Source organism: Pseudomonas sp. KCJK9058 (assembly GCF_046230975.1).
In the GTDB taxonomy this organism is placed as follows: Bacteria; Pseudomonadota; Gammaproteobacteria; order Pseudomonadales; family Pseudomonadaceae; genus Aquipseudomonas; species Aquipseudomonas alloputida.
This window is the reverse complement of sequence record NZ_JBJJLR010000017.1, coordinates 1-55,481: the sequence shown is the minus strand read 5'-3', so window position 1 is coordinate 55,481 and position 55,481 is coordinate 1. Positions and strand designations below refer to the sequence as shown.

General features: G+C 62.6%; 51 protein-coding genes. 25 read left to right on the top strand and 26 right to left on the bottom strand.

Annotation, left to right across the window (positions count from 1 at the left end; genetic code table 11):
- Window positions 1–61 precede the first annotated feature (61 nt).
- Together dcd and ACK59Z_RS11975 are read left to right on the top strand one after the other, a co-directional pair.
- On the top strand, window positions 62–628 hold the full coding sequence (gene dcd, locus ACK59Z_RS11980; RefSeq protein ID WP_003254920.1) for a dCTP deaminase: 567 nt from the start codon (window positions 62–64) through the stop codon (window positions 626–628).
- A 94-nt stretch (window positions 629–722) separates the two neighbouring features.
- On the top strand, window positions 723–950 hold the full coding sequence (locus ACK59Z_RS11975; RefSeq protein WP_003254918.1) for a hypothetical protein: 228 nt from the start codon (window positions 723–725) through the stop codon (window positions 948–950).
- A gap of 6 nt (window positions 951–956) precedes the next feature.
- Here ACK59Z_RS11975 and pdeM read toward each other — a convergent pair whose 3' ends face one another.
- The 7 genes from pdeM to ACK59Z_RS11940 form a co-directional block, all read right to left on the bottom strand.
- A complete protein-coding gene (pdeM, locus tag ACK59Z_RS11970) occupies window positions 957–1,607 on the bottom strand; it encodes a ligase-associated DNA damage response endonuclease PdeM (RefSeq protein ID WP_108191758.1) in 651 nt (216 codons plus the stop codon).
- Window positions 1,604–4,054: a ligase-associated DNA damage response DEXH box helicase gene (locus ACK59Z_RS11965; protein WP_108191757.1), complete on the bottom strand. Its 2,451-nt coding sequence runs from the start codon at window positions 4,052–4,054 to the stop codon at window positions 1,604–1,606. The genes pdeM and ACK59Z_RS11965 overlap by 4 nt, the downstream gene beginning before the upstream one ends.
- 67 nt (window positions 4,055–4,121) lie before the next feature.
- On the bottom strand, window positions 4,122–5,237 hold the full coding sequence (locus tag ACK59Z_RS11960) for a succinylglutamate desuccinylase/aspartoacylase family protein (RefSeq protein WP_409293070.1): 1,116 nt from the start codon (window positions 5,235–5,237) through the stop codon (window positions 4,122–4,124).
- A gap of 113 nt (window positions 5,238–5,350) precedes the next feature.
- Window positions 5,351–7,009: an ATP-dependent DNA ligase gene (locus tag ACK59Z_RS11955; protein ID WP_108191755.1), complete on the bottom strand. Its 1,659-nt coding sequence runs from the start codon at window positions 7,007–7,009 to the stop codon at window positions 5,351–5,353.
- Window positions 7,006–8,022: a ligase-associated DNA damage response exonuclease gene (locus ACK59Z_RS11950; protein WP_108191754.1), complete on the bottom strand. Its 1,017-nt coding sequence runs from the start codon at window positions 8,020–8,022 to the stop codon at window positions 7,006–7,008. Before ACK59Z_RS11950 ends, ACK59Z_RS11955 begins: the two co-directional genes overlap by 4 nt.
- Before the next feature lie 126 nt (window positions 8,023–8,148).
- Window positions 8,149–10,590: a penicillin acylase family protein gene (locus tag ACK59Z_RS11945; protein WP_108191753.1), complete on the bottom strand. Its 2,442-nt coding sequence runs from the start codon at window positions 10,588–10,590 to the stop codon at window positions 8,149–8,151.
- 103 nt (window positions 10,591–10,693) lie between these two features.
- Window positions 10,694–12,034, bottom strand: a complete 1,341-nt coding sequence (locus tag ACK59Z_RS11940; protein ID WP_012051411.1) for a PLP-dependent aminotransferase family protein — start codon at window positions 12,032–12,034, stop codon at window positions 10,694–10,696.
- Window positions 12,035–12,206: 172 nt separating this feature from the next.
- On the opposite strand from ACK59Z_RS11940, the gene ACK59Z_RS11935 reads away from it, so the two are divergent.
- From ACK59Z_RS11935 to ACK59Z_RS11920, 4 genes are read left to right on the top strand one after another with little or no spacing between them, the layout of a single operon-like run.
- The gene (locus ACK59Z_RS11935) at window positions 12,207–12,920 is read left to right on the top strand and encodes a serine O-acetyltransferase (protein ID WP_003254905.1); all 714 of its coding nucleotides are present in this window, start codon (window positions 12,207–12,209) and stop codon (window positions 12,918–12,920) included.
- Complete coding sequence (locus tag ACK59Z_RS11930) at window positions 12,917–13,705, top strand: alanyl-tRNA editing protein (RefSeq protein WP_004576216.1); 789 nt, start codon at window positions 12,917–12,919, stop codon at window positions 13,703–13,705. Before ACK59Z_RS11935 ends, ACK59Z_RS11930 begins: the two co-directional genes overlap by 4 nt.
- A complete protein-coding gene (locus ACK59Z_RS11925) occupies window positions 13,702–14,913 on the top strand; it encodes an MFS transporter (RefSeq protein WP_100774495.1) in 1,212 nt (403 codons plus the stop codon). Before ACK59Z_RS11930 ends, ACK59Z_RS11925 begins: the two co-directional genes overlap by 4 nt.
- Window positions 14,910–15,812, top strand: a complete 903-nt coding sequence (locus ACK59Z_RS11920) for a pyridoxal-phosphate dependent enzyme (RefSeq protein WP_003254902.1) — start codon at window positions 14,910–14,912, stop codon at window positions 15,810–15,812. The genes ACK59Z_RS11925 and ACK59Z_RS11920 overlap by 4 nt, the downstream gene beginning before the upstream one ends.
- Window positions 15,813–15,979: 167 nt before the next feature.
- Here the strand turns inward: ACK59Z_RS11920 and ACK59Z_RS11915 are convergent, their stop codons facing one another.
- The 4 genes from ACK59Z_RS11915 to ACK59Z_RS11900 are packed head-to-tail and all read right to left on the bottom strand — an operon-like array spanning window position 15,980 to window position 17,634.
- Window positions 15,980–16,177, bottom strand: a complete 198-nt coding sequence (locus ACK59Z_RS11915; RefSeq protein WP_003254900.1) for an SEC-C metal-binding domain-containing protein — start codon at window positions 16,175–16,177, stop codon at window positions 15,980–15,982.
- Between the two features lie 7 nt (window positions 16,178–16,184).
- Complete coding sequence (locus ACK59Z_RS11910) at window positions 16,185–16,658, bottom strand: LEA type 2 family protein (protein WP_003254899.1); 474 nt, start codon at window positions 16,656–16,658, stop codon at window positions 16,185–16,187.
- A gap of 2 nt (window positions 16,659–16,660) precedes the next feature.
- Window positions 16,661–17,137 (bottom strand): YchJ family protein, encoded by a 477-nt coding sequence (locus tag ACK59Z_RS11905; protein WP_003254897.1) that lies wholly within the window; start codon window positions 17,135–17,137, stop codon window positions 16,661–16,663.
- Window positions 17,138–17,139: 2 nt separating this feature from the next.
- Entirely contained in the window at window positions 17,140–17,634 is a 495-nt protein-coding gene (locus tag ACK59Z_RS11900; RefSeq protein ID WP_108191751.1) for a DUF6231 family protein, read from the bottom strand.
- A 159-nt stretch (window positions 17,635–17,793) separates the two neighbouring features.
- Here ACK59Z_RS11900 and ACK59Z_RS11895 point away from each other — a divergent pair, with 159 nt between their 5' ends.
- From ACK59Z_RS11895 to ACK59Z_RS11885, 3 genes are all read left to right on the top strand, one after another.
- Window positions 17,794–18,486: an OmpA family protein gene (locus tag ACK59Z_RS11895; RefSeq protein ID WP_003254894.1), complete on the top strand. Its 693-nt coding sequence runs from the start codon at window positions 17,794–17,796 to the stop codon at window positions 18,484–18,486.
- 89 nt (window positions 18,487–18,575) lie between these two features.
- Window positions 18,576–19,295, top strand: a complete 720-nt coding sequence (locus tag ACK59Z_RS11890) for an OmpA family protein (protein WP_003254893.1) — start codon at window positions 18,576–18,578, stop codon at window positions 19,293–19,295.
- A gap of 98 nt (window positions 19,296–19,393) precedes the next feature.
- On the top strand, window positions 19,394–19,669 hold the full coding sequence (locus ACK59Z_RS11885) for a DUF1145 domain-containing protein (protein ID WP_003254892.1): 276 nt from the start codon (window positions 19,394–19,396) through the stop codon (window positions 19,667–19,669).
- Between the two features lie 122 nt (window positions 19,670–19,791).
- Here the strand turns inward: ACK59Z_RS11885 and ACK59Z_RS11880 are convergent, their stop codons facing one another.
- Window positions 19,792–20,256: a CopD family protein gene (locus ACK59Z_RS11880; RefSeq protein WP_003254890.1), complete on the bottom strand. Its 465-nt coding sequence runs from the start codon at window positions 20,254–20,256 to the stop codon at window positions 19,792–19,794.
- A gap of 98 nt (window positions 20,257–20,354) precedes the next feature.
- Here ACK59Z_RS11880 and dinG point away from each other — a divergent pair, with 98 nt between their 5' ends.
- The 5 genes from dinG (at window position 20,355) to pdxH (ending at window position 27,837) form a co-directional block, all read left to right on the top strand.
- A complete protein-coding gene (gene dinG / locus ACK59Z_RS11875; RefSeq protein ID WP_003254889.1) occupies window positions 20,355–22,499 on the top strand; it encodes an ATP-dependent DNA helicase DinG in 2,145 nt (714 codons plus the stop codon).
- Between the two features lie 79 nt (window positions 22,500–22,578).
- The gene (locus tag ACK59Z_RS11870) at window positions 22,579–24,813 is read left to right on the top strand and encodes a beta-galactosidase (RefSeq protein WP_108191750.1); all 2,235 of its coding nucleotides are present in this window, start codon (window positions 22,579–22,581) and stop codon (window positions 24,811–24,813) included.
- A 134-nt stretch (window positions 24,814–24,947) separates the two neighbouring features.
- On the top strand, window positions 24,948–26,093 hold the full coding sequence (locus ACK59Z_RS11865; protein WP_108191749.1) for a serine hydrolase domain-containing protein: 1,146 nt from the start codon (window positions 24,948–24,950) through the stop codon (window positions 26,091–26,093).
- A gap of 99 nt (window positions 26,094–26,192) precedes the next feature.
- Window positions 26,193–27,170 carry an OmpA family protein gene (locus tag ACK59Z_RS11860; RefSeq protein ID WP_003254886.1) on the top strand — a complete coding sequence of 326 codons (978 nt, stop codon included), beginning with the start codon at window positions 26,193–26,195 and terminating at the stop codon, window positions 27,168–27,170.
- 19 nt (window positions 27,171–27,189) lie between these two features.
- On the top strand, window positions 27,190–27,837 hold the full coding sequence (pdxH, locus tag ACK59Z_RS11855; RefSeq protein WP_003254885.1) for a pyridoxamine 5'-phosphate oxidase: 648 nt from the start codon (window positions 27,190–27,192) through the stop codon (window positions 27,835–27,837).
- Window positions 27,838–27,876: 39 nt separating this feature from the next.
- Here the strand turns inward: pdxH and ACK59Z_RS11850 are convergent, their stop codons facing one another.
- Window positions 27,877–28,110: a hypothetical protein gene (locus ACK59Z_RS11850; protein ID WP_003254884.1), complete on the bottom strand. Its 234-nt coding sequence runs from the start codon at window positions 28,108–28,110 to the stop codon at window positions 27,877–27,879.
- Window positions 28,111–28,257: 147 nt separating this feature from the next.
- Here ACK59Z_RS11850 and ACK59Z_RS11845 point away from each other — a divergent pair, with 147 nt between their 5' ends.
- Complete coding sequence (locus ACK59Z_RS11845) at window positions 28,258–28,722, top strand: glycine zipper 2TM domain-containing protein (RefSeq protein ID WP_003254883.1); 465 nt, start codon at window positions 28,258–28,260, stop codon at window positions 28,720–28,722.
- A 69-nt stretch (window positions 28,723–28,791) separates the two neighbouring features.
- Here ACK59Z_RS11845 and nhaA read toward each other — a convergent pair whose 3' ends face one another.
- The 8 genes from nhaA to ACK59Z_RS11805 form a co-directional block, all read right to left on the bottom strand.
- A complete protein-coding gene (nhaA, locus tag ACK59Z_RS11840) occupies window positions 28,792–29,985 on the bottom strand; it encodes a Na+/H+ antiporter NhaA (protein WP_029380530.1) in 1,194 nt (397 codons plus the stop codon).
- Between the two features lie 293 nt (window positions 29,986–30,278).
- Window positions 30,279–31,886, bottom strand: a complete 1,608-nt coding sequence (locus tag ACK59Z_RS11835; RefSeq protein ID WP_019750617.1) for an NAD(P)/FAD-dependent oxidoreductase — start codon at window positions 31,884–31,886, stop codon at window positions 30,279–30,281.
- A 103-nt stretch (window positions 31,887–31,989) separates the two neighbouring features.
- Window positions 31,990–32,664 carry a COG3650 family protein gene (locus ACK59Z_RS11830; protein ID WP_108191748.1) on the bottom strand — a complete coding sequence of 225 codons (675 nt, stop codon included), beginning with the start codon at window positions 32,662–32,664 and terminating at the stop codon, window positions 31,990–31,992.
- A gap of 88 nt (window positions 32,665–32,752) precedes the next feature.
- The gene (locus ACK59Z_RS11825) at window positions 32,753–33,454 is read right to left on the bottom strand and encodes an ABC transporter ATP-binding protein (protein ID WP_003254879.1); all 702 of its coding nucleotides are present in this window, start codon (window positions 33,452–33,454) and stop codon (window positions 32,753–32,755) included.
- Window positions 33,455–34,222 carry a high-affinity branched-chain amino acid ABC transporter ATP-binding protein LivG gene (livG, locus tag ACK59Z_RS11820; RefSeq protein WP_003254878.1) on the bottom strand — a complete coding sequence of 256 codons (768 nt, stop codon included), beginning with the start codon at window positions 34,220–34,222 and terminating at the stop codon, window positions 33,455–33,457.
- Window positions 34,219–35,475, bottom strand: a complete 1,257-nt coding sequence (locus ACK59Z_RS11815; RefSeq protein ID WP_003254877.1) for a high-affinity branched-chain amino acid ABC transporter permease LivM — start codon at window positions 35,473–35,475, stop codon at window positions 34,219–34,221. The genes livG and ACK59Z_RS11815 overlap by 4 nt, the downstream gene beginning before the upstream one ends.
- Complete coding sequence (gene livH / locus ACK59Z_RS11810) at window positions 35,472–36,395, bottom strand: high-affinity branched-chain amino acid ABC transporter permease LivH (RefSeq protein WP_008097482.1); 924 nt, start codon at window positions 36,393–36,395, stop codon at window positions 35,472–35,474. The genes ACK59Z_RS11815 and livH overlap by 4 nt, the downstream gene beginning before the upstream one ends.
- A gap of 187 nt (window positions 36,396–36,582) precedes the next feature.
- Window positions 36,583–37,698 (bottom strand): branched-chain amino acid ABC transporter substrate-binding protein, encoded by a 1,116-nt coding sequence (locus ACK59Z_RS11805; protein ID WP_019750618.1) that lies wholly within the window; start codon window positions 37,696–37,698, stop codon window positions 36,583–36,585.
- 360 nt (window positions 37,699–38,058) lie between these two features.
- Here ACK59Z_RS11805 and ACK59Z_RS11800 point away from each other — a divergent pair, with 360 nt between their 5' ends.
- Both ACK59Z_RS11800 and ACK59Z_RS11795 read left to right on the top strand, forming a co-directional pair.
- Entirely contained in the window at window positions 38,059–38,370 is a 312-nt protein-coding gene (locus tag ACK59Z_RS11800; RefSeq protein ID WP_004576203.1) for a DUF2288 domain-containing protein, read from the top strand.
- Window positions 38,371–38,562: 192 nt separating this feature from the next.
- Window positions 38,563–39,450 carry an NAD(P)-dependent oxidoreductase gene (locus tag ACK59Z_RS11795; RefSeq protein ID WP_108191747.1) on the top strand — a complete coding sequence of 296 codons (888 nt, stop codon included), beginning with the start codon at window positions 38,563–38,565 and terminating at the stop codon, window positions 39,448–39,450.
- Here the strand turns inward: ACK59Z_RS11795 and ACK59Z_RS11790 are convergent.
- Together ACK59Z_RS11790 and rapA are read right to left on the bottom strand one after the other, a co-directional pair.
- Complete coding sequence (locus ACK59Z_RS11790) at window positions 39,350–41,614, bottom strand: bifunctional diguanylate cyclase/phosphodiesterase (RefSeq protein WP_108191746.1); 2,265 nt, start codon at window positions 41,612–41,614, stop codon at window positions 39,350–39,352. The genes ACK59Z_RS11795 and ACK59Z_RS11790 overlap by 101 nt on opposite strands.
- A gap of 276 nt (window positions 41,615–41,890) precedes the next feature.
- Complete coding sequence (rapA, locus tag ACK59Z_RS11785; RefSeq protein ID WP_003254868.1) at window positions 41,891–44,737, bottom strand: RNA polymerase-associated protein RapA; 2,847 nt, start codon at window positions 44,735–44,737, stop codon at window positions 41,891–41,893.
- Window positions 44,738–44,887: 150 nt separating this feature from the next.
- Here rapA and ACK59Z_RS11780 point away from each other — a divergent pair, with 150 nt between their 5' ends.
- The 8 genes from ACK59Z_RS11780 to ACK59Z_RS11745 all read left to right on the top strand — a co-directional run bounded on the left by ACK59Z_RS11780 (window position 44,888) and on the right by ACK59Z_RS11745 (window position 50,287).
- The gene (locus ACK59Z_RS11780) at window positions 44,888–45,583 is read left to right on the top strand and encodes a M949_RS01915 family surface polysaccharide biosynthesis protein (RefSeq protein ID WP_003254866.1); all 696 of its coding nucleotides are present in this window, start codon (window positions 44,888–44,890) and stop codon (window positions 45,581–45,583) included.
- A 63-nt stretch (window positions 45,584–45,646) separates the two neighbouring features.
- Window positions 45,647–45,976: a hypothetical protein gene (locus ACK59Z_RS11775; protein WP_003254865.1), complete on the top strand. Its 330-nt coding sequence runs from the start codon at window positions 45,647–45,649 to the stop codon at window positions 45,974–45,976.
- 67 nt (window positions 45,977–46,043) lie between these two features.
- Window positions 46,044–46,205 (top strand): hypothetical protein, encoded by a 162-nt coding sequence (locus ACK59Z_RS11770; protein ID WP_181318790.1) that lies wholly within the window; start codon window positions 46,044–46,046, stop codon window positions 46,203–46,205.
- 135 nt (window positions 46,206–46,340) lie between these two features.
- Window positions 46,341–46,457, top strand: coding sequence for a cytochrome c oxidase subunit CcoM (ccoM, locus tag ACK59Z_RS11765; RefSeq protein ID WP_003254862.1), 117 nt, complete (start codon window positions 46,341–46,343; stop codon window positions 46,455–46,457).
- 204 nt (window positions 46,458–46,661) lie between these two features.
- Window positions 46,662–48,650, top strand: a complete 1,989-nt coding sequence (locus tag ACK59Z_RS11760) for an FUSC family protein (RefSeq protein WP_108191745.1) — start codon at window positions 46,662–46,664, stop codon at window positions 48,648–48,650.
- Window positions 48,637–48,843 (top strand): DUF1656 domain-containing protein, encoded by a 207-nt coding sequence (locus tag ACK59Z_RS11755; RefSeq protein WP_012051433.1) that lies wholly within the window; start codon window positions 48,637–48,639, stop codon window positions 48,841–48,843. Before ACK59Z_RS11760 ends, ACK59Z_RS11755 begins: the two co-directional genes overlap by 14 nt.
- 12 nt (window positions 48,844–48,855) lie before the next feature.
- Window positions 48,856–49,725 (top strand): HlyD family secretion protein, encoded by an 870-nt coding sequence (locus ACK59Z_RS11750; RefSeq protein ID WP_003254857.1) that lies wholly within the window; start codon window positions 48,856–48,858, stop codon window positions 49,723–49,725.
- A 223-nt stretch (window positions 49,726–49,948) separates the two neighbouring features.
- Window positions 49,949–50,287 (top strand): DUF2025 family protein, encoded by a 339-nt coding sequence (locus ACK59Z_RS11745; RefSeq protein WP_003254855.1) that lies wholly within the window; start codon window positions 49,949–49,951, stop codon window positions 50,285–50,287.
- Window positions 50,288–50,301: 14 nt separating this feature from the next.
- Here ACK59Z_RS11745 and ACK59Z_RS11740 read toward each other — a convergent pair whose 3' ends face one another.
- The 3 genes from ACK59Z_RS11740 to ACK59Z_RS11730 form a co-directional block, all read right to left on the bottom strand.
- Window positions 50,302–52,887: an EAL domain-containing protein gene (locus ACK59Z_RS11740; protein WP_108191744.1), complete on the bottom strand. Its 2,586-nt coding sequence runs from the start codon at window positions 52,885–52,887 to the stop codon at window positions 50,302–50,304.
- Between the two features lie 51 nt (window positions 52,888–52,938).
- The gene (locus ACK59Z_RS11735; protein WP_108191743.1) at window positions 52,939–54,012 is read right to left on the bottom strand and encodes a diguanylate cyclase; all 1,074 of its coding nucleotides are present in this window, start codon (window positions 54,010–54,012) and stop codon (window positions 52,939–52,941) included.
- 280 nt (window positions 54,013–54,292) lie between these two features.
- Window positions 54,293–55,189 (bottom strand): formate/nitrite transporter family protein, encoded by an 897-nt coding sequence (locus ACK59Z_RS11730; protein ID WP_014860086.1) that lies wholly within the window; start codon window positions 55,187–55,189, stop codon window positions 54,293–54,295.
- Window positions 55,190–55,481 lie beyond the last annotated feature (292 nt).

The window sequence follows — 55,481 nt, the reverse complement described above, 5'->3', positions numbered from 1 at the left end:
GCCGGGACCGGTAATATGCGCGTCACGATTTTCACCTCGCAACTCTTCAGGACACCCCGCCATGAGCATCAAATCGGACAAGTGGATTCGCCGCATGGCGCAGGAACACGGCATGATCGAGCCGTTCGTCGAGCGCCAGGTGCGCGGCGAGCAGGACAACCGCGTGATCTCCTTCGGCGTCTCCAGCTATGGATACGACGTACGCTGCGCCGACGAATTCAAGGTGTTCACCAACATCAACTCGGCCACCGTCGACCCGAAAAATTTCGATGCTGGCAGCTTCGTCGATATCAAGAGCGACGTGTGCATCATCCCGCCAAACTCTTTCGCCCTGGCGCGTACTGTCGAATATTTCCGCATTCCCCGTGACGTGCTGACCATTTGCCTGGGCAAGAGCACCTACGCCCGGTGCGGCATCATCGTCAACGTCACGCCGCTCGAGCCCGAGTGGGAAGGCCACGTGACGTTGGAGTTCTCCAACACCACCACGCTGCCGGCGAAGATCTACGCCAACGAAGGCGTGGCGCAGATGCTGTTCTTGCAGTCCGACGAAGAGTGCGAAGTGTCGTACAAGGACCGTGGCGGCAAATACCAGGGCCAGCGCGGGGTCACGCTGCCGCGTACCTGAGCCGACAAGCGCGGGGAATTACCCGCGCCTTTGGCACTCCAACGAAGTAACGCCGGTGTGCATGATGTACATCGGCTTTCGTCAGGAGCAGCCAATGAAACTCCATCCCGCAATCAGTGCCAAGCTGGCAGGCCTGCAGCCCAATCACGTAGGGTTGTTGCCCTGGTCACTGCTGGCGCACCCGCTGCCCATGCAAGCGGGGGGCGTGCCCCATCAACCTGACCCCGATACCCCGCAACCGCCGGAACCCGGTGAGACGCCTCCCATGGAGCCGGGTGAACCGACCTTGCCGGACGAGCCGCCTCCCGCCCCTGTCGCCTGAGCGTCGCTAAAGCGGCCAGACGCGGTCAGCGCCAACCAGGTACAGCCGGCTGGCGCTGGCGGGGGGGATTTCCCACCCTCCGGTGAACTCACCGAATGCAGGTAGCAGGCTGACTTGCTCATCGATCACGAAGCAAGGCAGGCGCAAGCGCTGACGGGCCTTGCCGCGCAGGACGAAGACGGGGTGTACGTGGCCCGCCAGTACCGGGTGTGTGTGGTGGGGCTGCGGCTCGTGCTGCAGGGCAAAGGGCTCCAGAACCCAAGGCTCGTCCACGACCTGAATATCGAGTGAGGCGGGTGGATCGCCGGCGTTGCGGTCATGATTGCCGCGTATCAGCACTATTTTCAGTTCTTTGTGCCGCTTGCGCCAATCATCCACTTTGGCCAGCGTTGCCGGTGCACGGGCCGTGCGGGCATGCAGAAAGTCGCCCAGGATGATCAGTTGCTCACAGTCATGTGCGGCCAGCAGGCGATCGAGCCTGGCGAGTGTCGCCTCAGTCGTTCCACGTGGCACCGGTTGATGCAGGGCGCGGTAGCTGGCGGCCTTTCCGATGTGCACGTCGGCCACCAGCAAGGCGCGGCGGGCGGGCCAGTAGATGGCTTTGTCGGCAAGCAGCCAGAGCGCCTGCCCCCGGTGTTCGATGGGTTGGTAATTCATCCCGCGTTCGCCGCTTGTTCCAGTTCCGCCACCATCCGCGCAATGCGGTCTGTCAGTTTCTCGGTGCTCAATGTCTCGCGCATGCCTTCCACCAACAAGGCAAACGCCAGTGGCCCTGGCCGCTTCAACGCCCGCAGGTCCAGTTGCAACTCACCCATTTTTAGCAGTTGCCGATGCAGCCGTTCGATTTCCAGCTCTTCGCTCAATACTTCATCCCGCGCCTGGCCAAGCAGCAAATTCCCCGCGTCGTGCTTGCGAAACACCTCATAGAACAGCCCGCTGGAGGCCTGGATTTGCCGCGTGCTCTTCTGCGCGGCGGGATAGCCACCAAACACCAGCCCGGCAATCTGGGCAATTTCGCGAAAGCGCCGCAGTGCCATTTCCCCGGCATTCAGGCTGGCCAGCACATCTTCCAGCAGGTCCCCGGTGCCGAGCGCTTGTGGCAAGTGCCTGGCCCAGTCCACCTGGGCAGGGCTGAGGAGTTCGAATCCGTAATCGTTGACGGCAATCGACACCGACAGCGGTTGTGCGCGGCTAACCCGCCAGGCAATCAGATTGGCCAAGCCCAGGTTGGCCATGCGCCCGGCAAAGGGATACAGGAACAGGTGCCAGCCCTGGCGTGACTTGAAGGTTTCGGCCAGCAGCGTGCCCGTGGTGGGTAAGGCTGACCACTGCGCCTGGAGCGCAAGCAGCGGGCGTACTGCGCGCATTTCCGGCCCGTCAAAGCGTTCATGGGCTGCAGCGTCGAGCTGCTCGACCAGCGCCTCGGCCAGTTCGCTCGAGAGCGGCATACGCCCGCCGTTCCAGCGCGCTACCGCAGCCTTTCGCGCCGTGCTGCGACGCACATAGGCCGTCATGTTTTCCACGCGTACCAGCTCCAGTACCCGCCCGGCAAATACCAGCGTATCGCCGGGGCGCAGGCGGGCGATGAACGCTTCTTCAACACTGCCCAGCGTTTTCCCGCCGCCGCCCTTGCTCCAGTATTTCAGTTGCAGGTTGGCATCGCTGACGATGGTCCCGATGCCCATGCGGTGGCGCCGCGCCAGGCGTTCGCTGGTAACCCGGTAAACACCGTCGGCCTGGCGCTCGACGCGCTGGTAGTCCGGGTAGGCGGTCAGTGAGCTGCCGCCGTGGCAGACGAAGTCCAGCGCCCATTGCCATTGGCTGTCGCGCAACTGGCGAAAGGCCCAGGTGCTGCGCACTTCGGCGAGCAGTTGCTCCGGGCGAAAACCGCTGCCCAAGGCCATGCTGACCAGATGCTGTACCAGCACGTCCATGCACAGGCGCGGTGAAAAGCGGGCTTCGATGTGGCCGGCTATCAGCGCCTGCCGGGCCGCCGCCGCTTCCACCAGTTCCAGGCTATGGGTGGGCACCAGGGTGACCCTGGAGCGCCGCCCAGGCGCGTGTCCTGAGCGACCCGCCCGCTGCATCAGGCGGGCGATGCCCTTGGCCGAGCCGATTTGCAGCACCCGTTCCACGGGCAGAAAGTCCACGCCCAGGTCCAGGCTGGACGTGCAGATCACGGCCTTCAGGCTGCCTTGCTTGAGGCTGCGCTCGACCCAGTCGCGGGTATCGCGGGCCAGCGAGGCGTGGTGCAGGGCGATCAGCCCGGCCCAGTCCGGGCGGGCCTCAAGCAGGGCCTGATACCAGATTTCTGCCTGGGCGCGGGTGTTGGTGAACACCAGGCTACTGGCACTGGCATCGATCTCGTGACAGACCTGGTCGAGCATCTTCAGGCCCATGTGTCCAGCCCAAGGGAAGCGCTCGATCGCTGTTGGCAGCAGGGTGTCGACTTGCAGTGCCTTGTCTTGCCGGCCTTGCACCAGCAGGCCGCCCTGGGGCAGCAAGACATCCCGTGCGTGTTGCAGATTGCCGAGCGTTGCCGACAAGCCCCAGGTCGGTAGGCCTGGGTGCCAATGCCGCAGGCGCGCCAAGGCCAGCTGCAGTTGTACCCCGCGCTTGTTGCCAAGCAGCTCGTGCCATTCATCCACTACCACCAGTTGCAGCGTGGCGAAATCCTCATGTGCCTGTGCCCGGGTGAGCAGCAGGGTCAGGCTTTCGGGGGTGGTGATCAGCACACTGGGTAGCCGCCGGGCCTGTCGGGCGCGCTCGGCACTGTTGGTGTCGCCGCTGCGCACCCCTACGCTCCAAGGCAGCTGGAGCTCATCAAGCGGCGCTTGCAACGCACGTGCGGTGTCGGCGGCCAGGGCACGCATGGGCGTCACCCACACCACCTGTATGGGGGCCAACTGGCGGCCCTGGGGCCTGGGCTTGAACGCACGTAGTGCAGCGAGCCAGACCGCATAGGTCTTGCCGGCACCGGTACTGGCATGCAGCAAACCAGACTCGCCCCGTTCGACGGCAGCCCATACGCGCCGTTGGAAAGCGAAGGCCTTCCAGCCGCGCTTGGCAAACCAGGCATCGGCGAGGTCGGTAGCAGCAGGCATGAGGCAGGTGGCCCTCCGAAGGCTGTGCTTCTACAGACCACTTGCCGGCTGCAATGGTTTTACCGGATCAATTGGCCAACAGGTAGCCGCTGCGGCATACCTGTTCGCCGGCCACATGGGCGATGACCATGCCAGCCGTGGCCATGCGCCGTACGCTACGCGCATACAGCAGGCCTGGCTGGCTGTTGCGCAGGGCGGTGACTCGGTCACTGAGTGGGTCGATGACTTCGGCAATCAGTTGGCCGGCCTCAAGGTGCTGGCCCGGTTTGGCGTGGTAAACCAGCAACCCACCCATTGGCGTTGCCACGGGTTCCACCGCGGCCAACGGCGTGGCGTGGCGTAACAGCGCGGGCAGAGCGGCGCTGGTGCCTTCGATGACACCTGCATGGGTCAGGAAGTCGAGGATCGCCTGGCAGTCCTTGCTGGCCAGATCATGGCTGACATCCGCCTGGCCACGCAGCTCGACGGTGACCGAGCAGCAGCCCAGCGGAATCGGGAAGCGTTTGCCGAAACGTTGCTGCAATTGCCACCAGACCAGGCTGAAACATTCATCGAACGACTGCCCGCCCGAGTCGGTTGCCAGCAGGCTGGCCTGGGCGCCCAGGTAACGGGCCAAGGGTTCGATCTGGGGCCAGGCATCGGGGGTGGTGTACAGGTGCTCGACTGCTTCGAAGTCGCAGTGCAGGTCCAGCACCATATCGGCATCGCAGGCCAGGCGCTGCAGTATCAGGCGCTGGGCCTGCAGGGGTGTGCGGGCCGGGTGTGCGTCCAGGCCGCGGCGCAGGTATTCGCGGATCAGTGCAAGGTTGTGCGTCGGGTCCTGGGTGAGGTGTTCTTCGATCAGGTCGCCGATGCTGTCCGACAGGTCGACGAAGTTGCGATTGAAGTTCTCGCCGCTTTGCAGTTCAAAACGCCCCAATGGCGCATCCAGCAGCACTTGCTCCAGGCCCACCGGGTTGGCCACCGGCACCAGAATGATCTCGCGCTGCAGTCGGCCTTGCTGTTCCAGCTCGACCAGACGGCGCTTGAGGTGCCAGGCTACCAGCATGCCCGGCAGTTCGTCGGCGTGCAGCGAGGCCTGGATATAGACTTTGCCACCACTGCGGGGGCCGAAGTGGAAGCTGTGCAGTTGGCGGGTGATGCCCGGTACGGGGGAGAGCAGGTCATGGGTTGAATGGTGCATGTTGGTCCTGGCTGCGTGGCGAAAACGGTCTGCGACACGGGTCGGCTCAAAAATAGAAGCATAGTTTCAGCGAATGCGCCTCATCCTGCAGCAGTCAGGCACCGCAAACTTTTTCAGGCCAGTAGCGCCTGCAGGGTGGCCAGGTCATCTGCCTCCTCCACCGGCTTGTCCAGCCGCCAGCGCAGCATGCGCGGAAAGCGCACGGCAATACCGCTTTTGTGGCGCCGGGACAGGGCGATGCCTTCGAAGCCCAGCTCAAACACCAACGTTGGGGTCACACTGCGCACCGGCCCGAACGTTTCCACCGTGGTCTTGCGGATGATGGCGTCGACCTTGCGCATTTCTTCGTCACTGAGCCCTGAATAGGCCTTGGCAAAGGGCACCAACGCCCGACCTGGGGTGCCTGCCGGTGCATCCCATACGGCAAAGGTGTAGTCGCTGTACAGACTGGCCCTGCGGCCGTGGCCCCGTTGGGCATAGATCAGCACCGCATCGACGCTGAACGGGTCGATCTTCCACTTCCACCAAATGCCCATGTCCTTGGTGCGCCCCACGCCGTACAGGGCCTCGCGCTGCTTCAGCATCAGCCCTTCCACGCCCAGGCTGCGTGACTGTTCGCGCTGGCGGGCAAGGTCGGCCCAGTCCGGGCCTTGCAGCAAAGGCGACAACAGCACGGGGGCAAGTGGGTGTTCATCCACCAGGCGTTCCAGCTGGCTTCGGCGTTCGTGCTGCGGTCGGCTGCGCCAGTCATCGCCCTGCCACTCCAACAGGTCGTAGGCCTGCAACACCACCGGCGCATCGTTCAGCAGCTTTTTGCCCAGCGTTTTGCGACCGATGCGCTGTTGCAGCAAGGCGAAAGGCTGCACGGCCAGTTCCGTCTCGGTTTCACCGGGTTTCCAGACCAGGATCTCGCCATCGAGCACCACGCCATCGGGCAACGTCTGTGCCAGGCCATGCAGTTCGGGGAAACGCTCGGTAACCAGTTCTTCGCCGCGTGACCACACCCACAGCTGGCCATCGCGCTTCACCACTTGCGCCCGAATGCCGTCCCACTTCCATTCGATTTGCCAATCGCTTGGTGGTCCGAGCAGGGTATCGAATTGATCGCTGGACACTTGCAGCGGATGGGCCAGGAAGAAAGGGTAGGGCTGGCCGCCACGCTGGTTGTGTTCATCGGCGGACTCCGGGGCGATCAGCCTCTGGTAACTGGCTGCAGTGGGGCGATGGCCTATATCGGTGTAGCCGACCAGGCGCTGGGCCACGCGTTTGGCGTCCAGCCCGGCCAGTTGCGCCAGGGCGCGGGTGACCAACAGCTTTGACACGCCCACGCGAAAGCTGCCAGTGATCAGCTTCAGGCATAGCATCAGGCTGGCGCGGTCCAACCGGGCCCAGAGCGGCGGCAGGCGCTGGTGGACTTGCTCAGGCGGCAGCCCGCGCAGGGGCAGCAAATGCTGTTCCACCCAGGTGGCCAGGCCTTCCTCGTTGCCATCGGGGTGCAGCGGCAGCAGCAGCGAAATGGTCTCGGCCAGGTCGCCCACGGCCTGATAGCTTTCTTCGAAAAGCCAGTCCGGCAGGCCAGCCAGCGTTGTTGCCAGTTCACGTAGAAGGCGGGTGGGCACCAGTTGGCGTGGGCGCCCGCCGGCCAGGAAATACACCGCCCAGGCAGCATCGTCGGCGGGTGCCATGTCAAAGTAGTCGCGCAGTGCCTCGAGCTTGGCATTGCTGGAGGTGGTCGCGTCCAGGCGCAGGAACAGCGTTGCGAAGGCTTTCATGGTGAGGGGGCGGTGTTGGGCACATCGTCTTCATCGCCATACTCGGTGACAAAGGCGCGGGCATCCAGGCCTTGTTCGGTGAGGTAGCGCACCAGTACCTCGACCGAGCCGTGAGTGACCATCACCCGTTGGGCACCGGTCTGGCCAATGGCCCAGAGCAGGCCGGGCCAGTCGGCGTGGTCGGACAGCACAAAGCCCCGGTCCACGCCGCGCCGTCGGCGGGCGCCGCGTAGCAGCATCCAGCCGCTGGCGAAGGCATCACTGTAATCGCCAAAACGGCGTATCCAGCTACTCCCGCCGGCTGATGGGGGCGCCAGGACCAGTGCCTGGCGCAGCAGAGGATCGTTGCGCGGTATATCGCCTGCGTAGCGGGTTTCCGGCAGGCGGATACCGGCATCCCGATACACCCGGTTGAGCGGCTCCATGGCGCCATGCACGAGGATCGGGCCGATGCTGGCATCCAGCCCATGCAGAATCCGCTGGGCCTTTCCGAAGGCATAGCAGAACAGCACGCTGGCCTTGCCCTGTTCACGGTTGGCCCGCCACCAGGCATTGATGCTGGCGAAGATCTCACTTTGGCTTGGCCAGCGGTAGATCGGCAGGCCGAAGGTCGACTCGGTGATGAAGGTGTGGCACGCCACCGGTTCGAAGGGCGTACAGGTGCCATCGGGTTCTACCTTGTAGTCACCGGATGCAACCCAGACTTCACCTCGATACTCCAGGCGCACCTGTGCCGAACCCAGCACGTGCCCGGCCGGGTGCAGGCTCAACGTCACGCCTTGGTGCAGCAGGCGCTCACCGTAGGGCAGGGTCTGCAAATGGATGTCCTGGCCCAGGCGGCTGCGCAGAATGCCGGCACCGGGGCTGGCGGTCAGATAATGGCCATTGCCGCTGCGTGCGTGGTCGCCGTGGCCGTGGGTAATGACAGCCCGGTCCACGGGCCGCCAGGGGTCGATGTAGAAATCACCGGGCGGGCAGTACAGGCCTTCGGGGCGGGCGATGACGAGGTCCATGGCACGGGCACTGGTTCTGGGGTTACCCGTTAAGAGGCATGGTGCTGGACGTTAGTTCGGATGGATTTGGGAGGGAGCTGCTGAAAAACTTCATCAAGCCCCCTCATGCACCCCTGAAGAATGCCGTTACCGCCCCGGTACCAATGTAAGCCGCTGGTTGCCATACGCCCTGCCGAAGTTCTGCTGTTGCAGTGGCAGGCTCATGAAGCGCCCTTTGAACCAGGCATCCAGCCCGTCGCGGTAATGCGCGCTGGCCGGGTTGCCGGACTGGCCGCTGCTGGTCAGTATCTGCAACGGTTCGGCCTGGCCGAAGTCGACGATCATCCGTGCCGAGGCTGGCAGATGCGTGTCGAAGTCGCTGCCCCAGGCGAATGGTGTGAGGGCCAGGGTAGTGAAGTCGCCGCCTGCGGCAAGCGGCGCACGGCTGATCGCATCCCCCAGGCCATGGTAGGCCGGTGCCGGCCAGCGGTACTGGTGCAGCTGGCCCCACTGCCAGGTGCGTCGGTCGGCACCCAGCTGCGCGATCCCGGCCTCCATTGCGCCCGCCAGGCTGCGGGCGAGGATGGCGGGCTTGTCTTCTTTTTGCGGCGTGTTGCGGTCATCCCAGAAGGGGCTGTCATCGCGGCCCAGCAGATGATCGGCCTGCGCCGAGAACGACAAACGTGCATTGCTGACGAATGCCTGCCACGCCGGGCCGGCCTCCGGGCCCAGGTCATCGAGGAAGGTCTGGCGAGCGACCTCCTGCAAGAACAACTCGTACAGCGCGGCATCGGCCGACACCGGGCTCAGGCGGCCATCGAAGGCCTTGAGCCGGGCCAGCGTGTCGCGGGCCTTGTCGCGCTGCCCGGCGGGGAGGGCGTCGATCGCCTGCTTCAGTGGCTGGGCCATGCCGGGTGCGTCGAACATCTGCTTGAGCTTGTTGGCCAGCAGGGTCACTTGGTCGTTCTGCAGGGCCATCAGGCTGCGACTGTCGTGGCGACCGTTGCCGGCCAGCTGTGCCAGACGTTCGGCACGTTCGGGGTAGTACCAGGTGCTGGACAGCTGCATGCCATAGCCGCGCGGCAGGCTGCGCTGGTTGGCGTGGCCGATCCAGCCTGCGGGCGGGTCCTGGTCGTACGGGTGCAGCATCGGGTCGGCATAGCCGTCCCAGTCGTAACGCCCGTCCCAGCCCGGCGAGGGCAGCAGGCCCTGGCCTTCGCGGCGATTGGGGTAGCGGCCACTGACTTGCCAGCCGATGTGCTCAGGCTCGGCGAAAACAAAGTTGACGGCAGCAGCCGTCACTTCACGTGTGCTGTCGAAGGCTCGCTCCACGTTCTTGGCCCGCGTCAGGTCGAACAGAGCATCCAGGCTGCGATCACCTTTGAACTGGGGCAGGTTCAGCGCCAGGCCCAGGCTGGCGTTTTCTGGCTGGGCCAGCAGGGTGCCGTGGCGGGTGTCGTACACCACTTCGCGCACGGGTCGCTGGCCACGTACGAAGTAGGTTTCGCTGCGGGCGCGGGCCGGCAGCCATTTGCCATCGGCCAGGTAGCTCAGCTGATTGCCTTGGCGGCGCAGCTGCTCGAGGAACAGGTCCTGATTGTCGGCCATGACCGCGCTGCTGCTCCAGGCCAGCTTGCCATTGTAGCCGGCCAGCACAATTGGCAGGCCCGGCAAGGACAGGCCGGCAACCTGGTACTTGCTGGTATTGATTTGTACCGGGCTCAAGGCCCAGGCGGCGCGGCTGTCGCTGGCCAGCAGGCTCTTGCCGCTGCGGCTGCGCTGCGGGCCCAGGGCCAGGTTGGCCGACCCCGGGCTACCGAGCAGGTCGAGGTCGGCGAGCTTCTGGCTGGCAGCTGCCAGGGCTGGCAGCCCCGGCAACTGGCTGGCCAGGTTCAGGCCCTTGAGCTTGTCCACTTCCATTTCGGCCAGCGGCTCGTCCGGGGCCCCGGGCAGCAACCAGGCCAGCTTGTCGCTACCGGCTTTCTGCGCCAGGGTCAGGGCGCTGAGTTCCTCTTGCAGGTTGACCGACTGGCTGAACGCGTACAGGCAGAAGATCAGCGCCGAGTCTTCAGGCTTCCAGTATTCGGGGCGATAGCCACTACTGGCCAGGCCTGCTGGCAGCTTGTCGCGGTAGCGGAACAGGTAGGCGTTGACCCCGCGCGCGTACACTTCGAAGAAGCGCTTGAGCCGTGGCGATGCGTCGGCGTATTGCTGGGCGGCACTTTGCTTGAGGTTGGCGGCGCGCATGAGGCGGTCGATATCCAGCGCCTCGCTGCCGGCCAGTTCGGCCAGACGGCCTTGGGCGAGCAGGCGCATGGCGACCATCTGTTCGATGCGGTCGCCGGCGTGCACATAGCCCAGGCTGAACAGCGCATCATGGAAGCTGCTGCTTTCGATCAGCGGCGCGCCCATGGCATTGCGCCGTACCGAAACATTCTGTGCCAGGCCTTTGAGCGGCTGCACGCCGCTGGTCGGTGGCACGCTATCCTGGTAGCCGCCCGTCTGGCAGCCGGCCAGCCCGAGCATGCCGAGCAGGGTGGCAGCGGTTGCGAACCGCAGGCGGAAGGGAGGAAAGGCGGGGGCGGCCATGGCAAGGGCTCCTGCAAGGCGAGGCTGGTTTGGAAAGGCGCTAAGGTAGTAAGCGCGCAGGCGCCATGCAAGGTCCCAGGTCGGTTTATTTGATCGCGCCGGGTCAAACCTCGAAGTGCTCGGCCAAGGCGTCGGAAAAATGCGTGCAATTAATGCGCGTGTAGCGTTGGTAGTCACGGCTCACCGCGAATGCAGAGCCCGGCATCAGCAGGATCTTGTGTTGCTCCAGTTTACGCATGAAAGGTTGCAGGTCGGGCAAGTCCGGGTGGTAGACCCAAAGGAACATCCCCCCTTGCGGTGCAATGTCGAACTGCCAGCCGCGCTCGAGCAGCAAGCGTTGGGTTTGCACTTGCTGGCGGATCAGGCGCTGCTGCACGTCTTTCATGTGCCGGGCATACGTGCCATCCGACAATATGGTGTTGACGAAGCGTTCGCAAAACGCGGGGACGGCGACGCAGGTCAGCAGTTTAAGGCGTGTGAGCGGTTCGATCAGGTCTTGCGAGCAGGCAATGAACCCCACGCGCAGCGATGCCGACAGGCATTTGGAGAAGCTGCCGATGTAGATAACCCGGTCAAGGTTGTCCAGCTCGGCAAAGGTCTGGCGCACAGCAGGGCTGAAGTCCCCATAGACATCGTCCTCGACCACGAAGAACTCGTGCTCCACCGCCAGGCGCAGGACGCTGAAGGCGTTGTGCGGGCTGATGTTGCTGCCGGTCGGGTTGTGGAAGGTGCTGTTGCAGAAAAACGCCTTGACCTTGTGCCTGGCCAGGTGGCTTCTCATTTCTTCCACATCTGGCCCGTCCTGGGTCCGCCGAATGCCGACGACGTGCCCGCCTGCCAGTTGGATCAGCTTGATCAGGTTGCCGTTGCCCGGCTCGTCGACGAAAACGTGGTCGCCCGGTTTGATCAGCAACCGTGCAACCAAGTCCAGGCCTTGCGTGGCACCCAGTGTGGTCAGCAACTGGTTGGGCCGGGCTTCGACACGGGTCAGCCGTTTCATGTGCACGCACAGCTGTTTGCGCATGGGCAGGTACCCCTGGATGTCGCCGTACTCTGCCAGCGAGCTTTGCTCCAGCCGCGCCGTGCGACGAATTGCCTTGGCCAGCAGTTCGGTGTCGCGCCACGCGGGGGGCAGCCAGCCGCTGCCCAGCTTGGTGAAGTGCTGGCCGCCCTGCAGCAGCCGGAACAGGGGGTCGCCGGCCATGCATTCGGGTTCGTGGATCACGCTGGTCTGCCTGGCGCGGTTTGCCACGAAGTAGCCTCGCCCAGGTGATGCCGTCAATACCCCTTCGCTGACCAGCTGGGCATAGGCCGACACGACGTCGTGGTAACTGAAGTCCACTGCAGCGGTCAGCTTGCGGATGGAGGGCATGCGTTGCCCGGGCAACCACTCGCCTGCATCCAGGCGTTGTTTCAAAAGGTGATGAAGGCTGCAGGGGATCATGGCAGGTCCGAAACCGTTAGAAAAAAAAGCCTAACAGTTAACGGAAATGCTTGTCGACTGTTCGTTTGCAAATGGCCAGCACATGCCAATATCCCCGTGTCGGAACTTTCGGCTGCCAACAAAGGCGGCACTTTTAGCGTCTGTGCAGACCAGACAACTGGATATCAAGCCCATGCACCCTATGGACATGCAATCAGCCGTCATTGCCAGGCTTCCTGTCCCTGACGAACTGGAGTCATTCAAAGTTGTAAAGAATCTTGTGACCTCGGCGTTATTGGAGTGTTGTTCAATCGTCGAGTTCGAAGCACTGAAAGAAACACCGGTCATTGAACGTGTGACTGAACAGGCACATGCCGATTTACAGGCATTTGCCATGAAAGATCCGGCTGCCGGCCGCGACCTGGTCTTCATTGCAAAAACCTACACCTCTTATTCTGCGGTTTTGCATTATCGGCTGGCCCATTGGATCTACAACAATAGCGCCGCGACCTACGGCGCCGGCGGTCAATGCCTGGCCGCCATGATCTCCAGGCGCGGAAAAATGCTTTCGGGGGCGGAGATCCATTTCCGCAGCCGCATTGGTGCGCGCTTCATCATCGATCACGGCATGGGCACCGTCATTGGTGAAACGTCGACCATTGGTGACGATTGCTACGTGCTTGGCGGCGTAACCCTGGGCGCCCGCGGTATCAGTGACAACCCCTCGAGCCCCAGGCACCCGACGTTGGGTAACCGGGTGCAGATCGGCGCTTTCGCCAGTGTGCTGGGCGCTATTCATGTCGGTGACGGTGCGTTTATCGGGCCGGGCTGCATTGTGACCAAAGACGTCCCGGCCGCTGCCCGGGTACAGGTTAAAACATCATTGCAGGTGGTATTGGAATCATGAACGCTCTGAACTATGAAGTTTTAAGAAATACCGAAAAACTGTATTACAAAGACCAGTACCTGGCGGGCGCGAATACGCAAGTAGCGCGGGTGCACAGTGACGGCATCGAGTTGCTGAGTACGGTGGCCTATCCAGAAGGGGGGGGCCAGGAAGCGGACTTCGGCACCATTGAATTACCGGTGGGTACCGTGCGATTCGTCTGGGTTAAAAAACTCTACGGTAGCCCTATTCGCCTGGACGGTTTCAAAGGCGGAAAACTGGGCGGCATTATTATTCACAGCCTGCACCCGGATGATTTACACCTGTTGGATGAAGTCACCGTAGGCATGCCGGCCCGCGTCACTATCGATATTGAACGGCGCGAACGGCTGACGTTGTCTCACAGTGCCAGCCACTTCCTATATGCCGCCGCCATCGGGCTGCGTGAAGAACTGAAGCAATGGACGATCGGCTGCCATATCAAGGAGGACACGGCCCGTTTCGACTTCCTGGTCGAGGACGCTTTCACGGCTGAAGACGTACTTGAAATAGAACGACGGGCGAATGAACTGATTGGCTGCGATGCGCCGATCGAGCACTACGCGGTTCAAGGCCTGGAAGACGCGCGTTTGTGGACCTACGACGGCATCGAAATCCCGTGCGGTGGTACGCACCTCGATTCGCCTCGGCGTATCGGGCGCCTTAGCGTCAAGCGCAAACGCCTGGGTAAAGGCAAGGAACGGCTGATCTGCGTGTTCCCCGAGGCCGAAATCGACTTGTCCACTTATCACGAGCACGCACTATGAACAGCACGTTACCGCGGCGCACGTACCTGTACTTCACCGCACAGTCGATCAACCTGACGACTGCCGTGATGTCGGTGACGATGGCCGCCATTGTCGGGGCTGCTCTGGCGCCTGATGCCGCATGGTCCACGGTGCCGTACGGGTTCCAGTTTCTGTGCCTGATGTTGGCAACTTATCCGGTCTCCAGGCTGATGAGCCGCATCGGCCGTAAAAAGGCGTTCATGCTGGGCGCGATTCCCCTGGCGCTGTCTGGCGTCAGCGGCTTTCTGGCGGTGGAGCACCAGCATTTTCCAACGCTGGTCCTCAGCCACTCTGCATTGGGTGTGTACATCGCGTTCGCCAACTTCAACCGGTTCGCGGCAACCGACAATCTTTCCCAGGCCTTGAAGCCCAAGGCACTTTCGCTGGTCGTGGCGGGCGGGGTCATCGCGGCTGTCGTCGGGCCGACGCTTACCGAGTGGCTGCGTGACGTGGGTGGTTACCCGCTGTTTTCGCTGTGTTATGCCGCATTTGTCGGCCTGGCGTTGCTTTCATTGTTGATTGCGCTGTGCCTGCCCAACGATGCCGGTATGACCAGCGCGGTCAACAGCGCAGCAAAGCCGGCCAGTGTCCGTGCCGAGCCGGCAGGCCCGAGCGTGGTTGTGGCAATGGCTGTCGCTGCGCTGGGCTACGGGATCATGAACCTGCTGATGATCCAGGCCTCAATGCACATGAAACACATGCACGAGGACTTCACTGACGTCCGCCTGGCGATCCAGTGGCATGTGATTGCCATGTTTGCCCCGTCGTTCTTCACCGGCGCCATCATCCAGCGGCTGGGTATCAAGACCACCATTTGTGCGGGCCTGGCCCTGTTGATCGGTTGCTCGGCGATGAATATCTGGTCGCACAGCTACGCCATGATGACCTTGGCACTGATTGCCCTCGGGCTGGGCTGGAACCTCACTTACGTAGGCGGAGGTGCCTTGCTGGCCCAGTCACTGCAGAACAGCCCGGCAGCGATGCAGATGCAGGGCAAGAACGACCTGGCGATTGCCATTTTTGCCACCCTCGGCGCATTCAGCCCCTCGTTGTTGCTGAGCTCGGTTGGCTGGGACGGTACCAACGCCATCTGCATGGTCCTCTGCCTGGGGCTGCTGGTTGCCACCGCCAGCCTGCTGCAGAACAAGGCCTGCCTGCAAACGTCAATGGAAGGTAGCCGCAAATGAGCGAGCTCATCAGTGTCAGCGATCGTATCTACACCAAGCTGGAAATGAACAACCCGGGCGGTAGCCACAAATACCGGGCGGCGCGGCGGATCATCGAACATGCCGTGCGCAAGGGTGACATCATTCCCGGGGTGACGACCGTCATCGAAAAAACCGGTGGCAGCTTCGGCTTTGGCTTGCTGGCGGCCTGCCACAAGTACCAGGTCGCCGTAGAGCTGGCGGTCGGGCTGAGCTTCAGCCAGACCAAGCGGGATCTGCTGGAGTGTTTCGGTGCCCGACTGATCGGCAAGGAAATGCTGATGGCCGGTGCCACACCCAAGGACGTGGTGATGCATCACCTGGATAACCAGGCCGCGTTGGGCAAGTCATACTTCTACACCGACCAGTTCAACAACCCGGTGGGCATCGAGGCCCATCGTTATCAGACCGCCAGTGAACTGGCCGTGCAACTGACCAACGCCGGGGCAGGGCGGCAGATCCTGTTCGTGGGCTGTGCGGGTACTGGCGCCAGTTTCACGGGTATCACCCTGGGGCTGAAAGACCATGGCTTCGACGTGTCGACGGTGCTGGTCGACCCCAATGGCTGTGATTCGAGGGCTGGCGTGTTCGCCGATCATCGTTTTGAAGGCATGGCCGTGGGCGTTTGCCCGCCGTTCATGGACTGGTCGCTGGTGGACGAGCGAGCTCAGGTGCAACATGCAGAAATGCTCGCAGCACAGCGCTGGTTCTACATGCAGAGTGGCATTTTCGTCGGTAATACAGCCGCTGCCTGCCTGGCGGTTGCCCAGCGCATGGCCCAGCACCCGCGGTATGTCGAGACCACCCTGGTGACCATCGCCTATGATGCCGGCCTCTGGTACCAGGATCTGCTGGGGGCTAACCGGCGAAAGGCCGCGTAGCCTCCTGTGTCAGTCTCATGATCCAGAGGCTGGCACGCTACCTGGGGAGCGGGCAAGCACGCGAAGCATGCGACGCGGTGTATGGCACGGGCTTCGCCCGTGTTCGCGGGCGTGTCCGCTCCCACAGTGATCGCGCAATCGCTCAGATGTTGAATCGCGTCAGTCGATCAGGCGCCGTGGCACTTCTTGTACTTCTTTTCGCTACCGCACGGGCACGGGTCGTTACGGCCAACGTCCTTCAGGGCGTTGCGCACCGGCTCCTGGTGGCCGTGGTTGCAGTGCGGGCCGTGTACATGGCCGTGGTCGTGGTGGTGATCATGGTCATGGTTGCAGTCAGGGCCATGAACGTGGGGTTGTTGGGACATTGCAGGGTTACTCCGGTATGTGATCGCCGGGGATTATCTCACCACTGCGCGAGATGTGCAGGTCCTGATGGATGAGCAATCCGGTCGCCAGTTCGCCCTGCAGGGTGTAATGCAGCGGCTGCTTGCTTCTGAGCAGCTTGGCCAGTGGCTTCAGGTGCTGCCACAGGTTGGTTCGTGCGGTGATCTTGAAAGTGCGCCCTGCGTGCCCGCCCACGCTGCGCCATATGCTGGCTTCATCCTGCACCAGTAGCAGGTCATTGAGGCGTATTGCATACGACACGTTACGAATGAACAGGCGGCTGTCATTGGGGTTGTCGACCCGCAGATGCAACACGAACTCCTGTTCCAGCAACCTGGCCTTGACCGTTTCGACCTCGACCAGATGCACTTCGGGTTCGCGCCAGTCCTCACCCCAACTGGCACAGCCCGTCAGCCATGCCAGTAGCGCACCGAGCAGTAGCAGACGGGTGCGCTTGATCATGTTCAGTTCCCTACGTAGCTGGCGCAGCATTTCTTGAATTTGTGCCCGCTGGCGCAGGGGCAGGGGTCGTTGCGCCCGGCCTTCAACCCGACCGTTGGGTCGATGAAGTACCAGCGGCCGGCATGCTGGACGAACGCCGAGCGTTCGCGGTGCTGATGATCGCCGTCTTGGTCGTGCCAGCGTGCGGTGAAGGTGACGAAGCTGTGCTCGGGTTGGCCGCCCAGCACTTCTGCGCTTTCCACCTCCAGGCCCAGCCAGGTGCTCTGTGCACTCCAGTCGGCCATGGCAGCACGGTCCAGGCCGGCTTGCTGGGCCGGTAGGGTGGTGGCTACCAGGTAGTCGACCAGGCCCAGCACGTAGGCACTGTAGCGTGAGCGCATCAGGGCCTGGGCATCCGGTGCCGGGGTACCGGCATGGTAATGCCCGCAGCAGGCGTCAAGCAGGTTGCCACTGCCACAAGGGCAGACCGAGACACTCATCATCACCACCAGTACTTGCCGAAGTTTTCAGGGTTGGCCCAGAACCTGGCATTGAGCCAGTCCGGGACCTGCTTATAGTCATGTAGATCATAGGTGAACAGGCTCAAAACCTGTTGCTCACGGCAGAATTTCTCGCTGGCCGACATGGCCAGGGCGAAAAAGTCGGTGTCCTGCCAGCCGCAGGCAGCCAGGTCGGCCAGCACTGCAACCCGGCTGGCATTGAGGTTGCGAATGCCGCCGAGCAGCTCCAGGCCGGTGCGCTTGGGCAAGTGCTCCAGGCAGTCCACTAGTACCGCCAGGTCAAAGCGCTTGGCGGCCAGTTCAGCCGGCAGCGGGCCAGGGGCGGCGGTGTCGATGGTCACCTGGGGGTGCGCCTGGGCGAAGGCGTCCAGCGCTGGAAAGCGCGTACCCACCAGCAGCAGCCGTTGTGGAATGAAGCGCTCGAGCAGGGCTGCCAGGGCCTGTTGCGGGGTGCGTTTGGAGAAACCTTCGGTCATTGCCATTCCTCGTTCAAGTCATCCAAGACTAGCGGGCTGCGGCGTGCGGGCAAAGGGGCATGTGACCGTGTCGTAGCTTATTGCTGGCAGGGTTGGAATGCGCGGTCTTTACTCCCAGAGATCGGCCTTATGCCGATTCCCCCTAGGAGAAGCAATGAAATGAGCATAGTACGCACAGCGATACCCCTGGTACTGCTCACCAGTGTGTTGACTGGTTGTGCAGGTTTGCAAAAAACCGACTGGCCGAAATGTGCCGCCGTCGGGGGTGTAGGCGGCGCCGCCCTGGGCGCCATCGAAAGTTCCAGCTGGGCTGGCTGGGGTGCGTTGCTGGGCGGTGGCCTGGCGGCGGGCTATTGCTGGGCCCATGGCGATGGCGACGAGGATGGCGACGGCGTGCCCGACAGCCGTGACAAGTGCCCTGGCACCCCGCGTGGTGTGCAGGTCGATGCCAACGGATGCCCGCCTGAGCCGGTTGCGGTGGTCGAAGAAGTGGTGGTGCAGAAGGAAGAAGTCATTGTCATCCGCGATGTGCACTTCGAGTTCGATTCTGCGCGCCTGACGGCCAGTGACAAAGAGCGCCTCAATACCATTGCCACGCGCCTGAAACAGGAAGCGCCCTCTGCCCGCCTTAGCGTCAGCGGCCATACCGACAGCGTCGGTTCCGACAGCTACAACCAGAAACTGTCCGAGCGACGTGCCCATTCGGTGACCGACTACCTGGTCGAGAGCGGTGTACCGCGCAGCAGCTTCGTTTCGGTGGTCGGCGCGGGTGAAACCCAGCCGGTGGCAGACAACGCCACGGCCGAAGGGCGTGCCATGAACCGTCGTACCGAGATCAAGATCCAGCGGTAAGACGGCGGGCGCCCGTGCCTCGAGCAGTGGCACGGGCGCGTCTTCATGCCGGCCAGCCGTTTGTGGCCAATGACACAGGAGCATTCAGCATGAGTGTGACGTCGAAGGCGGCATTGCCGCTGTTGGTGGCTGCCAGCCTGCTCGCGGGCTGCGCTACGCACAGCGATGGCAGCGCGCCCCTCAATCAAAGGACCTGGCCCATCTGTAGCCTGCTGGGCGGCTTGGTCGGTGGTGGCCTTGGTGCCATCGAGAGTTCTTCCTGGGCTGCCGGTGGCGGCGCCTTGGGTGCCATCGCCGGCGGGCTGATTTGTTACGCCCAGGACGGTGACGAAGATGGTGACGGCATTTTCGACCGGCGCGATCACTGCCCCGAGACCCCTGCCAACACGGCGGTCGACCACATGGGTTGCCCACTGAAGCAGTACCCGGCCGCGCCACCTGCCAGTGCACCCGAACCCTCGCCAGAGGTGATCACCCTCGATGACAACGGCGCGGTGATGTTCGCCTTCGACTCCGCCGAACTGACGCCGGCGGCCCAGCAACGCCTGCAAGGCCTGGTGGCGAAACTCAATTCACCGACAGTGACCAAGGTCCGTGTGATCGGGCACACCGACGGTGTGGGCTCCGACAGCTACAACCAGGCACTTTCCGAACGCCGCGCCAGCAGCGTTGCCGAGTACCTGATCGGCCAGGGCCTGGAGATGGGCAAGGTCACCAGCCAGGGCCGTGGGGAAAGCGAGCCGGTTACCGACAACGAAACCGAGGAGGGCCGCGCGCGCAACCGACGGGTGGAGTTGCACCTCAACTGAGTGGTGCTGGCGCCTGTCTTGGCCTTGCCGTTAATGTTGTTCGCACGGTTTGCTCGATCAGGCCACCTCGACATGACAACTCTCTATAGGGGCGTGGTATGAAGTTCATCCTGGGCCTGGGCAAGGTCCTGACGGTCGCTTTCTGGGGAGTGGTGCTGTTCAATCAGCTGATGCCACAACCCTTGCCCTTCAATCTGCTGATCAATGCCGCAGGCATCGTCTTGTTTGGCCTGCACCTGCTTGAAGTGCTGTTTTTCAATCGCAGCCTGCGCGGGCGCAGTCACCGCTGGTTTGACCGTTTGCAAATCCTGCTGACGGGTATCTTCCATGTCATGTCCATTCCCCGTCCGCGGGAGGCGCCGCGGGTGAACTGATCTTGCAGCGCCTCTGATGCTCACTGCGATCCCTTGCCGAAGCGGGCTTGCCCACGAACACCGGCAACGCCGGCGCCATGCACCGTGGCACCGGCTTCGCTGCAGGTTGCACGCAGCGCCTGTCAGATGACCAGTCGCGAACTGGCCACCGCAACCACTGCCAGCCCCAGCAGCAGATTGATCCCCACCATCCGCCGAATGCGCCCCAGTACCGCCGCACCCGTCGGCCAGTCCTCGGCCTGCACCGCTGCCTTCAATTCCGGCAGCAGCAACGCCTGAATGCGCATGAACAAGGCAAACATGGCGATCCCGCCACCGATCATCACGTGCACGTACCGGGGCGCCGTCTCGAAACCGCTGAAGCGCATGTGCAACATGCCGATACCACTTATCGCCAAAATCGCCACCGCCAGCCAGACCCAGCCGAAGAAGCGTCGGAAAACTTCCACCCACAAGCGCAGGCGGGCAGGCCCTTCAAGGGCTGCAACCGTTGCCGGGCGCAGCACCAGCCAGGCGAAGAACATGCCGCCGACCCATACGAGTGCGGCCAGAACATGCAGGGTGTAGGGCAGGGCAAAGGCGAGCATTCGGATCTCCATGCGGCAGAAAGGGCAATAGCGGGGTATGATAGCCGCCCCATGCGAAACACTGAAAATATATCCAGCCCTCCGGGCGCCTGCAGACCATGATCAGCAACGAACTCAAAGCCACTATCCAGGGCGCCTATTCGCGTTTTCTCGAAGCCAAGAGCCTCAAGCCGCGCTATGGGCAGCGCCTGATGATCGCCGAAGTGGCCAAAGTGCTTGGCGACATTGCCTGCGACGATGAAGGCCGCCGCGCTGGCGAGCCTGCCGTGGTGGCCGTGGAAGCGGGCACCGGTACCGGCAAGACGGTAGCCTACAGCCTGGCGGCCATCCCGGCTGCCAAGGCCGCCGGCAAACGCCTGGTGATCGCCACGGCCACCGTGGCCCTGCAGGAACAGATCGTCTTCAAGGACCTGCCCGACCTGATGCGCAGCAGCGGCCTCAACTTCAGTTTCGCCCTGGCCAAGGGCCGTGGCCGCTATCTGTGCCTGTCCAAGCTCGATATCCTGTTGCAGGAAGGCCACGCCCAGTCAGCCACGGCTCAGTTGTTCGAGGAAGAAGGCTTCCGCATCGAAGTCGACGAGCGCAGCCAGAAGCTGTTCAATAGCATGATCGAGAAGCTTGCCGGCAACCGCTGGGACGGTGACCGTGACAGCTGGCCAGAGGCCCTGGAAGACCAGGACTGGGCACGGCTGACCACCGACCACAGCCAGTGCACCGGCCGCCACTGCCCCAACTTCCAGCAGTGCGTGTTCTACAAGGCCCGCGAAGGCATGGGCAAGGTCGATGTGATCGTCACCAACCACGACATGGTCCTGGCCGACCTGGCCCTGGGTGGCGGTGCAGTGTTGCCCGACCCACGCGATACCATGTACGTGTTCGACGAAGGCCATCATCTGCCAGACAAGGCCATCGGCCATTTCGCCCATTATTCGCGGCTGCGTTCCACCGCCGACTGGCTGGAACAGACCGCCAAGAACCTGACCAAATTGCTGGCCCAGCATCCGCTGCCCGGCGACCTGGGCAAGTACATCGAGCAGGTGCCGGAGCTGGCGCGAGAAGTACGCACCCAGCAGCAGTTCATGTTCACCCTTTGTGAACAGGTGGCTGACTTCCGTCCCAGCGAGGACACCGAAGGCCGTGAGCGCCCGCGTTACCGTTTCGAGGGTGGGGTGGTGCCGGAGCAGATTCGTGAAGTGGGCATCGAACTGAAAAAGGGCTTTGCCCGCCTCAACGATCTGTTCACCCGCCTGGCTGACCTGCTCAAGGAAGGCATGGACGGCGAGGTCAATATCGGCATCGCCAGCCACCAGGCCGAAGAGTGGTATCCGCTGTTCGGCAGCCTGGTCACCCGTGCCCAGGGTAACTGGGAGCTGTGGACGGCCTTCACCGCCGAAGACCCGGAAGACAGCCCGCCCATGGCGCGCTGGCTGACCTTGGCCGAAAGTGGCGCGCTGTTCGACATCGAAGTCAACGCCAGCCCCATCCTCGCCGCCGATATGCTGCGGCGTAGCCTGTGGAGCGTGGCCCACGGCGCGCTGGTGACCTCGGCGACATTGACCGCGCTGGGCAAGTTCGACCGTTTCCGCATGCGCTCGGGGTTGCCGCGCGACGCAGTCACCTGCGTGGTGCCCAGCCCGTTCGTGCATGGCGATGCCGGCCTGTTGCGGGTCCCCGACCTGCAGGCCGACCCACGCGATGCAGCAGCGCACACCGCGGCGATCATCCGCGAGCTGCCGAACATCGTCGAGGATGCCCGTGGCGCGCTGGTGTTGTTCTCGTCACGCAAGCAGATGCAGGATGTGTTTGACGGTCTGGACCGTGACTGGCGCAAGCTGGTGCTCATCCAGGGTAACCTTTCAAAGCAGGAAACCCTGAACAAGCACAAGGCGCGGGTCGACGATGGCCAGCACAGCGTGCTGTTTGGCCTGGCCAGCTTTGCCGAAGGTGTCGACCTGCCGGGTGCGTATTGCGAGCACGTGGTCATCGCCAAAATTCCCTTTGCTGTGCCCGACGACCCGGTCGAAGCTGCGCTGGCCGAGTGGATCGAGGCACGTGGCGGCAACCCGTTCATGGAAATTGCCGTGCCTGACGCCTCGTTGAAGCTGATCCAGGCCTGCGGCCGCCTTCTGCGTACCGAGCAGGATCGCGGCGTTATCACCTTGCTTGACCGGCGCTTGGTCACGCAGCGCTACGGCAAGGCTATTCTCAATGCGCTGCCGCCGTTCCGGCGGGAAATTTCCTGACCGCCGGAGCACTTGCGCCGGCGCATTGTCTATCACTCGTCTTGGGCCCGTCAGGGTCCTGAAGGAGAGCCCCAGCCTTATGATCCGCCGCACCCTGCCCGCCGTATTCGCCTTATTGTGCAGTTCGCCCTTGCTGGCCGGGCAGCAGACGCTGTTCAGCTTCGTGCGCCCGGCTTCGGTGGTCAATGTGGCGACGGTGGATGCCGGCATGCCGCAATACAACGCGGAACAAACGGCCGAGGGCGAGGTGTTGCGGCGTGTGGTGTTCAACCCGGCCCAGCAGCCGACCCTACGCCTGAGCCCGCAGAGTGGGGTGTGGGACTGGTCCGCTGGGCAGTTCCTGACCTTGCGCCTGCAAAGTGCCATGGATTGGGCATTGACCGTGGATGTCACCGTGCAAGGCAGCGATGGCCGCACCTTGACCAGCCGTATCGACCTGCCCGCGGGGCCCGCGCAAACCGTGCTGGTGCCCCTGACGGCCAGTTCGCCGTTGGACCAGGGCATGCGCGCCGGCCCGCCGATGCCCTGGAACCATGGTGGTCAGCGCCTCCTTTTGACCAGCAGTGCCGGTGCAATCGACCTCAAGCAGGTGACCTCGGTCAGCCTGACCATCCCCAGCCCCAAGGTGGCGCAGAGCCTGCTGATCGAGCGTGTCGGTATCCAGGATGACGACCAGGCGTACAGGGCGGCCTACCACGAACTGATTGATGCTTATGGCCAGTCGACTCGCGGTAACTGGCCCGAGAAGGTATCCAGTGACGAGCAGCTCAAGGCGGCCGATACCCGTGAACAGCAACAGCTCAAGGGCTGGTTGGCAGAGCGTGGCAAGCAGCAATTGGACGCTTACGGGGGCCTGGTGGGCGGGCCGGCCTTTGCAGCCAAGGGCTTCTTTCGTACCGAAAAGCGTGATGGCCGCTGGTACCTGGTAACGCCGGATGGGCACCCGTTCTATTCCCTGGGGGTGAACGCCGTGGCGGCAGACGGCGGGCGTACGTATGTCGCCGGGCGCGAAGGCATGTTCAAGGCCTTGCCCGCTGAGGGCGATGCATTGGCGGCGTTCTATGGCGAAAGCAACAACGACGATGGCAATGCCTCGTCGCAAGGGCGCAATTTCAAGCAGGGGCGCTGGTTCGACTTCTACGCCGCCAACCTGCAGCGTACCTATGGCAAACCCTGCCCGCCCGCAGTGGAGGGCCAGCCAGCCAGCTGCGCGCCGCCAGTACTGGATGCCGACCGCTGGCAGGCGCATGCGCTTGATCGCCTTCAGGCCTGGGGGTTCAACACCGTTGGCAACTGGAGCGAGCCGGCGCTTGGTCAAGCCAGACGCATGCCGTATACCTTGCCGCTGTCGATCGTAGGCGACTACGCCAGCATCAGCACTGGCATGGACTGGTGGGGCCGCATGCCCGACCCGTTCGACCCGCGCTTTGCCATGGCCACCGAACGTGCCGTGGCCATCGCCGCGCGTGATCACCGTGACGACCCTTGGCTCATCGGTTACTTCGCAGATAACGAACTGGCCTGGGCAGCCCCTGGAAGCGACCCCAAGAGCCGCTATGGCCTGGCCTACGGCACCTTGCGTCTGACCACCGACGTGCCAGCCAAACGCGCATTCCTCAAGCAGTTGCGCGACAAGTATCGCAACCAGGAAGGGTTGTCCAAGGCCTGGGGCATCGAACTGACCGCCTGGGAACTCATGGAAGATCCTGGCTTCGAGGCGCCGTTGCCTGACCCGGAGCATCCGGAAATCGAACGGGACTACCAGCACTTCCAGCGGGTATTTGCCGAGACCTACTTCAAGACCATTTCCGATTCGTTGAAGTGGCATGCGCCCAATCACATGCTCCTGGGTGGCCGCTATGCGGTCAGCACACCGGAGGCGGTCAAGGCCTGCGCCGAGTTCTGCGATGTTCTGAGCTTCAACTTCTATACCCTCAAGCCGCAGGACGGCTACGACTTTGCCCGCCTGGCGGAGCTGGACAAGCCGGTGCTGGTGTCCGAGTTCCAGTTCGGCTCGCGTGATCGCGGGCCGTTCTGGCCGGGGCCATTGGAGCTGGCGCGGGAAGAGGATCGCGGCCCGGCCTACGCAAACTTCCTCAAGGCGGCCCTGGCGCAGCCGATGATCGTTGGTGCGCACTGGTTCCAGTACCTCGACCAACCGGCCAGCGGTCGCCTGCTCGATGGTGAGAACGGCCACCTTGGGCTGGTGGCGATTACCGATATGCCCTATCCAGGGTTTGTCGATGCCGTGCGTAAAAGCAATCTGCAAACCATGAACCAACTGCGTGCCGAGCTGGAAAAACCGGCCCCTTGAGATCAGGCAGATGCAGTCAACCCAGGTGAGAGCGGCCTTGTGTCGCGACCACTTGGCCCAAGCCTGTTTGCAAAACACCCAACTACTGAAACAATGCACACCTTTTTGGATAATGGTCGTACGGAGAGCAGCGGGTGCAGATCCAGGGTCACTATGAGCTGAAGTTCGAAGCTGTGCGCGAAGCGTTTGCCGCGCTGTTCGATGATCCCCAGGAGCGTGGCGCCGCGCTGTGCATCCAGGTGGGTGGCGAAACCGTCGTTGACCTGTGGGCTGGCAGTGCCGACAAGGACGGCCAGCAGGCCTGGCACAGCGATACCATCGCCAACCTGTTCTCCTGCACCAAGACCTTCGCGGCTGTTACCGCCCTGCAGCTGGTCGGCGAGGGCAAGCTGGCCCTCGATTCCCCGGTTGCCAACTACTGGCCCGAGTTTGCCCAGGCAGGCAAGCAGTCGATCACCTTGCGTCAGCTACTCAGCCACCGTGCCGGCTTACCGGCCATACGCAAGCTGTTGCCGGCTGAAGCCTTGTATGACTGGCAGTTCATGGTCGATGCCCTGGCAGCCGAGACACCGTGGTGGACGCCAGGCACAGAACACGGCTATGCCGCCATCACCTATGGCTGGCTGATCGGCGAGCTGATTCGCCGTGCCGACGGCCCTGGCCCTGGCGACTCGATCGTGGCCCGCACCGCCCGCCCATTGGGGCTGGATTTCCATGTTGGCCTGGCCGACGAAGAGTTCCACCGCGTGGCGCATATCGCCCGTGGCAAGGGCAATGCTGGAGACAGTGCAGCGCAACGCTTGCTGCAGGTGACCATGCGCGAGCCTGAGGCACTGTCGACCCGTGCCTTTACCAATCCGCCCGCGATACTGACCAGCACCAACAAACCGGAATGGCGGCGCATGCAGCAGCCAGCGGCCAATGGCCATGGCAACGCACGCAGCCTGGCGGGGTTCTATGCCGGGCTGCTGGACGGCAGCCTGCTTGAGTCCGAACTGCTCGATGAGCTGACCCGCGAGCATAGCCTTGGCCAGGACCGTACCTTGCTCACCCAGACCCGTTTCGGCCTGGGCTGCATGCTCGACCAGCCCGATGTGGCCAATGCCACCTTTGGTCTCGGCGCCCGCGCCTTTGGCCACCCCGGTGCCGGTGGTTCGGTCGGTTTTGCCGACCCGGAGTACGATGTGGCCTTCGGTTTTGTGGTCAATACCCTCGGCCCTTACGTGCTGATGGACCCACGCGCCCAGAAACTGGTACGCGTCCTTGCCAGTTGCCTTTGATCGGGTAATGCGGGTATTGCCACACCCCTTTGACTATCCTCAATGCCAACGCCTGAAGTTCGTAGGCAAAATATCTTTCTATTTCATGGTGTATCGCTGATGTCTTCACATAAAACCTTAGCACTCGCCCTGTGCCTGACCGCCGTTACCGGCTGCGCCAGTCACTCCCCGGACGGCTCCAAGGAAGGTGGCTCCAGCTGGTGGCCTTTCGGTTCGGACAAGGTTGCCGAGCAGGAAGTGAAGTCAGCCGTCACTGAAAACGTGGCCAAAGCCGATGCCAAATCCGAAAGCTCCAGCCGCTGGTGGTGGCCGTTTGGCGGTGACGACAAGCAAGCCAAGGGGCCGGTGGTGCCAAAGATCGATCAGAAGGCCACTCAGGCCTGGCTGGACGAATACGAGCCCAAGCTGCGCGAAGCGATCAAGGACAGCAAGCTGGAGCTGGAGCGTCGTGACAATGTGCTGGCGGTAACCCTGCCGGTGGACAGCTCGTACAATCCCGATCGCCCGAACATGTTGCTGCCCATGTCCCTGGGCCCGATCACCCGCGTCGCCAAGACAGTCGAAGGCGACCCCAAGACTGCCGTACTGGTACTGGGCCATGCCGACAGCAGCGGTGCCGCCGTTGCCAACCAGAAGCTCAGCCTGGAGCGCGCCGCTTCGGTATCGGCCATCTTCCGCCTCAGCGGCCTGCAGCGTGACCGCCTGACCCTCAAGGGCATGGGTTCGGTGATGCCGCGCGCTGCCAACGACAGCGCCGAGGGGCGCGCCCTGAACCGCCGCGTGGAAATGTTGCTGACCCCGCAAAACACCATGGTCGCGCTGCTGGCCAAATACCAGCAGGCCGCCCCGGCACCCGTCCCGGCCTCGATGGTGGCGGTGCAGGATGCCAAGGCACCCGCCGCCAAGGCCGCTGGCAGCAAACCGGCCGTCAAGGCTGCGGCGAAGAAACCTGTAGCCAAGGCCAAAACGCCTGCGAAGACTGCAGCCAAGAAAAAAGCTGCGCCGGCCAAGCCTGCCGCCAAGAAAGCTGCCGTTGACAAGAAAGTAGCTGCCAACAGCCCTGCGAAGACCAACTGATCGTCAAGGAACCGCAGTAATGACCCAATCCCTGGCCGATATGCGCCGCGACTACACCCGTGATGGCCTGGCCGAAGCCCAGGCACCAGGGGAGCCGTTCGCCCTGTTCCACCAGTGGTTCGCCGATGCGGTGAAAACCGAGCAGGTACCGGTAGAAGCCAACGCCATGACCTTGGCCACGGTGGACGGCGAAGGTCGCCCGCATTGCCGTGTTTTGCTGTTGAAGGGGCTCGACGAGCAGGGTTTCACCTTCTTCACCAACTATGACAGCGCCAAGGGCCAGCAACTGCAAGCCAACCCCTTTGCGGCAATGACCTTCTTCTGGCCGGCCCTGGAGCGTCAGGTGCGCATTGAGGGCCGGGTGCAGAAGGTCACGGCGCAGGAGTCGGATGCCTACTACCAGGTACGCCCGCTGGGCAGTCGCCTAGGGGCTTGGGCTTCGCCACAGAGCCGCGTGATTGCCGGGCGTGAAGAGCTGGAGGGCCTGGTTAAGGCCACCGAAGCGCGTTTCTCCGACACCCAGCCGCACTGCCCTGAGCATTGGGGGGGATACCGTTTGTTGCCCGAGCGCATCGAGTTCTGGCAGGGGCGGGCAAGCCGCCTGCATGATCGTTTGAACTATCGGCTGGTGGATGGGCAGTGGCTGCGAGAGCGGCTGGCGCCCTGAGCAACTGGGGCCGCCAAGCGGCCCCAGCCATTGATCAAGCTACCCCGGATAACCTGCCGCCTCGCGCTCCAACCACCCCGCCAGTTGCTTACGCCCCACCTTCTCCTGGCGCGCCTGCGCCAACCTTTCCAGCATGAACGCGCGTTTTTCAGGATCGGCCCCTGCCAGCGACAACGCCAGGTCGCGGTCCATCCAGCGGCGCATGCGCACATACAACCACCAGTGGAAATACAGTCCCGTAACGGTGGTGACCACGACGATGAAGTAATCCATGGCTATTCTTGGTCTCACTTGAAAGGCCTTCGACACAGCCCGGCAGGCTGTACCCCGGCTGAATGAAAACAATTTTATTACGTTTGTACCGTGACAGCCGTCAATGTGCAGCGTCTAATGAGCACCTGACTTATGGAGACTTTACCCATGCGTAAATCCGCTTTGCTGGTGGCGACCTTTACCACCATGTCGCTGCTGCTGGGGGGCTGTGCCTCGAGCTTGACCGGTGACAGCTACTCTCGTGACGAAGCCCGCCGCGTGCAAACCGTGCGTATGGGTACCATCGAATCCCTGCGCCCGGTCAAGATCGAGGGCACCAAGACCCCGATTGGCGGCGGTGCCGGTGCCATTGTGGGTGGCGTAGCCGGCAGCGCCGTGGGCGGTGGCCGTGGCAGCATCGTGGCTGCCGTGATCGGTGCCGTGGCCGGTGGCTTGGCGGGTTCCGCAGCAGAAGAAGGCCTGACCCGTACCCAAGGTGTCGAAATCACCGTTCGTGAAGATGATGGCAGCATGCGCGCCTATGTGCAGGCCGTGCAGGAGAACGAAGTCTTCCGCGTTGGCGAGCGCGTGCGCATCATGACAGTTGACGGTACCAGCCGCGTTTCGCACTGACCGTAGCGCAGTAAAACAAAACCCCGACATGGCTGCTGCCAGTCGGGGTTTTTTCATGCTTCAGCCAAGTCAGGCAACGCTGGTTTTGCGGCTGGCCATTGCGGTGACGGCGTAGCCGATCACCGCGGCAAAGAACGAACCAGTAAGAATACCCATGCGGTCCATGCCGGCATACTCACTGCTACCCGGGGCGAAGGCGAGCGAGCCTACGAACAGGCTCATGGTGAAGCCAATGCCGCAGAGTATCGCCACCCCCAGAATTTGCCCCCAACCCGCACCCGCAGGCAGCGCGGCCAGGCGCAGCTTGACCGCCACCCAGGTCAGGCCGAAAACCCCCACGGTCTTGCCCAGCAACAGGCCGACCGTGATGCCCATCGGCACGGGGTGGATGAAGCTGTCTACGGTCATGCCTGCCAGCGAAACGCCGGCATTGGCGAAGGCGAAAATGGGCAGGATGGCATAGGCCACCCAAGGGTGCAGGGCGTGTTCCAGCGCCAAAAGAGGTGACGATTCAGCATTGCGTGTACGCAGCGGGATGCACAGGGCCAGGGCGACACCGGCCAGAGTGGCGTGCACGCCACTTTTGAGCACGCAGACCCACAGGATCAGGCCAACGATCATGTAGGGCCCGAGCTTGACGACGCCAAGCCGGTTCATCGCCACCAGTACCACCAGACAGGCCGCAGCCAGCAGCAGTGACACACTCGACAGGGTGCCGGAGTAGAACAGGGCGATGACAATGATCGCACCCAGGTCGTCGATGATCGCCAGAGTCATCAGGAACAACTTCAGTGACACCGGTACGCGCTTGCCGAGCAGGGCCAGGACGCCGAGGGCGAAGGCGATGTCGGTGGCGGTAGGGATCGCCCAGCCTGCCACGGCTGCAGGGTTGTCACGGTTGATGAACCAGTAGATCAGCGCTGGCACCACCATGCCGCCCACGGCTGCGGTGGCAGGCAGAATCACTTGTGAGGGCTTGGACAGGTGACCGTCGACCACCTCGCGTTTGACCTCCAGGCCGATGAGCAGGAAGAACAGGGCCATCAGGCCGTCGTTGATCCACAGTAGCAATGGCTTGGCGATGTTCAGCGCGCCGACCTGGACGGCGACGGGTACGTCGAGCAAGCCGCCGTACAGGTAGGACAGTGGCGAGTTGTTGATGATCAGGGCCAGAACGGCGGCGGCGATCAGCAGCAGCCCGCTGGCAGCTTCGAGCTGGAAGAAACGGGTAAACAGGCTACGCACGGGCTGTAGGCCCTCCATGAGCAGTTTACGAAGGGTACGGGCGTACACCCTAGCCTGTAGAGATATGCTTTCAAACAAAAGACATATTCGTTTTTGTTATATGTTGTTGCTGACAGGCCTGGGGCAAGCCTAGATGGATTTGGGGAAGGATGGGGGAAGTCTGGAGTAGGTGCTGGAATAGCTGGAGTAGGTGCTGGAATAGACTGATGCCGGACCGGGCCCTTTCGCGGGTAAACCCGCTCCTACAGGGGACCATTGTTCCGTGTAGGAGCGGGTTTACCCGCGAAGAGGCCCTGTCAGTCGATAAAGAGTCAGAGGCCGAGCATATCCCGCGCCACCGCCTCTGCGATGCGAATGCCATCCACACCGGCTGACAGGATCCCGCCCGCGTACCCGGCCCCTTCACCCGCCGGGAACAGCCCTTTGAGGTTCAGGCTCTGGTAATCCTCACCGCGGGTAATCCGCAGTGGCGACGAGGTACGCGTCTCGATCCCGGTCAACACCGCATCATGCAGGTTATAGCCCTTGATCTGCCGGTCGAACGCCGGCAGTGCCTCCCGAATCGCCTCGATGGCGAAGTCCGGCAGGCTCGGCGCCAAGTCACCCAAGGTCACGCCCGGCTTGTAGGACGGCTCGACACTGCCCAGTGCGGTCGAGGGCCGGCCGGCGACAAAATCACCCACCAGCTGCGCCGGGGCCTGGTAGTTGCTGCCGCCCATTACATAGGCGTGCGCCTCCAGGCGCTCCTGCAGTTCGATACCGGCCAACGGGCCACCCGGGTAGTCGCGCTCGGGGTCGATGCCGACGACGATGCCGGAGTTGGCGTTGCGCTCGTTACGCGAATACTGGCTCATGCCGTTGGTGACGACCCGCCCAGGCTCGCTGGTGGCCGCGACCACGGTGCCACCCGGACACATGCAGAAGCTGTATACCGAGCGGCCATTCTTGGCGTGGTAAACCAGCTTGTAGTCGGCGGCACCCAGTTTCGGGTGGCCGGCATACTTGCCCAGACGTGCCTTGTCGATCAGCGTTTGCGGGTGCTCGATACGGAAGCCCACCGAGAACGGCTTGGCTTCCATGTAGACACCTTTGGCGTGCAGCATGCGGAAGGTGTCGCGGGCGCTGTGGCCCAGCGCCAATACCACATGGCGAGAGTGCAACTGCTCGCCGCTTTCAAGCACTACACCGGTCAGTTGGCCATCTTCGATCAACAGGTCGGTGACCTTCTCCTGGAAGCGCACTTCGGCCCCCAGGGCGATCATGTCCTGGCGCATCTGTTCGACCATGCCGGTGAGGCGGAAGGTGCCGATGTGCGGCTTGTTGATGTACAGGATTTCGTCTGGCGCACCGGCCTTGACGAATTCTTCCAGCACTTTGCGGCCGTGGTGTTGCGGGTCCTTGATCTGGCTGTAAAGCTTGCCGTCCGAGAAGGTACCGGCGCCGCCTTCACCGAACTGCACGTTGGACTCAGGGTTGAGCACGCTTTTACGCCACAGGCCCCAGGTGTCCTTGGTGCGCTGGCGCACTTCCTTGCCGCGTTCGAGGATGATCGGCTTGAAGCCCATTTGTGCCAGCAACAGGCCGGCAAAGATGCCGCACGGGCCGAAACCGACCACGATCGGGCGCTCCTGCAGGCCTGCCGGGGCCTGGCCGACAAACTTGTAGGTGACGTCTGGGGCTGGGCCGATGTTGCGATCATCGGCGAACTTGCTGAGCAGCTCGGCTTCGTTGCTGGCTTCCAGGTCGATGGTGTAGATGAACAGCAGTTCGCTGTTCTTCTTGCGCGCATCGTAGCTGCGCTTGAACAGGTTGAAGCTGAGCAGTTGCTCGTCGCGGATGCCCAGGCGCTGGACGATGGCTTCGCGCAACGCTTCGTCGGGATGGTCCAGGGGCAGCTTCAGTTCGGTGATTCGTAGCATGGCAGGGTCCAGTATCCCGGCCATGGGCGGCCGGCGGCTTTACACAAACCGCCAAGTATAAGCTGTTAGACGCCCTGACTGGCAGGATAAAAGCGCCCGGCGATCAGTTGTCGCGCGCACCACCGTAGTAACCGCAGCCGCGCAGGGTCTGGCCGTCGATGCGCAGTTCGGCGCGCAGGTGGTGGATGGCGCCGGTGGCGTTGTCGACGCAGCGTTGCGGGGCGACCCACAGTTCCACGTGCTGGCCGTTGGCTTCGCTGGTCAGGGTCAGGCCGCCGCCGGGCACTTCTTCTTCGAGAAATGGCAGTGGCAGCGGGTCTTTGCCGATGCGGTTGAGCACCATGCCCTTGCCGCTGGCCTTGATGTCCCAGTCCGGTTCATGGCCATTGGCGCGCAGGGTCAGCTGCTTGAAGTTGGGGTCGTCGCAAGCGCGGGTGGAGGGTTCCAGGCGGTACAGGCGGCTGACTTCCAGCTGGCCGTCGTTGTCGGCCTGCTTGGCGCCCGTGAGGCGACCGCGCACGTCGGCGAACAACTTGGCATTGGCGTCCTTGGCCAGGTTGGCGGACTCCTGCAGGATGCCGGTGCCGGCGACGTCGTTGATCACGAAGCGGCGTGGTTCGCTGCAGGGCTTGAACAACAGGCGGCCGCCGTTGGCGCTCAGTTCGCCCTGCATGCGTGTGGTGCCGATGTTCGGGTCACGGGGCTGCTCGGCCAGTAGCTGGCAGCCAGCGAACAGCGGCAGCAGGGCACTGAGCAGCAGGGTAGGGGTGAGGCGCATGGGGCGGGCTCCGGGGAATCTTTGCCAAAGAGCTGGCCACGATACACGTCCTGCGGGCAGAAAAAAGGGCCCGAAGGCCCTTTTTCATTCAACCCCCCAGGTAGGCATCGCGCACCTTCGGGTCGGTCAGCAGTGCCTCACCGGTGCCCTGCATCACCACCCGACCGTTCTCCAGCACATACGCCCGGTCAGCGATCTTCAGCGCCTGGTTGGCGTTCTGCTCCACCAGGAACACCGTCACGCCATCGCGGCGCAGCTGTTCGATGATGTCGAAGATCTGCTGGATGATGATCGGCGCCAGGCCCAGCGAAGGCTCGTCGAGCAGCAGCAGCTTGGGCTTGCTCATCAGCGCCCGGCCGATGGCCAGCATCTGCTGCTCGCCACCGGACATGGTGCCGCCGCGCTGGATGTAACGCTCTTTCAGGCGCGGGAACAGTTGCAGGACCTTGTCCAGTTGCTCCTGATAGTCGCCCTTGTCGGTGAAGAAACCGCCCATGGCCAGGTTTTCCTCGACCGTCAGGCGCGCGAACACGCGACGGCCTTCCGGCACTACCGCGATGCTTTTGCGCATGATGTGCGAGGAGGGCTGGCCGACCAGCTCTTCACCCAGGTACTTGATGCTGCCGCTGTGCGCCTGCGGCGAGCCGCACAGGGTCATCAGCAAGGTCGACTTGCCGGCACCGTTGGCGCCGATCAGGGTGACGATCTCGCCCTGGTTGATCTCCACGTTGACGCTGTGCAGCGCCTGGATCTTGCCGTAGAAAGTGGAAACGTTTTCGAACTTCAGCATTTACGCTTCCCCCAGGTAGGCTTTGATCACGTCAGGGTTGTCGCGGATCTCCTCCGGCGTGCCATGGGCCAGGGGGGTACCCTGGTTGATCACCACGATATGGTCGGAAATGCTCATCACCAGCTTCATGTCGTGCTCGATCAGCAGCACGGTGACGTTGTGCGACTCACGCAGGTAGGCGATCAGAGCCTTGAGGTCTTCGGTTTCCTTCGGGTTCAGGCCGGCTGCCGGTTCATCGAGCATGATGATGCGTGGCTGGGTCATCATGCAGCGGGCAATTTCGAGGCGGCGTTGCTGCCCGTAGGCGAGGGTGCCGGCCGTACGGTTGGCGAACTCGGTCAGGTTGACCTTCTCCAGCCAGTACTGCGCGCGCTCCATGGCCTCCTTCTCGCTGCGGCGGAAGCTCGGGGTCTTGAACAGGCCGGCGAAGAAGTTGGTGTTGAGGTGGCGGTGCTGGGCGATCAGCAGGTTTTCCAGTGCGGTCATTTCCTTGAACAGCCGCACGTTCTGGAAGGTCCGCACCACGCCCTTGCGGGCGATCTGGTGGCCGGCCAGGCCCTGAATCGGCTGGCCATCGAGCAGGATGGTACCGCCGCTGGGCTTGTAGAAGCCGGTCAGGCAGTTGAACACGGTGGTCTTGCCGGCGCCGTTCGGGCCGATCAACGCCACCACCTGTTTTTCCTTGACGGTCAGGGCCACGCCGTTGACCGCCAACAAGCCGCCGAAGCGCATGCTCAGGCCGCTGACTTGCAGAATTTCGCGGCTCATCGACGCAGCTCCATGTGTGGACGTTGCATAGGCAGCAGGCCTTGCGGACGCCAGATCATCATCAACACCATCAGCGCACCGAACATCAGCATGCGGTATTCGCTGAACTCACGCATCAGCTCAGGCAGCAGGATCATCACGATGGCCGCGAGAATCACGCCCAGTTGTGAGCCCATGCCACCCAGCACGACGATGGCGAGGATGATCGCCGACTCGATGAAGGTGAACGACTCCGGCGTCACCAGGCCTTGGCGCGCGGCGAAGAAGCTGCCGGCGAAACCGGCGAAGCAGGCACCCAGGGTGAATGCCGAGAGCTTGATCACGGTCGGGTTAAGGCCCAGTGCACGGCAGGCGATCTCGTCTTCACGCAGGGCTTCCCAGGCGCGGCCGATCGGCATGCGCAGCAGGCGGTTGATCACGAACAACGCCAGCAGGGCCAGCAGCAGGGCCACCAGGTACAGGAAGATGACCTTGTTGATCGAGTTGTATTGCAGCCCGAAGAACTCGTGGAAGGTCTGCATGCCCTCGGCCGCACGGCGTTCGAAGGTCAGGCCGAAGAACTCCGGCTTAGGGATGTTGCTGATGCCGTTGGGGCCGCCGGTCCAATCGGTGAGGTTACGCAGGAACAGGCGGATGATCTCACCGAAACCGAGGGTCACGATCGCCAAATAGTCACCACGCAGGCGCAGCACCGGGAAGCCGAGCAGGAAGCCGAAGGTGGCAGCCATCAAGCCGGCAATCGGCAGGCACACCCAGAAGCTCCAGCCCAGGTAATGCGAGAGCATGGCGTAGCTGTAGGCACCGACGGCATAGAAGCCTACGTAGCCGAGGTCGAGCAGGCCCGCCAGGCCGACCACGATGTTCAGGCCCAGGCCCAGCAACACGTAGATCAGGATCAGCGTGGCGATGTCGACCGCACCGCGAGAGCCGAAGAACGGCCATACCAGTGCCATCACGATCAACCCGATGATGACGTAGCGCTGGGTCTTGGGCAGGGTGAGGTAGTTGCTGACTGCCGGGGGGATCAGCTTGCGATCCGATCGGCGGCCCATCACCGAACTCCACTGCTTGTCGAACAGCACGCGCAGGAACATCAGCACCGAACACACGGCGATGATGCTGATGGTGAACGAGCCCTGACTGTGCACGACCAGGCTGATGCCGTCGATGCTCAGTTTCAGGCCCAGTACCGGGAAGGCCACGGCCCAGACCAGCAAGGCGCTGAAGAACGCCTGTTTGAGATTTCTGTTCATACTTTTTCAACCTCCGGGCGGCCCAGGATGCCGGTCGGCCGGAATAGCAGGACAAGAACCAACAAGCCGAATGCCACCACGTCCTTGTACTGGTCGCCGAAGATATCGGCACCGAACGCTTCGGCCACGCCCAGCACCAGCCCGCCGAGCATGGCGCCCGGGATGCTGCCGATGCCACCCAGTACTGCCGCGGTGAAAGCCTTCAGGCCCACCAGGAAACCGGCGTTGGGGTTGATCACCCCGTACTGCATGCTCAGCAGCACGGCCGCCACGGCAGCCAGGGCGGCACCGATGACGAAGGTGAGGGCGATGATGTTGTTGGTGTTGATGCCCAGCAGGTTGGCCATCTTGATGTCCTCGGCACAGGCGCGGCAGGCGCGGCCCAGGCGGGAACGAGAGATGAACAGGGTGAGCAGGGTCATGGCCACCAGGGTGACAACGAACACCAGGATTTGCATGTAGCTGATCAGTACTTCTTCAGCACCGCCTGGCCCGAAGGAGAAGCTCCCGGGGATCAGGTTGGGGATGGACTTGTCCTTGGAGTCCTGCGAAAGCAAGACCGTGTTCTGCAGGAAAATCGACATGCCGATGGCGGAAATCAGCGGGATCAGACGGTTGCTGTTGCGCAGGGGGCGGTAGGCAACCCGTTCGATGCTGTAGCCATAGGCACTGGTGACGAAGATCGTCGCGACGAAGGCGACGGTCATCAGGATCGGCAGCGAATGGATACCCATCATGGCCAGGCCCGCCAGGGCGATGAAGGCCACGTAGGAACCGATCATGTACACCTCGCCGTGGGCGAAGTTGATCATGCCAATGATGCCGTACACCATCGTGTAGCCGATGGCGATCAAGGCATAGGTGCTGCCGATGGTCAATCCATTAACCAGTTGTTGGAAGAAATGGTAGATCTCAGGCATTACAGCGCTCCTAAAAACCTGATTTGCATTTCGCTGGCGGGGGTAAGGCCAGGAAACCGCGGGTGACGGTTTTAAGATTTTCAGGTGGGCCCGCCCCCGGATCGCGGGGATCAGGCCCATGAACCTCGTAAAACAAAGCCCACTGCTCGCACAGTGGGCTTTTACGGTCAGCTATTTAGTCACGCAGTTACTGAGGGGAGACTTCAGTCTTCGGCTTGCCGAAGTGCCATTCGTAGACCACGAACTTGAAGTCTTTCAGGTCGCCTTTCTCGTCGTACGACAGGGTGCCGGTCGGGGTCTTGAAGGAACCGGCGTGGATGGCGGCTGCCACCTTGTCGGTGTCTTCGGACTTGGCCGCTTCGATACCTTTGGCGATCAGCTCCACAGCCGAGTAGGCCGGGAACACGAACGGGCCGCTCGGGTCCTTGCCGTCAGCCTTGATGGCGTCGACGATGGCCTTGTTCTCAGGGTCTGCGTCGAACGATTTCGGCAGGGTGACCAGCAGGCCTTCGGAGGCGTTCTGGGCGATCTGCGAAATGGAGTCGTTACCCACGCCTTCCGGACCCATGAACTTGGCTTTCAGGCCCTTCTCTTGAGCCTGGCGCAGGATCAGGCCCAGCTCTGGGTGATAGCCGCCGTAGTAGACGAAGTCGACGTTGTTCTGCTTGAGCTTCTGGATGATCGAGGAGAAGTCCTTGTCACCGGCATTCAGGCCTTCAAAGACGGCAACCTTGGTGCCTTTCTTCTCAAGGGTTTGCTTGACGGCGGTGGCGATGCCTTCACCGTACTGCTGCTTGTCGTGCAGAACGGCAACGACCTTCGGCTTGACGTGGTCGGCGATGTAGTTGCCGGCGGCCGGGCCCTGGGCGCTGTCCAGGCCGATGGTGCGGAAGATCAGCTTGTAGCCACGGGCGGTGATTTCCGGCGAAGTGGCGGCCGGGGTGATCATGATCACGCCTTCGTCTTCGTAGATGTCGGACGCAGGCTGGGTGGAGCTGGAGCACAGGTGGCCGACCACGAACTTGACGCCGTCGTTGACCACTTTGTTGGCGACTGCCACGGCCTGTTTAGGGTCGCAGGCGTCGTCGTATTCCTTGGCTTCGAGCATCTTGCCATCCACGCCGCCCGCGGCGTTGATATCCTTGATGGCTTGCTTGGCGCCGATGAACTGCATGTCGCCGTACTGGGTCACAGGACCCGTCTTGGGACCGGCGATGCCGATCTTGATGGTATCGGCGGCAAACGAATGGCTGGCTACCCCGGCCAGTACCATTGCGGCGAACAGCTTGGAAATCTTGATCATAGTGCTCCACTCATTCTGTTGTAATTCTTATAGTCCTGGCGGCCAGGGCTACAGACCGGGCGGGATTTGCGGCGTGGCCATGCCAACGCGCTAGCCCACCTTCCCCCGGAACATGTCCCGGAACTGTACCGGTACAGTGTAGAGCGCTGTTCGAGCGCTTGAAAAGCGGTCGAAAAGTGCGTCTTTCCTGCGTTGTCGCTTGATCGACAGAAAGATACAGAAAGGCGCCATCAAACTGCCTGCATCTGCGATCCCGCCCCACAACTTCGGGGTCAATCGACCAAATTACATATTTGAAACCGGGTTTTTCTGCAAAAATGCCGGCCTTTTTTATTGACCGATTTTTTGCGGATACCACCCATGACTGATCAAACAAGCACCCTCTATGCCAAATTGCTTGGCGAGACGGCAATCATCGAGTGGAAAGCGCTGGAGCGTTTTTGGGCCAAGGGTGACCTGATTTGGGTCGACCCCTGCCTTGACCTGATCGCGGTTGCTGAGGCGATGGCCGAGAATCGCAGCGAGATCTTCGCCAAGTGGCGTAGTGATGGCACTGTTGGGCCGGTATCGGCCGAGCAGGCATTGGACCTGCAAAGCCGCGACCCAGAGATCTGGGCGGTGGTGGTTTCGCCGTTCATCGTGATACAGGTGAAGGGCCAGGAAGAAGCGTGATCTTTTTTGGTGCGCAAAAATACGCATCAGCTCCGTTTTGGTGCTTGAAAGCGATCAAGGCGGGTAGAGGGAAGTAACAATTCGGCGTGGCGGTAACAGTTTACGGGATGCGTAATGTGGCCGCCGTTCTGGCAGGCACCAACGGAATCGTAGCCCGCCTGGGAAATGTTCGAATCAGTCAGGAGTTTATCGATGAGCACTGCACTACCTTCGCTTGGATTCGCCGGCATCGGCCTGATGGGCCTGCCCATGTGCCGCCGCCTGCTGGCAGCGGGTTATCCGCTGACGGTATGGAACCGCAGCCCGGACAAGTGCGCCGCACTGGTCGCTGCTGGCGCGGGCCTGGCCAGCAGCCCGGCCGAATTGTGCCGTGACAGCGACATGGTACTACTGTGCCTGGCCGACACGGCGGTGGTGCGTGAGGTGGTGTTTGGCGAGCAAGGCATTGCCCAGGGCGGGCGCAGCGGCCAGTTGCTGATCGATTTCTCTAGCCTGGAACCCACCGCCACCCGTGAAATGGCTGCCGAACTGGCAGCACTGTGCGGCATGGCCTGGCTGGATGCACCTGTCTCTGGCGGTACGCCCGGTGCCGAAGCGGGCACGCTGGCGATCATGGTGGGCGGTGAAGCGGCCGATCTGCAGCGTGCACGCCCGGTGTTGGAGGTGCTTGGTCAGCGCGTGACGCATATGGGCGCGGTAGGCACGGGGCAGGTGACCAAGGCGTGCAACCAGATGATCGTAGCGTGCAATGCCCTGGTAATTGCAGAAGTGGTGGCATTGGCCGAACAGTCGGGCGTGGACGCGACGCTGATCGCTGAAGCGCTGGCGGGTGGCTTTGCCGATTCCAAGCCATTGCAGATTCTTGCGCCGCAAATGGCCGAGAGCCGCTTCGAGCCAATCAAGTGGCACGTACGCACGCTGCTCAAGGACCTCGATGGCGCGGTCAAGTTTTCCCGCGAGCAAGGCTCGGCGACGCCACTCAGTGGCCTTGCCGCGCAACTGATGCGCTTGCACGGTAGCCAGGGTTACCTGCAAAAAGATCCGGCGACCCTGGTTGAGCTGTACCGCAACAAGGTGTGATCCGGCTGCTCTGGCGCTGCAACCGCTCCAGCAGTGGGCGCAACTCGGCCAGCGGTACGGGGTTCCCCAACAGGTACCCCTGCAGGTAGTCGCAGCCAAGGCTTTCGAGGAACGCCCGCTGTTCGGCGGTTTCCACGCCCTCGCTGACTACCCGCAGGTGCAGCGTATGCGCCATGGCGATGATCGCCTGGACAATCTCGCGGTCTTTCTGGCTGCCCGGTACATCCTGCAGAAAGGTGCGGTCGATCTTCAGCACATCCAATGGCAGGCGCTTGAGGTAGGCCAGTGACGAGTAGCCGGTACCAAAGTCATCGATCGAAAGTGCCACCCCCAAGGCTCGGACGCGTTTGAGCAGGCTGACCGTGCGCTGGATATCGCCCACCAAGGCGTTTTCGGTCACCTCCAGCTCCAGGTGGCGCGGCGCAAGGCCGGCGTGGAACAGCGCCTTTTCAACTTCGTTGGGCAGTTCGTCGTGGCTGAGGGTGACTGCCGAGCAATTGACCGTGACCTGGACCTCGCCGTAGCCGTGGCGCTGCAAGTGGGCCAGGTCGGCACAGGCATGGCGCAGCACCCACAGGTCCAGGTCGATGATCAGGCCGTTGGCTTCGGCAATGCCGACAAAACGGTCGGGCCCGAGCAGGCCATGTTGAGGATGCTGCCAGCGTACCAGCGCTTCCAGTTTGGCCACTTGCCCACTGCGCAGGTCAAAGATCGGCTGGTAGTGCACACACAGGCCGCGCTCTTCAAGCAGTGCCAGGCGCAGCTCTTCTTCCAGTTGCAAGGCGATCGACGCGCGAGCCTTCAGGCTGTCATTAAAGAAGTTCAGGCTGTTGCGCCCGTTCTCCTTGGATTGGTAGAGGGCCAGGTCGGCATGCTTGAGTAACTCTTCGGCTGTGCCGCCATCGTCCGGGAAGATACTTATACCAATGCTGGTGGTCATGACCATGCGCCGTCCGCCCAGGTCGATGGGGTCTTTCATCCGTTGCATGATGCGCTGGGCCAGGTGGCGGGCTTCGTCGCGGCTGTTCAGGCTGGTGACCACACAGAACTCGTCGCCACCAAAACGCGCAACCAGATCGTGGCTGCGGGTAGCGGCCTTGATGTGGTGGGCGATTACCTTGAGCAGCTCGTCACCGGCGTCGTGGCCGAGGCTGTCGTTGATGCGCTTGAAATGGTCGATGTCGAGAAACATCACGGCCAGGCGGTTTTCGCTGGCCTGAGTTTCGACCAGGCGCTCAGCGAACACCTGGTTGAATCCGCGGCGGTTGAGCAGGTTGGTCAGGGCATCATAGTGCGCCGCCTGCTGCAGCGAAGCGCGGGCCTGGTCCAGTTGGCTGAGCAGTACGCTGACCCGGCGCAGGTCGTGCTCCTTGCTTTGCAGCTTCTTGTCGGCCAGTGCGGCGCTGATGCTGGCGCCACTGATCAGCAGGGTGATGAAGCCGATGCCCAGTCCCAGCTGCAGGCTGTTGTCGCCAGACGGCAGGCGCAGTGCGGTATCGGCAGGGATGATCAAGGTCATGGCCGACATCGCGGTGAAATGAGTGGCGACGATGCCGCCCGCCATCAGCAGGCTGGCGCCGTACTTCATGGCCTGGTACAGGGTGCCGCTGCCATTGCGCAAGTAGCGGGCCAGGTACAGCGAGGTCAGGGCGGTGAGCAGGGCAATAGCGGCAGAGGCAAGTAGCAAGCCGGTTTGGTAGTACTGGCGGGCACCCGTTTCCATCGCGGCCATGCCGACAAAATGCATGAGGATGATGCCCAGGCCGATCAGCCCTGCGCTCAGCACGAAGTGGTGCGCGCGCATCTTGCTGCGTTCGAGGCTGTGCATGGCCAGCCAGGCCACGCCCAGTGCGATGAGCAGCGAAAGAATGGTCAGGGATACGTCGTAGTGCACGTCCACCGGGGCCCGAAAGGCCAGCATGCTGATGAAGTGCATGGCCCATATGCCGCCTGCCAGGCAGCAAGCTCCAAGCATGTTCCATTGTCGGTGGGCGGTGGGGTCGTCGCTGTGGGACTGGCGCTCGGCCATGTCGAGGGTGGCGAAACAGGCCGCGCAAGCAACGAAATAGGCGAGCAGAACCAAGAGCGGTTCATGACGGCAGTCGATGACGATGCGCCCGGTTGCGGGAAGATCGGCGAACAGTTGCAGCCCCAGCCATTCCATGGAATGCCTCTTGATCGAGTTTTCACTCGTCTGCGCTACAACCCTGTGCAGACTGTCCAGAGGCAGTATAGGAAGGAGTGCTTAAGCCTTCCTGACTAATGGCACAATGATTTCTACGATTTGGTTATAACTCCAATCGCAGTGAGGAATAAATTCGGGGCCCTGATGCCTTCCTGTGGGAGCGGGCGAGCCCGCGAAGCATCCACTGCGGTGGATGCCACCGGCTTCGCCGGTGTTCGCGGGCGTGCCCGCTCCCACAAGGGCGCGGGGCCTGCGTTAGCCAGCCACCAGCACGCGAATGGCTTCCAGGCGCAGGGCGGCCTTCTCCAGCATTGCCAGGCCATCTTCGCGCCGCTTGCGCAGGGCGTCGATTTCGCTGTCACGCACACTTGGGTTGACCGCTTGCAATGCCACCAGGCGCGCCAGCTCTTCGTCGGCCTCGGCTGTCAGGCGGCGCTGGGCTTCGGCCACGCGCTCGTTGTGGGCCGGCAGGATCTTCTCCTCGCCGCCACTGATACGCTTGGCCAGCACATCGCGCTGGGCCTGGACGAACTTGTTGGCGCTGGCGCGCGGTACGCTCTCGAGCTGGTCGTTGAGGGTTTCGAAGGCCACGCGTGACGCCAGGTCGTTGCCATTGGCGTCGAGCAGGCAGCGCAGTGCCGCCGGCGGCAGGTAGCGGCCCAGTTGCAGGCTGCGGGGTGCCACCACCTCGCTGACGAACAGCAGTTCAAGCAGTACGGTGCCTGGTTTGAGCGCTTTGTTCTTGATCAACGCCACGGCGGTGTTGCCCATCGAGCCTGACAGCACCAGATCCATGCCACCCTGCACCATCGGGTGCTCCCAGGTGAGGAACTGCATGTCCTCGCGTGACAGCGCCTGGCCACGGTCATAGGTGATGGTCACGCCTTCATCGTCGCCCAGCGGGAAGCTGGCATCGAGCATCTTCTCGCTCGGTTTGAGGATCAGTGCGTTCTCGGAATGGTCTTCGCTGTCGATGCCGAAAGCGTCGAACAGGGTTTCCATGTAGATCGGCAGGGCGAACTGGTCGTCCTGTTCGAGAATGGCCTCGACCAGCGCCTGACCTTCGCCGGCTCCGCCGGAGTTGAGCTCCAGCAGGCGGTCACGGCCAGTGTGCAGTTCGGCTTCCAGGCGCTCGCGCTCGCTGCGGGCGTCGGCCACCAGGGTATCCCAGGCCTTGTGATCGCCGCCTTCCAACAGCGGCAGCAGGCGTGGGCCGAACTGGTGCTGCAGGGCATTGCCGGTGGGGCAGGTGTTGAGGAAGGCGTTGAGCCCTTCGTGGTACCACTGGAACAGGCGCTCTTGCGGGCTGTCTTGCAGGTACGGGATGTGCAACTGGATAGTGTGCTTCTGACCAATCCGGTCAAGGCGGCCGATGCGCTGTTCGAGCAGGTCGGGGTGCGCTGGCAGGTCGAACATCACCAGGTGATGAGCGAACTGGAAGTTGCGGCCTTCGCTGCCGATTTCCGAGCAGATCAGCACCTGGGCGCCAAACTCTTCATCGGCAAAGTAGGCAGCGGCGCGGTCGCGCTCGAGGATGCTCATGCCTTCATGGAACACCGAGGCCGGGATGCCGGAGCGCACGCGCAGGGCGTCCTCCAGGTCCATGGCGGTTTCGGCGTGGGCGCAGATCACCAGCACTTTGGTGCGCTTGAGCATCTTCAGGGTGTCGATCAGCCAGTCGACGCGTGGGTCGAAACGCCACCAGCGCTCGTCATCGGCCACTTCACCCTGGGCCTGGAAGGCAACTTCCGGGTACAGCTCGGCATGCTCGCCGGCTGGCAGGTTGCGGTATTGCTCGGGCGTGGCCAGCGGGTAGGGGTGCAACTGGCGCTCGGGGAAGCCCTGAATCGCCGCACGGGTGTTACGGAACAGCACGCGTCCGGTGCCGTGGCGATCCAGCAGCTCGCGAATCAGCCGCGCGCTGGCCTGGGTGTCGCCGTCGCTGACTGCAGCCAGCAGGGCTTCGCCTTCGGCACCCAGGAAGCCCAGGATGGTGGCGTGGGCCTTGGGTGACAGACGGCCCTCGTCGAGCAGTTCCTGCACCGCTTCGGCTACCGGGCGGTAGTGCTCGCTTTCGGCGCGGAAAGCGGCCAGGTCGTGAAAACGGTTGGGGTCGAGCAGGCGCAGGCGGGCGAAGTGGCTGTCCTGGCCCAGCTGCTCGGGGGTGGCGGTGAGCAGCAGTACGCCCGGAATCACTTGGGCCAGTTGCTCGACCAGGCCGTATTCGGCGCTGACCTGGTCTTCGTGCCAGACCAGGTGGTGGGCTTCGTCGACGACCATCAGGTCCCAGCCAGCGGCAAACAGCGCGTCCTGGGCCTTTTCGTCGTCGACCAGCCACTCAAGGGCAACCAACGCCAGTTGGGCATCCTCGAACGGGTTGCTGGCGTCGCTTTCGATGAAGCGCTCGGCGTCGAACAGCGCCACTTGCAGATTGAAGCGCCGGCGCATTTCCACCAGCCACTGGTGCTGGAGGTTTTCCGGCACCAGGATCAGTACGCGGCTGGCGCGACCCGACAGCAGCTGGCGGTGAATGACCAGGCCGGCTTCGATGGTTTTGCCCAGGCCCACTTCGTCGGCCAGCAGAACGCGTGGGGCGCTGCGGTCGGCGACTTCGCGGGCAATGTGCAGTTGGTGGGCGATGGGCTGTGCGCGGCAGCCGCCCAACCCCCACAGTGCCGACTGCATCTGCTTGCTGGTGTGCTGCAGGGTGTTGTAGCGCAGGCTGAACCACGACAGTGGGTCTATCTGCCCGGCGAACAGGCGGTCGCTGGCCAGGCGGAACTGAATGAAGTTCGACAACTGGGTTTCGGGCAGGGTGCGAGGCTGGTTCTGCCCGTCCAGGCCGTGGTAGACCATCAGCCCGTCGATGTCCTCGACTTCGCGTACGGTCAGCTTCCAGCCTTCGAAGTGGGTGATCTGGTCACCTGGCGAGAAGCGCACGCGGGTCAGCGGCGCATTGCGCAGGGAATACTGGCGGGTGTCGCCAGTGGCCGGGTAGAGCACGGTCAACAGGCGGCCATCCTGCGCCAGGATGGTACCCAGGCCGAGCTCTGCTTCGCTGTCGCTGATCCAGCGTTGCCCCGGTTGATACTGCTGCGCCATACTGCCTGAACTCCCGCGATGAAAAAGCCGATTATGTTAACGGATCGGCCGGTCAGACCAAAGTGCCGAGAGCACCGAAAGGTATCGAAAGGCATAGTCTAGTCGTTTCATCGCCCTGCACAGCGCCGCCGATGAGGGCCCCGGATCAACATGTCTGCCAAGCACCGCTGGATCAGCGCTTCGATGGCCGTGGGCAGCCTGGTGCTGCTGAGCGCCTGCGAGCAGAAAAACTTTGAGACTTTGCCCCCCATTCCGATGGAGCAGCTTGAGGTACTGGGCGTGCAGACGCCGATAAAGAGCGTGCACTTTCGTGACAGTGACGGCGAAGGGCTGCTGGTCCTGAGCCGCAGCGATGGCCAGGTCAGCGACCTGGAAAGCGAACAAGAAGTGGACAAGGTGGTGCTCAAGGCCACCTTGTACGGGCGCACGGCCGAGAACGACACCTTCAAGGCGCGTTGGCAGGTCGAGCAGGAAACGACCTGCCCGGGGCTGGACCTGGACGTGGACTTCTATAATGACGTCAGTGATGTGAGCGACCTGAACAAGAATGGGGTGGCCGAGATAACGGTGGCCAGCCATGCGTTCTGCGGCGGCGGTATCGACCCGCATGACATCGCCATCGAGATGCGTGAAGGGCAGGCCAGTTACACCATTACCGGCCAGTCGCTGATCACCCCGGCGGGCGAGGAACCGATCGGTGGTGAGCGCGAGGACAGCGCTTCGCTGAAAGCCGCGCCGCAGGTGTTACGCGATCATATGGATGCGGTTTGGCAACAGGTGTACAAGCGGCCCTGGAGCGAGGCCAGTCCGCCAGTGGACGACGAGCCGGGTGACGAAGCCGAGTAAATGTTGTCCATGACATCAAGGTAAAGCTGCGCCTGCCGATACAGGGGGCATAGGAGAACGTCCATGCTGCCGCCGATCATTCCGCTCAGTGCCGCCCCGGTCACCTCGCAACAGGACCCGGTCAAGCCAACCCCCGATATCAAGCCGGTGGTGCCGACGCAGCCTGCGTCCGGCGAAAGTGCCATTGACCTCAAGCGCCAGCGCGACCCGCAGGAGCAGGTATTGTTGCTGCGCGATGAACAGCGCCGCCAGCAGCAACGCCGCAATAAGGGCGAGCAGGAACGCTACGATGCCGTCCCGGGTGACGAGGTCAATGCCGACAATACCGTGCCGGTAGCGCCATTGATGGGCGAGCATGTACGCCAAGGACTGCTGGTGGACATCGAAGTCTGATACGGGGCTGGTCAGCGCCTGCGCCTGGCTTCATCATGCATGTCTCTGTTGATCGTCGAGCCCACCCATGAGCCAAGACAACCTCATCGATTTCGATGCCGAACGTGCCAAGCGCGTCCACGACCTCAAGGAAAAGCGGCTGAACGAAATGCGCAATGCTTTCGAGCAGGCCCTGCCTTTGAGTACCAGCAAGAAAAAGAAGCCCAAGGGCAAACCTGAGAAGCGTTGAAACTTGACGCAGGTCAACCCTGCGCCCCCCTCGCGTGCCCGGCCTCGGGCACCATTGACACTGATCAATTTTCCCCGCCGCCACATTGGTTAACGTGTACCCATCGGACAACGGCAAACGAATGGGGAGGCCAGCATGTTCTTCGACAACGTGGTTATCGCCGGTGTGGTAACGGTCGGGCTGATGGTCGCCTTCTTTGCCGGTCTGGGCATTTTCATCTGGAAGGACTCGAACAAGCGCAAGCCGCGCTGACCTTCCGGGTACACGAGCACGCAAGGCATTTAGGGCGACTTCGGTCGCCCATTTTTTTGCCTGCATTTTTTATTGCCTGAGCTGTCCCTCTCGGTACAGGCCAATCGCATATACATGATTAGCTAGCTAATTAATCGTTTCCGCTTTATTCTGCTCATCATTGTCTATCTTTTCAGCAAGACTTTTCCCCGCAAGGTCCGCCTCGTGCCCATCACCTTTCAGGCCCTGTTCGCGCCCAACAGCCTCGCCCTCAAGTTTGCCATCAAGACCCTGCTCGGTGGCGGCCTGGCGTTGTGGCTGGCGATGCGCTGGGGGCTGGAGCAACCCTCCTGGGCATTGATGACTGCTTTCATCGTCGCCCAGCCGCTATCGGGCATGGTGGTGCAGAAAGGCTTGGCGCGGTTGGCCGGCACGTTGGTCGGCACAGTCATGTCAGTGCTGTTCATCGGCCTGTTCGCCCAGACCCCCGGGCTGTTCCTGCTTGCCTTGGCGCTGTGGCTGGCCCTGTGTACCGCCGCGTCCACCCAGTTGCGCAGCGCTTGGGCCTATGCTTTCGTGCTGGCCGGCTACACCGCAGCGATCATTGCCTTGCCGGCCATTGACCACCCCCTGCAGGTATTCGACCAGGCCGTGGCGCGCTGTACCGAGATCTGCCTGGGTATTTTCTGTGCAACAGCCAGCAGTGCCTTGCTCTGGCCCATGCGGGTCGAGCAGCAACTGGGCGGGCAGGCACGGCAGGCCTGGCAGAACGGCCTGCAGGCCGCCAGCGCCATGCTGGGCGGAGAGGACGAGGCGCGCAAAGGCCTGCTGGAAAGCCTGGGACGCATCGTTGCCATCGACAGCCAACGTGAGCATGCCTGGTTCGAGGGCAATCGCGGGCGACAACGTGCCCGTGCCATTCGTGGCCTTAGCCAGAAACTGCTGGTGCTGTTGCGTATTTCCCGTTCGGTGCGCCGCCAGTGGCGGCAACTGGATGAGTGTGAGGTCGAGCACCTGACGCCTTGGTTGCAGGAAGTGCGTACGCTGCTCGACCAACCCGACCAGCCCAGCCTGTTGTTGTTGCGTCAGCGTATCTGGGATGCCGCACACGACGAGCAGATCAGTTCGGCGGAGCACTTCTGCCTGGCGCGCATGGCCCTGCTATTGGACTATGCCATGGCCGCCAGCCAGGCACTTGAGGATGTGGAGGCGGGCAGGGCGCCCAAGGACGTGTCCCAGGGGCTGGCCGTGCACCGAGACTGGTCGCTGGCCTTGCTGTTCGGCTCGCGCAGTGCGCTGGCCTTCCTGGTAATGAGTGGTTTCTGGCTGGCCACGGCCTGGCCTTCGGCACCGGGTGGCCTGGTGCTGACCTGCGTGGTCTGCAGCCTGTTCGCCAGTCGCGAGAACGGCGCACAGATCGGCCTGAGTTTTCTGCGCGGGATATTCCTGGCGATACCGGCGGCGTTTCTGGTCGGGCAGATCATGCTACCGCAATGGAGCAGTTTCGCCATGCTCTGCCTGGGCATGGGCGTGCCACTGTTTCTTGGTGCACTGGGCATGGCCCATCCGCGTACCGGGGCTACGGCCACTTCCTATTGCCTGCACTTCATTGTGCTGGTGTCGCCGCTCAACGCCATGCAGTTCGGCGTGGCGACCATGTTGAACAGTGCCTTGGCCATGCTGGTGGGGGTGTCGGCAGCGGTCATGGCCTTCCGCTTGCTGGTGTTCCGCCACCCGGCCTGGCTGGGCCGGCGCTTGCGTGCTGCAACGCAGAACGACTTGGTGCGCCTGACCCGGCGCGACCTGCGCGGGGCTGACAGCTGGTTTGGCGGGCGCATGGCCGACCGGCTGATGCAACTGGCGCGGCATGCCAGTGAATTACCGGAAGGCGAACGCAAACGCTGGGATGACGGCCTGCACGGGCTGGATATCGGCGACGAACTGGTGCACCTGCGCATGTGCCTGGCGGTCGCCCAGGCCCCTTTGGGGCGGGCCGAGCGCGAGTACCTGCAACACGTGGAGGCAGTGCTGGCCAAAGGGCCGGCTGCCGGGCGTGGGCAGCGGCTGGATGCTGCCAGTGAGCAGTTCATTGCAGCCTTGCGTCGGCTGCCAGCCAGCGACCCGCTTCGCCTGGCCGAGGGGGCAGTACTGCAATTGCAGAAAAGCTGGGGCAAATGGTGCCGCTGGCAGGAGGACACCCATGGGTTTGCGTGAGTGGGAAGTGGGCGGTGTGCTGCTCAGCCCGTTTCTGCTTTATGTGTTGTTGGCGCTGTTGCTCACCGGCCTGTTGCGCCTGGTGGTGCATGCCACACCGCTGGGGCGCTGGATTTGGCATGAAGCGCTTTTCGATGCGGCGCTGTTCGTTTGTGTGTTGTTCCTGGTGGTACGCCTGCTGGGAACTTTATAAAGGAGTGTTTCGATGCGTGCGGCCGTACGTATTCTGGTGACCCTGTGTGTGGTGGCCCTGGCCGTGTTGGCCGGCTACCAGCTGTGGCAGTACTACATGCTCACCCCATGGACGCGCGATGCCCGTGTGCGCGCCGATGTGGTGGTGATTGCACCTGATGTGTCTGGCTGGGTTCGCGAACTCAAGGTTCATGACAACCAGCAGGTCAAGGCTGGCGACCTGTTGATGAGCATTGACCGCGAGCGCTTCCAGGCCGCGTTCGATCAGGCCAGCGCGGTGACCGAGACCCGCGCCCAGCAACTGCGCTTGCGCGAGCGTGAAGCAGCCCGGCGTACTGCCTTGGGGCCGGAGGCGATCAGTGCCGAGTTGCGTGAAAACGCCCAGATCAATGCCGCCATCGCGCGTGGCGAGTTGCATGAGGCCGAGGCGCAGTTGCAGGTGGCCAGGATCAACCTCGCGCGCAGTGAGGTGCGGGCACCGCGCAGCGGGCATATCACCAATCTGCGTCTGGCCGAAGGCAATTATGTGAACACCGGGGAATCGGTGATGGCGCTGGTGGATGATTCGACGTTCTACATCCAGGCCTATTTCGAGGAAACCAAGCTGCCGCGCATTCGCGTTGGGGACACCGTGAAGGTGTGGCTGATGGGCACGGGTGAACCGATGCAGGGGCACGTGGAGAGCATCAGCCGCGGCATCACCGACCGCAACAGCAACCCGGACAGCCAGTTGCTGCCGGAGGTAGAGCCCACCTTCAACTGGGTGCGACTGGCCCAGCGCATACCGGTGAGGATCCGCCTGGATCAGGTGCCGGAAGGGCTGACCTTGAGTGCGGGGATGACGGCGAGTGTGCAAGTGCACGAGGACCGCGACCCGCAGTGATGGTGCTGCCTCAATAGACAGAAATGTAACGTTCGAAGCGGTACAGCCGGGTCGTGTGGTGAAGGCAGTACAGCTTGAGGTCGTCGACGACGTTGGGCAGGCACGAAAAAATTTGGCGAACGGCCCGCCAGTTGCGTTAGGCTGCCGCTGTGAGTTGCCCGACAGAGGCAACCCTTCTTCCGCCAGGCGTGCGTATCTTCCGATTTCATTGCGAGGTTACGTCATGGCCATCACTTCCCAGGATATCTGCAACGCCGCCGATCAGCTAAAGGGCTTTGTCGGTTTTCACGGCAAGCGCGGTGTTCATATCGTGCGTTTCTCCGAGGACGCGTTCGGCATGGACGTGGCCGACGCCAGTATCACCCCCTGCAGCGAGTTTGTCTGGCGGCCCGAGCAAGGGCAGCGCATGGCGTTGTGCCGCGAACGGCTGTCGCTGTTGCTGGATCAGCATGTGGATGACCGCTTGAACATTGGTGAACCGCTGCGCGCCTACCTGCGCCGCTGTGATCTGCCCGAAATCGTGGCGCAGCGCAGCCTGCAGCAGCACACCCAGTCTGTTTAGGAGCAAGGCCGCGTCTACAAGGGCTGTGCAGTGCTTTGGGAGGTTTGGTGCAACAACGCCGCCAATCCGGCACTGTCCAGGGGCATGCTCAGGTAATAGCCTTGCACTTCATGGCAGCGATCGTTTTCCAGCGCCTTGAGTTGATGTTCGCTTTCCACGCCTTCGGCTGTCACTGTCAGCCCCATCGCCTCACCCAGGTTGATGATGGCCTGGACCACAGCGCGGTCGCTGCCGCCGTTGTTGTTCAGGCCGCTGATGAAGCGTTTGTCGATCTTGATGCTGTCGAACGGGTAAGTACGCAGGTAGCCCAACGACGAATAGCCGGTGCCGAAATCATCCATGTTCAGGCGCACCCCTAGCTCCTTGAGCGACAGCATGGTGCCTAGCGCGCCCTCGATGTCGTTGAGCATCACGTTCTCGGTAATCTCCAGTTCCAACCGCTGGGCGGGGAAGGCCGTGTCGAGCAAAATTTCGCGCACGTCGGCTACCACATCGCTGCGCAAGAACTGCGCAGGCGACAGGTTGACCGAAACCAGCACGTCGGCTGGCCAGTCATGGGCAGTGCGGCAAGCTTCGCGAAGCACCCAGCGGCCCAGCGCAACAATGATGTCGCTCTGCTCGGCCAACGGAATGAAGGTGTCCGGCCCCAGTAACCCTTCCTGTGGATGCCGCCAGCGCACCAAGGCCTCGACCGCGACGATACGCAGGTCGTCGAGGCGGTAGCGCGGCTGGTAATGCAACTCGAACTCCTCATTGCGCAGGGCCCGGCGCAGGTCGTTCTCCAGCTGGCGGCGGTACTGGATCTGCTGGTTCATTTCGGCAACGAAATAGCGCCATGTGTTCTTTCCATCGGCCTTGGCCTGGTACAGGGCGATGTCGGCGCAGCGGATCAGCTCACCTGCATCGAAGCCCTGGTTACGCGTCTGGGCAACGCCAATGCTGGCACCGATGTGCAGCGGCTGGCTTTCGAAGACGATGGGTTGCTGCAGCAGGCCGATCAGGCGCGCACAGAAGCGGTCGATCTCGCTGCTGTTGTCCATGCCGCTGAGTACCAGGATGAACTCGTCGCCGCCCAGACGCGCGACCAGGTCGCCATCGCGGGTGGTGTCGCGCAGGCGCGTTGCCACTTCTTGCAGCACGGCATCTCCGGCGGCATGACCGAGCGAGTCGTTGATCGGCTTGAAGTTGTCCAGGTCCAGCAGCAACAAGGTCAGCGGCGGCGAGTCACTGCCGCGCAACAAGGCCTGCTCCAGGTGCCGGGCGAGTTTGTTGCGGTTGGCCAGCCCGGTCAGTGGGTCGTGCAGCGAAAGATGCTGGATGCGCGCGTGGGCGTCGACTTCGTCGGTGATATCGCTGGCGGTACCCCGAAAACCGATGGCCTTGCCATCGCGCCAGATAGCGCGGGCGGATATCCGGCAGTAGCGGTTTTGGCCATTCTGGTCGCGGTAAGTGCAGCGCAGGTTGGCCAGTTGCTGCGGGTCGGCGGTTGCCAGGGCGTCGAGCCAAGGTGACAGCGGCGTGGTATCGCAGGCCAGCAACTGGTTGAGCGGGTGGCCCAGCCAGCCGTCTACCGGGTAGCCGGTGACGTTGGCGAAGCGTTGCGACAGGTAGGTCAGGCGTTGTTGCCGGTCGGTTTCCCAGATCCAGTCGGATGCCGACTCGGCCACCGCGCGGAAACGCTGCTCGCTGGCCTCCAGGGCCTGGTTGCTTTGTTGCAGATGCACGAGCGTGAGGCCGATTGCCCGGGAGCTGCGCAAGGCATGACGGAACAGGTACAGCATCACCAGGCCAAGTATCAGTAGTGCGCACAACAGTGCTGGCAATACTGCCCGCAGCATCTGACGCCCCGGCAGTGGGCTGTTCCAGGTCAGATGGTAGCCGGTGTTGCCCAGGTCGATGCGCAGGTGGCTGTGATCCTGCATATCCTCCTTTTCCACGTGCATGCCCGTCAGGCCGGCGCCGTTGCCCAACTGCGCCAGTTTGCTTTCGGTGAGCTGGTCAATGAACAGCATCACTGGCGCTTGGCTCACCTCGCTGTCGGTAACCTCCCGGTCCGGGCGCACGGCTGCTGCACTGAGTGCGGCCGGCCAGCCATTGAACAGCACGAAACGGGTGATTTGCTCGCGTGAAACTGCCGCTGCGCGGGCTTGTTCGATGATCGGTTGCAGCGGTGTGTCTATATAGGTGTTGGCACCTGCCTGGCTGGGCTGGCCTTTGAACAAGGCATAGGTGGTGCGGTCGTTTTCCACTACGAACACCCCTTCGTAGCCGCTGGCGCTGTACAGCGACTCGCCTATGTTTTTTTCCTCGTAGGCCCATTGCCAGTCGGCTTGGCCCGACAAGTGCTCGAAGGCTGCATCCCATACGGCATAGCTGGACAGAAACTGGCGCGAGGCGAGCAGCCGTTGTTCCAGCGCCTGGTTCGCATGGAAGGCGCTACGCTGGCGCTCCTGTTGGTCGAGTGTACTGGCGATATTGAACAGAGCGCCGAGAATGACCAGGCAAGCCAGGCCGAACACTGCGCTGAAACCGGCAATGAGGTGGCGCACCTGAAAGCGCGGTGTGGGGCTAGCGGGTGGAAGCTTGGCGGTCCTGGCCATGCGCGAGCGGCTCCTTCAGGCAACCTCCCGCCAGGCAGTCAGGAAGGAGGTTCAATCAGAATAGGCCAGCCTGAGCGCGGCAGCTTCACTGCGGGCAAAATTGACCTGATCGCGGCCAGCGTGCTTGGCGATGTACAGCGCCTTGTCTGCCTGTTCGAGCCAGTGTTCGGGGGACTCGAGGTTGGCCTCGAAGGGTGACAGGCCGATACTCAGGCTGATGCGCAGGTGCGGTAACTGTGGGTTGCGGTAGCTGGAAACCCGCTCGCGCAGACGCTCCATGACTTGGCAGGCCTGGGCTTCACTGATTTCAGGCAGGATCACGCAGAATTCGTCGCCGCCGTAACGCCCGGCCTGGTCGCCCTCGCGCAAACTGCGCCGCAGCTCAGCGCTGAGCTGGCGCAGTACACAGTCGCCGACCACATGGCCAAAGGTGTCGTTGATGGTCTTGAAGTGATCGATGTCGATCAGGGCAATCACCGCGTGCTCCTGTCGCTGCTTGCACGCCTGGAACTTGAGCTGCAGCAGGTCCTTCCAGGCGCCATGGTTGAACAGCCCGGTCAGGCTGTCGGTGAGGCTCAGGGCGCTCAGCCGGCGCTTGTGGTCGCCCAGCTTGATCGCAAGCTGGTAGCACACCCAGCCCAAGGCCAGTGGGTACAGCGCCAGCATGGGCAGGCACGCATAGACCTGCAGGGGCGTGGCGATCAATTGCAAGCCAGGGCCTAGCAGCAGGATGGCGGCGAGCATGCCAGCCAGTTGCGCCAGCGCTCCGCGAAAGACCATGCGCTTGCCGCCGGCGGCGACGTTGTTCATCGTCATCATCGACAGCACGGTCACGCTGGGCAGCGGGTTGAAGTGCATGGCGGCAGTCCAGAACCCGCCCATCAGCGAGTCCAGCAGAAGGTTGCGCTGTTCCGCCTGGTAAGGCGTTGCCGAGCGGGCAGCCCACTGGTAGGCCACGTGCGGCCACAGCAAACCATTGAACAGTACTAGCAGCCATGTCCAGGAGGGGGGCGACAGCGGCGCAATCGCCGCCATGACAGTGAACAGGCCGATTCCCAGGCCAATGACCCGCGGCAGGTAGATGCGCTTGACGAATGAAAGCCCTTTGCCGATGCGATTGTCCATAATGCTGATCTTCTTCTGCCGGTGTACCGTTCATCGCATAATTCGGATGAATATTGTTGAACAGTGTTACATCGGCGAGAAATGACCTTACAAGCCAATTCACGGTTGATTCGATCACTGTGGTGGGCAGTCGATAACCAGGCTCAGGTGCGACTGAGCGCGCCGCGGACGAGAGCGGGGCAACCTGGAGTCACCGCATGGCGGGCAGAACGGATGTGTAGCCCTGGCCCATGAGTAAGCAGGCCAGGGGCATGAGCTCACCGTAGCGGCACGCTGAGTATCATTTTGGCTCATGTCTGCTGCGCGCGGACTGGGGCTGGTCGTCGTTCAGAAGTCGCGAGGGTGGTTTGCCACTGTCACTGCGCACTTGCGCATGGCTGATCAAGGCGAAGATGAAACTGCCACCGATGATGTTGCCCGCCAGCGTCGGCAGTGCAAATTCCAGCCAGAAACGGCTCCAGGTTTCGTCGCCAGCCCACACCAGGTAGGACACTTCGACTGACCCCACCACTATATGAGTGAAATCGCCAAGGGCCATCAGGTAGGTGATCATCAGAATGATCCAGATCTTGGCGTGCTCCATTGAAGGGATCATCCAGACCATGGTGGCAATCATCCAGCCTGAGACTATGCCCTTGGCGAACATCTGGCTGATGTCGTTCTTCATTACCTTGCGACCGACCTCCAGGAATGCCACATCGGTCTTGCTGTCGAAGATCGGCAGTTCCAGCATCACCCAGGCTACCAGCAGGGTGCCTGCCAGGTTGCCAAACAACACCACGCCCCAGAGGCGTAGCAGTCGTCCGAAGTTGGCCAGCGTAGGGGCGGTCATGACGGGCAGCACGGCGGTGAGCGTATTTTCGGTGAACAGTTGCTGGCGTGCCAGGATCACGGCAAGAAAGCCCGCACTGTAGCCGATGCTGGCGACCACCTGGGCACCATCGCCTTCTGGCAGGCGGGCGTAGAATAGCCCCATGGCCATCAACGACAGCCCCATGGACAGGCCGGCGGCAAGTGCCGACCACCACAACGCGGCAAGTGTACGTTCCAGTTCCTGGTCGCCCTGGTAGCGAATGATTTCGTGCAGCACAGCCGCCCGCGGCGGTTGGCTGTGGCTGACCTCCTGCTCTTCATCTGCAGAGAGGCCGGGGGTTTTCTCGCTTTGCCCATTGCTCATGGCCGCTACGCTCCGTGGTGTGTTTCTTTACAGATCCACGGCGCTTTCATTAGTTGCCGGTTAGCGGCAAAACGTTAATGGAAAAGTTTTTCAGAACAAGGTGTTGACTCTGATTTCAAAGCGCGTATTATTCGCCTCCTCGCAGCGATGAACGCTTCGGGGCAAGCGGTAAGTTGTTGAAGTTGTTAGCTTTCGAAAGAAAGCGGTGGTAAAAAACTTCAAAATAAACGCTTGACAGGTTCTGAGGAAAGCGTAGAATGCGCGCCTCGGTTGAGGCGAAAAGCTCTTAACC

What these genes read in the sequence shown, in the direction of transcription:
- dcd (WP_003254920.1), top strand. Translation starts at nt 62, where the DNA reads ATGAGCATCAAATCGGACAAGTGGATTCGCCGCATGGCGCAGGAACAC.
- ACK59Z_RS11975 (WP_003254918.1), top strand. Translation starts at nt 723, where the DNA reads ATGAAACTCCATCCCGCAATCAGTGCCAAGCTGGCAGGCCTGCAGCCC.
- pdeM (WP_108191758.1), bottom strand. Translation starts at nt 1,607, where the DNA reads ATGAATTACCAACCCATCGAACACCGGGGGCAGGCGCTCTGGCTGCTT.
- ACK59Z_RS11965 (WP_108191757.1), bottom strand. Translation starts at nt 4,054, where the DNA reads ATGCCTGCTGCTACCGACCTCGCCGATGCCTGGTTTGCCAAGCGCGGC.
- ACK59Z_RS11960 (WP_409293070.1), bottom strand. Translation starts at nt 5,237, where the DNA reads ATGCACCATTCAACCCATGACCTGCTCTCCCCCGTACCGGGCATCACC.
- ACK59Z_RS11955 (WP_108191755.1), bottom strand. Translation starts at nt 7,009, where the DNA reads ATGAAAGCCTTCGCAACGCTGTTCCTGCGCCTGGACGCGACCACCTCC.
- ACK59Z_RS11950 (WP_108191754.1), bottom strand. Translation starts at nt 8,022, where the DNA reads ATGGACCTCGTCATCGCCCGCCCCGAAGGCCTGTACTGCCCGCCCGGT.
- ACK59Z_RS11945 (WP_108191753.1), bottom strand. Translation starts at nt 10,590, where the DNA reads ATGGCCGCCCCCGCCTTTCCTCCCTTCCGCCTGCGGTTCGCAACCGCT.
- ACK59Z_RS11940 (WP_012051411.1), bottom strand. Translation starts at nt 12,034, where the DNA reads ATGATCCCCTGCAGCCTTCATCACCTTTTGAAACAACGCCTGGATGCA.
- ACK59Z_RS11935 (WP_003254905.1), top strand. Translation starts at nt 12,207, where the DNA reads ATGCACCCTATGGACATGCAATCAGCCGTCATTGCCAGGCTTCCTGTC.
- ACK59Z_RS11930 (WP_004576216.1), top strand. Translation starts at nt 12,917, where the DNA reads ATGAACGCTCTGAACTATGAAGTTTTAAGAAATACCGAAAAACTGTAT.
- ACK59Z_RS11925 (WP_100774495.1), top strand. Translation starts at nt 13,702, where the DNA reads ATGAACAGCACGTTACCGCGGCGCACGTACCTGTACTTCACCGCACAG.
- ACK59Z_RS11920 (WP_003254902.1), top strand. Translation starts at nt 14,910, where the DNA reads ATGAGCGAGCTCATCAGTGTCAGCGATCGTATCTACACCAAGCTGGAA.
- ACK59Z_RS11915 (WP_003254900.1), bottom strand. Translation starts at nt 16,177, where the DNA reads ATGTCCCAACAACCCCACGTTCATGGCCCTGACTGCAACCATGACCAT.
- ACK59Z_RS11910 (WP_003254899.1), bottom strand. Translation starts at nt 16,658, where the DNA reads ATGATCAAGCGCACCCGTCTGCTACTGCTCGGTGCGCTACTGGCATGG.
- ACK59Z_RS11905 (WP_003254897.1), bottom strand. Translation starts at nt 17,137, where the DNA reads ATGAGTGTCTCGGTCTGCCCTTGTGGCAGTGGCAACCTGCTTGACGCC.
- ACK59Z_RS11900 (WP_108191751.1), bottom strand. Translation starts at nt 17,634, where the DNA reads ATGACCGAAGGTTTCTCCAAACGCACCCCGCAACAGGCCCTGGCAGCC.
- ACK59Z_RS11895 (WP_003254894.1), top strand. Translation starts at nt 17,794, where the DNA reads ATGAGCATAGTACGCACAGCGATACCCCTGGTACTGCTCACCAGTGTG.
- ACK59Z_RS11890 (WP_003254893.1), top strand. Translation starts at nt 18,576, where the DNA reads ATGAGTGTGACGTCGAAGGCGGCATTGCCGCTGTTGGTGGCTGCCAGC.
- ACK59Z_RS11885 (WP_003254892.1), top strand. Translation starts at nt 19,394, where the DNA reads ATGAAGTTCATCCTGGGCCTGGGCAAGGTCCTGACGGTCGCTTTCTGG.
- ACK59Z_RS11880 (WP_003254890.1), bottom strand. Translation starts at nt 20,256, where the DNA reads ATGCTCGCCTTTGCCCTGCCCTACACCCTGCATGTTCTGGCCGCACTC.
- dinG (WP_003254889.1), top strand. Translation starts at nt 20,355, where the DNA reads ATGATCAGCAACGAACTCAAAGCCACTATCCAGGGCGCCTATTCGCGT.
- ACK59Z_RS11870 (WP_108191750.1), top strand. Translation starts at nt 22,579, where the DNA reads ATGATCCGCCGCACCCTGCCCGCCGTATTCGCCTTATTGTGCAGTTCG.
- ACK59Z_RS11860 (WP_003254886.1), top strand. Translation starts at nt 26,193, where the DNA reads ATGTCTTCACATAAAACCTTAGCACTCGCCCTGTGCCTGACCGCCGTT.
- pdxH (WP_003254885.1), top strand. Translation starts at nt 27,190, where the DNA reads ATGACCCAATCCCTGGCCGATATGCGCCGCGACTACACCCGTGATGGC.
- ACK59Z_RS11850 (WP_003254884.1), bottom strand. Translation starts at nt 28,110, where the DNA reads ATGGATTACTTCATCGTCGTGGTCACCACCGTTACGGGACTGTATTTC.
- ACK59Z_RS11845 (WP_003254883.1), top strand. Translation starts at nt 28,258, where the DNA reads ATGCGTAAATCCGCTTTGCTGGTGGCGACCTTTACCACCATGTCGCTG.
- nhaA (WP_029380530.1), bottom strand. Translation starts at nt 29,985, where the DNA reads ATGGAGGGCCTACAGCCCGTGCGTAGCCTGTTTACCCGTTTCTTCCAG.
- ACK59Z_RS11835 (WP_019750617.1), bottom strand. Translation starts at nt 31,886, where the DNA reads ATGCTACGAATCACCGAACTGAAGCTGCCCCTGGACCATCCCGACGAA.
- ACK59Z_RS11830 (WP_108191748.1), bottom strand. Translation starts at nt 32,664, where the DNA reads ATGCGCCTCACCCCTACCCTGCTGCTCAGTGCCCTGCTGCCGCTGTTC.
- ACK59Z_RS11825 (WP_003254879.1), bottom strand. Translation starts at nt 33,454, where the DNA reads ATGCTGAAGTTCGAAAACGTTTCCACTTTCTACGGCAAGATCCAGGCG.
- livG (WP_003254878.1), bottom strand. Translation starts at nt 34,222, where the DNA reads ATGAGCCGCGAAATTCTGCAAGTCAGCGGCCTGAGCATGCGCTTCGGC.
- ACK59Z_RS11815 (WP_003254877.1), bottom strand. Translation starts at nt 35,475, where the DNA reads ATGAACAGAAATCTCAAACAGGCGTTCTTCAGCGCCTTGCTGGTCTGG.
- livH (WP_008097482.1), bottom strand. Translation starts at nt 36,395, where the DNA reads ATGCCTGAGATCTACCATTTCTTCCAACAACTGGTTAATGGATTGACC.
- ACK59Z_RS11805 (WP_019750618.1), bottom strand. Translation starts at nt 37,698, where the DNA reads ATGATCAAGATTTCCAAGCTGTTCGCCGCAATGGTACTGGCCGGGGTA.
- ACK59Z_RS11800 (WP_004576203.1), top strand. Translation starts at nt 38,059, where the DNA reads ATGACTGATCAAACAAGCACCCTCTATGCCAAATTGCTTGGCGAGACG.
- ACK59Z_RS11795 (WP_108191747.1), top strand. Translation starts at nt 38,563, where the DNA reads ATGAGCACTGCACTACCTTCGCTTGGATTCGCCGGCATCGGCCTGATG.
- ACK59Z_RS11790 (WP_108191746.1), bottom strand. Translation starts at nt 41,614, where the DNA reads ATGGAATGGCTGGGGCTGCAACTGTTCGCCGATCTTCCCGCAACCGGG.
- rapA (WP_003254868.1), bottom strand. Translation starts at nt 44,737, where the DNA reads ATGGCGCAGCAGTATCAACCGGGGCAACGCTGGATCAGCGACAGCGAA.
- ACK59Z_RS11780 (WP_003254866.1), top strand. Translation starts at nt 44,888, where the DNA reads ATGTCTGCCAAGCACCGCTGGATCAGCGCTTCGATGGCCGTGGGCAGC.
- ACK59Z_RS11775 (WP_003254865.1), top strand. Translation starts at nt 45,647, where the DNA reads ATGCTGCCGCCGATCATTCCGCTCAGTGCCGCCCCGGTCACCTCGCAA.
- ACK59Z_RS11770 (WP_181318790.1), top strand. Translation starts at nt 46,044, where the DNA reads ATGAGCCAAGACAACCTCATCGATTTCGATGCCGAACGTGCCAAGCGC.
- ccoM (WP_003254862.1), top strand. Translation starts at nt 46,341, where the DNA reads ATGTTCTTCGACAACGTGGTTATCGCCGGTGTGGTAACGGTCGGGCTG.
- ACK59Z_RS11755 (WP_012051433.1), top strand. Translation starts at nt 48,637, where the DNA reads ATGGGTTTGCGTGAGTGGGAAGTGGGCGGTGTGCTGCTCAGCCCGTTT.
- ACK59Z_RS11750 (WP_003254857.1), top strand. Translation starts at nt 48,856, where the DNA reads ATGCGTGCGGCCGTACGTATTCTGGTGACCCTGTGTGTGGTGGCCCTG.
- ACK59Z_RS11745 (WP_003254855.1), top strand. Translation starts at nt 49,949, where the DNA reads ATGGCCATCACTTCCCAGGATATCTGCAACGCCGCCGATCAGCTAAAG.
- ACK59Z_RS11740 (WP_108191744.1), bottom strand. Translation starts at nt 52,887, where the DNA reads ATGGCCAGGACCGCCAAGCTTCCACCCGCTAGCCCCACACCGCGCTTT.
- ACK59Z_RS11735 (WP_108191743.1), bottom strand. Translation starts at nt 54,012, where the DNA reads ATGGACAATCGCATCGGCAAAGGGCTTTCATTCGTCAAGCGCATCTAC.
- ACK59Z_RS11730 (WP_014860086.1), bottom strand. Translation starts at nt 55,189, where the DNA reads ATGAGCAATGGGCAAAGCGAGAAAACCCCCGGCCTCTCTGCAGATGAA.